Source organism: Anaeromassilibacillus sp. Marseille-P3371 (assembly GCF_900169665.1).
Classification (GTDB): domain Bacteria; phylum Bacillota; class Clostridia; order Oscillospirales; family Acutalibacteraceae; genus Anaeromassilibacillus.
On the sequence record NZ_LT835157.1, the window covers coordinates 2,770,688 to 2,828,031 of the forward strand.

Sequence of the window (57,344 nt, forward strand, 5' to 3'; positions counted from 1 at the left end):
AAAAATGGCCGAATTGCAGAAAGTGCTTGATGAGATCCGCGAAAAGAGCCATGCGCTTCTGGAGGAAAAGAAGCGGAATATGGAACTTGCCATTGAAAGCCGGTTGTTAGCCGACAGAAAACCGTACACGGAGTATCTGGAAAAATTGCGTCAAAAACAGGCCGCTTTGGAACAAAATAGTAAGCTTCTCCATCGCCGCCTAATGAACGCCTTCCCGACCATGAAGTCTCTCCGCGCCAACGAGTCTTTGGCGCGCATGCGCGCTGCGCTGCAAGAAAGGCGTAAAAAATGGAGGCCTAAGAGATAGAAAGGGTTTTTATAATCGTCCGCTTCATAAAAGGGATTCCTTGTTGGACTGTTACTTCCTCAATTTTGGGCATAATAAATTCCAGCCAGTTGTATCTCGTTTCATTTTTCCCTCACCTGCTGTACAGGCGAGGGAAATTTTTATTTTAGAAAATCATTTATTTACTCAATAATATTTAAAATTTCTATTGATTATTTTTAGCTTGATTTATATACTGAAATTAGAAAATTGCAACAAGGTGATTCCAATAGATTTTCGATCAAAAAATGTGCCCAGATTGGACGAAGTCATTCTTCGTGACAAAACATAAGTAAAATGAAAAACGATCATTTTAAAGATAGGAATTAAATTATTTAAAACCAGGGTATCTCTTAATCATTTTATTTTTGTTGATATTCTCCCTATTACGAATTGGGAACTCTGTGATATTTTCCATAACAATCGAAGATCGTCCGACGACCAACCAGATTCCTTCCATATCTTTAAAGACTCCTTTCTCCGTTGCAAAAGAAGAAACAACAAAAGGTTGGCGAGGACCTAGCGGCACTTTGGAAGGCGTTTATATCGACGGGGCCCCCTACATTGAAAGATTTAACATCCGTATTCGTCGGTTTAGGGGTTCACTCCGTATCTGCAACCATACTGGCCGATTCTGTCTTTTATTTCATACAAGGCGGAGCACAAACCGTCCATGGGAACTTTACTCGATATTACGAAGAGGTTTCCATAAACGGAAAATTTGCATATTGGAGAACAACCTACACCCTCTATCTTTATGAGGATGGAGACAATTCTCCTTTGCCTGGCCACCCATATACAGCTGTGTACGAGGGTCCACAATTGTGGAGTATGCCGGAAAATTTTGAAGCATAAACGATTATGGAGGGAGTCCTATGGACAAGATGGACAAGCGCGCTGTCTTATGGGATGTCTATCGGTTTGCCAGCGTCATCTTCCCTTTCCTGGGGGAAAGGCTTTTAAAAATTGCAGGCGCATCCGAAGGCATTTTGACTGCCTGGTGGATTCTGATGTTTGCGAACCTTACCATTCCCGTGGCCTGTTTCTGTTATAAAAGAGGCAGGACATCTACTAGGCCCCAAAAATACCTCTATTATGCGACGCCAGTTGTTCTTTTCCTCGCTTTATGTTTCCTGGAAATGATTCTTTCCCATTAGGTCCTAGCCGCCTGATAGAAAACACGGATTAAAAAACCGCCTGCCCGGAGCATCCGGGCAAGCGGTTTTCTAATTATATGGTCCCTTCTAGCAGATCCAGATCAATCGAATACGGTTCTTTGAGAAGAAGGTACGAACGGCCAAACTTTTGACAAAGGCGAAGATTTTCTTCATTTTCTCTTAGAAGCTGTTCCTTGGTACAGGCGCTATCATCGATGCGCTGTTCTATGACATTGGCGAAACTTTGTATGACATCAAAGTGTTCTTCAATGTAGGATCGTTGAAAACACAAGCAGACAAATTGAATCTCATCGAGATATTCCTTTTCAAAAGAACACGGATAATCAAATGGGATATAACAGCCTTCGATCACCAGACGTTGCCTGTTTTCAATCGCGGTCTTAATGATCTCTCGGACGACCGGCCATAAATAAGCAGTCAATTCTTTGTCATCACTCTCTGGGGTGAGAGAGCAATACCCGCTTCGAATCAACCCCATCTTCAGATGGTCGATGGACAGGTAAGGATAGCCATACCGTTCCAATATTTGTTGCGCCAATGCAGTCTTTCCGGTATGGGAACTGCCCGCAATCAAAACAATTCGCTTCATACGCTTTCCTCCCTTTGACCGTTTCCCGCTCTACGATAGATACACTCCAAAAGATTCCCATTCTTCTTCACAGAAATCAGTTTCAAGTGTATCGAACGGTCCAATGTACAAAATAGAGGGATTCCCCGTCCCAACAGAATTGGGATCATCGTAATATGGAACTCGTCGATCAAGTCCTGCTCAAGGCACTGTCCCACGACGTTGGCACCTCCACAGAGCCAAATATCCCTTCCCTCTTGCTGCTTCAATCTTTGGAGCAGCCGCCCAACGTTCTGATGGACAAATCGGATTTCCGGCAGATCATCCATCTTTCGATGGGTCAGCACATAGCTCATCATACCGGAATACACCCATTTGCCCGGGGACAATTCCTCTGTCACTTGGCGGTACGTATTGTATCCCATCACCACCGTATCAATCTTTTGGAGGAACGCCTCATATCCATCTTCTGTATTTTCCGCATCCGCTCCAGAGTCCAGCCAACTGACTCCACCGTTCAAATCGGCAATATATCCATCCAAGCTGATTGCAATGTACAAAATCACGCGGCGCATACGTTTCCTCCCGCCTCAATTATAAGCCATCCCTACATACCGGCCGGATGACTTTCTCCACGATCCATGGTACAATAAATGTATTCTTATCATATTCACTTCAATTTGGAGGTTCCCATGCGACAAAGCAAATACGACGATCCTACCTTTTTTGAAAAATACAGCCAAATGAGCCGCTCGCAACAGGGCTTGGAGGGCGCAGGCGAGTGGCCGGCCTTGCAAAAGCTTTTGCCAAACTTTAAAGGGAAACGGGTCTTAGATCTCGGCTGCGGCTATGGCTGGCACTGTATCTATGCCATGGAGCAAGGAGCCCTGTCTGCCACCGGCGTTGACCTGTCTGAAAAGATGCTCTCCGTTGCACGCCAGAAAACGGCCTATCCGGAAGTGACCTATCTGCATCAATCGATTGAAGACATTGCATTCCCTCCGGAAAGCTTTGACATTGTGCTCAGCTCGTTGGCGCTCCACTACGTAGAATCATTTGAAGCGGTGGCTCAAAAAGTCCGGACTTGTTTGACCGCAGGCGGTGTTTTCATTTTCTCCGTAGAACACCCAGTCTTTACCGCATATGGATCTCAGGATTGGTACTACGATGCGGATGGAAACATCCTCCATTTCCCTGTGGACAATTATTTCTATGAGGGGGAGCGGCAAGCCATCTTTTTGGGCGAAACCGTTCGAAAATATCACAAAACCCTGACTACATACCTCAATGGACTTTTGATAAATGGATTCGAACTCCTACATGTAGTGGAGCCACAGCCTCCGGTCCATATGTTGTCAATCGAAGGCATGCAGGACGAAATGCGCCGCCCCATGATGTTGCTCGTATCCGCACAAAAAAGGACTAGAATTTAAATGCCTCCGCGTACGGAAGCGCCAGCAAAAGCGCTCTTGCACGGCGGGGCATTTTTGTTATGAAGCAGATACCGCAGGATGGCTGTATACCTTTCCGAAAGACAAACCTATACGGCACTCCAATGGGCAGCTTGTTCTTTTAAGGACGCCCTTCGGATTAACTGGCCCACGACGCACACAATGGCCTCTGTGATCGGGAAAGCCAGCCAGATTCCCACCATCTGTACAAATGACGACAAAAGAACCGCTGCAGGAATCATTACCACAAAACCGCGTAGAATGGCAATCAAAAAAGAAGGTTTGGCCGTTCCAATCGCGCTGAAATACATCGCAGTAATTAAGTTGATTCCTGCAAACAGGAATCCGACAAAGTAAATTTTAATTCCCTCATTGGCAATCTGTTGCAATTGTGGATCACCATCGCTATTAAACAGCGCCACCATCGCATCTGCCTGCCAGAAGGAAAATACATAAATTCCCACTGCCAGAGCGATACACAGGCACAACGCATACCGGTAAACTCTGTTGACCGCCTGGGACTCTCCCCTTCCAAAATGGTCGCTGATAATAGGCTGTATACCGTGCGCGACGCCTGTAAAGATAGCCAAAACGACCAGGGCAATGTTTGCAATGACTCCGTAGGCTGCCACGCCCATATTTCCACTAATCCCCAAAATCAGAATATTGAATATTAAAATGACCGTTCCAGAGGAGAGCTCGGTGATAAGGGAAGCAATACCCAACCGGGCGTTGCGGAGCATATCCATAATGACCGGCCTTTGTTTTTTTATTTTAAAGGTACTTTTATGCCGGATAAAATGCGTAGATAGCAATAGAATACCCATCAATGGCGCCATTCCGGTAGCCAACACCGCTCCAAGCATCCCCATCTGCAAGGGAAAGATAAAGAGATAATCCAAAACAATATTGCCCAAGCTGCCAAACAACATGGCAGCCATAGCCAAATTGGGATTTCCATCGTTTCGTACAAAGCAGTTCAGGACATTGTTTAACAAGAAAGCCGGTGAAAATGCAAGAACCACCTGTAAGTATATGAGCGTCATGTCATAGATTTCGCCATTCGCCCCCATCCAGGTAGCAATTTGAGAAGAAAAAAATCCGTCCACTAAAAGGAAAACAATGGAACACAAGAATACTGCGTAGAGCGTCTGTGTAAAGATTCCTCCTGCATGCTCGGTCTGCCCTTCGCCCTTCAAAATAGCAAACCGCGTTGCCCCGCCCATTCCAAGCATCAAACCAATGCCATTGACAACATTATAGATCGGAAGCGCAATATTTAGGGCAGCCAGCCCGTCCGCACCGATTCCCTTTGCCACGAAGAACGTATCTGCAAGAATATAACAGGATAACCCGATCATCCCAAAAATGTTTAATGAAACATATTTTATAAAACGCTTCTGAACGGAATCCACATGAGCCCTCCTTTAGCAATAAAAAAGCGTTCCCTCTTTCACACCTTCAAAGGCCTACAGTGTGAAACAGGAACGCTTTTCCCTTTTCCCGGCGGAAAAGGCACGCTTTATCGTTAATTTATTTTAACACGCTTTTACAAAACCTGTCAAGCGGGGACCTGCCAACCCGATTTTCTTTCTTCTTTCCGTTGCTTTCGTCCTGATCGCCTTCCTGGACGGGTCCGCCAGCGGAATATAGAAAGTATTCCCATTTCCTGTAAATAAGCCTGAAATGGTTACAGAGAAAAATTGGAGGGAAGCCGCGCAGGTCCGCACTCTTTTTCCACAACAACTGGCCCTGAATATCTATGTTTCCCTGTAGTATTCCCTAACATCCGCTGATCTTCTTGGATTCCCATCCTATCTTTCCAATTCTTTGTTATAGAACGCTAACTATCACAGAGCAGAGCGCTTGTGCGAAAGGCGCTTTGACAGATTCCTCCAAACCCAGATTCCATCCATATGCCCACTGGACACAAGCTGGGCAAAATGGCCCCCGTCGTATTCAATGGAACCGAAAAAGCCGGCCTCCCCTTTCACGTATACGAAACGGGGGCCGGCTTTTATCCCATTCTCTACAGAATCATGCGTTGCTTCTGCCTGTCAGATCCCTCCATGGGTTCTCGTAGAAGGAACCCACAACGGACTGTCCGCTTTCTGGCCATAGAACTGGTGAAGAGCCGCAAAATACCGCTCTGCGCCCTCAGTCCCGAACCGTCCGACTCCCGCAGGGACATCGCCAAAACGGTTGGGTTCAAATACCTGCACGCGGCCCGTTTCGGAAACGATGTATTGCAGGGAACCGGCTTTGCCGTCCGCGTCCCGAAAGGATAGAACCACCCATACGGAACTGTATGGGTCTTTCCCATTGTAATCGCCAAAGCCTTTCCCAAGCATCCAGCTCCAATCCCATTTGCGGTTGGTTGGATATTGGTCCAGAAGGCCCAGGAGCTCCTGGATTTCCTTGCTGTCCTCCGTGGCGATTCCATGCAAGGTAGTAGGCCCTCCGGACGGCGTCGCCATATCGATCACCTGAGCGCCGGAAACAGAGCAACCATGCAGATACTGGGAGGCTGTAACCGGCCGCGAAAACCAAAGCCAGCCCCCGGCCGCTGCTAAAATGCAAAAGAGTGCTATGCAGCAGGAACACCATTTACAAGAAAACTTTTTTCTGAAAGTGTGGATCACAACTATGCACCAACAGAATTAAAATAAACTCCATGATATTCATATCCGGCAATCGTTTCTACCCAGCCAGAAGAGACATATCCATGGTATGCTTTCTCATTCGGCGAATTGTAGTTTGGAGTTTGGATAGGACTTAACACGGAATCTTTTCCAATTTCTGTTCTATGTGTATCTTCATCCAATATAAAGTTCTGAAAACGGCCCGAAGAACGTTGAACCAAAGACCCAAAATAATATTGCCCGTCTTCAACTACATAAGTATGTTTTGCTGTCTTGGTCTCATGCAATTGCGCGCTATGCAACACAGAATGATCGCTTGGAACCGCATTTGGGGCAAATAACTTTGATATAGCCCATGTTCCCTTTGTCAAAGTATTGATAGCACTGTTTATCGCATATTCCCCAACAGCTTTGACTGTATCTGTCACATAATTTTCCCATAATCCACCGCCTACTTCTGTAATGGGTGAATCATACTCTGCCGTTATGATTTCTTCATAATACGTTTTATTCCCATAACCTTTATAGGTTCTTGTACCATCTCCGCTTGCCCGATTCGTTGTTAATGCAGGGATCGTTAAAGTAATTTTTACAATAACTCCGGAACCATCCATGCAAGATTGAACATACATTCTGATTGTTTGTGCAGTTTCTGGCCAAACATGGTATTTCGAAATAATTGATTCCACTTGAAAACAGTCATATGGATCAATTTGTACTTCCCTCATCAAAATACCGTGATCGACAGCAAATTCATCTGTTGTATGAATTGCGAAGGTAGGAACTGTCAAGACCAAAGACATAATGAAGGATACCAAAATTGCTAAAAGGCTTTTTAATGACCTTTTCATAATCATCTTTCTGTGTTTAAAAATTGACAAGCGTGAAATACTTTTTCACTAAACCACTGGAATCACCTCTTTATAATTATTTTATCAAATATAATAATACTATTTATAATTATACTATAAAATATAAAGAATTTAAAAAGAATCCGTTATAATATGCTACAACATTATATAACAAAGAGGGTATCCCAAAACTACAAATTTTTAGATTCATAGGAAAGAGGCGTCCTCTTTGTATTTGGAAAAATATCTGAGTTTCTAAAAAACGAGGGTATCCTTCCGTCATCTCATGACTTTTGGGACACCCTCTAACTTTCATAACGAATTAAATTTCTATTTTGATATTATATGCTTAATAAGCCACTTTTTACTTTATATAAGTTTTCAAGATGATTCAGGAATTCTGTACTGCAATGACCTCAACTTCACAAAGGACTTTCTTCGGCAGTTCTTTGACTGCTACGCAGGAACGTGCAGGTTTGCCCGTAAAATATTTTTCATATACGGCGTTGAAGGCGCCAAAATCTGCCATCTCTGCCAGAAAACACGTTGTTTTCACAACATCTTCATAACCGCAGCCGGCCTCCTTGAGGATTTCTCCTACATTTTTCATGACCTGCTCTGCCTGAACAGCAATATCCCCACTGGCAATCTCTCCGGTTGCGGGAATGATCGGGATCTGTCCGGAGGCAAATACCATCCCGTTGACAACCTTAGCCTGGGAATACGGCCCGATAGCCGCTGGGGCATTCGGTGTCGAAATTGTCGTCATCATAAAAAAGCCTTCTTTCTTAATTCTTTCTAGAAATAATTCCAATCTCCACTTTCAAAGATAATAAATGATTACCGTACTCAGCCGACAGTTTGGCGGTGGACAATGTGATAACCCGCATCAGAAATCGCCTTTTCAATCTGCTCAACATGCGCCCAGTTGCGCGTCTCCATGGCAATACGCAGGTAACAGCCGTTGATGTCGGTGTCTTCACCGCCGCGATCATGGTGAACGCTGACTACATTTGCACCCAGATCAGCAATCAATGCGGAGACTTCCTTGAGTTGTCCAGGTTTGTCAATCATCTCAATAATCAACTCAGCCGAACGGCCCGCCTTCATAAGGCCACGGTTGATCACCTTTGACAGAATCGTCACATCAATGTTACCGCCAGAAAGGATACAGGCAACCTTTTTCCCTTTGACATCCACCTTGTTAAACATGGCCGCGGCAACCGCAACCGCACCAGCACCTTCGGTAATCAGTTTCTGCTGTTCGATCAACGCCAAAATAGCGGTTGCCGTCTCGTCATCGCTGACCGTTACAACGCCGTCCACATATTTGCTACACATCTCATAAGTGAGGTCGCCGGGGCATTTCACCGCAATGCCGTCCGCGAATGTGGACACCCCCGTCAGGCAATGCGGCCCATCCTGTTCCAAAGAGGATTTCATACTGGCCGCACCGGCCGCTTGTACGCCATAAACCTTACACTTCGGATTCAGCGACTTGATGGCAAACGCTACTCCAGAGATCAGTCCGCCGCCGCCCACAGGCACAATCGCTACATCCATATCGGGAAGCTGCTTGAGCAGTTCTAGTCCGATCGTTCCCTGCCCCGCGATGACATCCGGATCATTAAAAGGATGGATAAAGGTCAAATTGCGTTCCTTTTGAAGCTCTACCGCACGATTATAGGCGTCGTCGTACACACCTTTTACCAATTCCACCTCGGCACCATAGCTCTTGGTGGCCTCCACCTTGGAAATCGGCGCGCCATCCGGAATGCAGATTAACGACGGAATACCATTGCGTGCAGCGGCCAAGGCAACCCCCTGCGCATGGTTTCCTGCGGAACAGGCAATCACTCCGTGGGCTTTTTCTTCATCAGAAAGCTGTGAAATCTTATAGTAGGCGCCGCGCACCTTAAACGAACCGGTGACCTGTAGATTTTCGGTCTTCAGATAGATTTCACTCTCCGGGTTGATCTGCGGCGCAGGGATTAAGTCGGTCTTTCGGATCACCTGCTTCAATACATATGCAGCATGATAGACCTTATCCAAAGTTAACATCTTTTTTACCCCCATCTGTCATCTAAATTGGGGCCGCGGTGATTGCCGTCGGCTCTATGTATGGTTGCCGGATGCAAAGGTTCCCTGTGGGCAAATGCGGAACATCTACATCCAGTTTCTTGCAATCATTTTGGCATGGCCATTGCGCCGGTACGTAAAATCTTCAAAACGTGGTAGGGGCTGTAAAGCTCTATAAACGAATTGATAGTCGTCGCGTCGCCGGTGAGTTCCAAGATCATGGTATTTGTCTCAACGCTCAGGACATTCGCATGAAAAACATTGGCCATCTCGACCAACTTTTCACTATTCTGAAGGGTACGCTCCACCTTAATGAGAAGATGTTCGCGGACAACGGCGTTCTTTGGGTCAAGCACATCCACCTGCTCAATGTCCACCAACTTACTGACCTGCTTGTCGACCTGCCGCACAATGCGGTCGTCACCCTGTACTACAATCAGAATGCGAGAATACTCCGTGTTCTCCGTCTGTGCCGCCACGATGCTCAGAATATTATAACAACGGCGGCTAAACAGCCCTGCGATCCGTAGCAAAACGCCAGGATTATTTTTGGCTAATATAGAAATAATATATTCCTTTTCAGCTGTATTGGTCATGTCGCTCCTCCCCCTTACATCTCTAGAATCGGGCTCTCTACCGAAGCACCTGCGGGTACCATCGGTAGGACGTTGACATCCTTATCAATCCGGCAATCGATCAAGACGGGTTCGCGCAAAGCAAGCGCCTGCTCCAAGACCGAGCGAATATCCGCCTTTGTCCGAATGGTGTATGCCTTTGCACCAAATGCTTCGGCCAACTTGACAAAGTCGGTATTTTTATCGAGATCCGTCTGTGAAAACCGATTGTCGTAGAAAAGTTTCTGCCATTGGCGCACCATGCCAAGAACGGAATTGTTGAATACAATCTCCAGCACGGGGATGTTGTAGGCTACTGCGGTAGCAAGCTCATTGCAGTTCATGTGGAAACTTCCATCTCCGGCAATGTTTACGACATGGGTATCCGGGTTTGCCACCTGCGCCCCCAGGGCAGCCCCAAGGCCAAATCCCATGGTTCCCAATCCGCCGGAAGTGATAAGCTGCCGCGGATGCCGGAAGCGATAGAACTGTGCTGCCCACATCTGATGTTGCCCCACATCCGTACAGAGAATCGCATTCGAATCGGTCAAATCGCTGAGGGTCTCCAAGACCTCTTGCGGCGTCACCCCATCGGGATCAGAGACCGTCTGATGCAACGGATAAGCGGCCTTCCATCCGGCAATATTGTCCATCCACTCCGGATGTGCATGTTGCGGCAGGCGGCGGTTCAGTTCTTCCAGAATCTCACGGGCATCCCCTTTCAACTTGAGATCCACATCGATATTCTTATTGAACTCCGCGGAGTCAATATCAATTTGGATGATCGGGCAATGTTGTGCAAACAGCTTTGCATTGCAAAGGACACGATCTGAAAACCGAGTACCTACAGCGACAAAAAGGTCACAATTTTTAATCGCGAGCGCAGCCGTATTCGTTCCATGCATGCCGAGCATCCCCATGTAGCGGTCGTCCGTCTGATCGAAACCGCCTTGGCACATCAGAGAACACGAGACCGGCGCATCCAGGCGATCTGCAAAAATTTTCAAAGCCTCAAATGCCCCCGATGCGATCACACCACCGCCCGCATAAATAAAAGGACGCTCCGCCTTTTCCAACATTTGCATAGCCTGTTCAAAACGCTGCTCAAACGGGAATAGATGATGCTTTTCCGGAAGCGGTGGCACTGGCGGAAGAAACTCCACCTTTTGTGCTGTGATGTCCTTTGGAATATCCACCAATACGGGACCCTTGCGCCCACTATTGGCAATCCGAAATGCCTCCCGGATGGTGTCCGCCAGCTTGTGAACATCTTTGACAAGGAAATTGTGCTTGGTGATCGGCATGGTGATTCCGGTGATGTCCACCTCTTGAAAGCTGTCCAGGCCCAACAAATCCAGATTGACGTTGCCGGTGATCGCCACCACCGGGACAGAATCCATATATGCGGTTGCAATGCCTGTCACCAGATTGGTTGCACCAGGCCCCGATGTAGCGATACATACGCCGGTCTTACCGCTGGAGCGTGCATACCCGTCTGCCGCGTGGGCCGCGCCCTGTTCGTGGGCTGTACGGATATGATTGATCCTGTCCCGGTACTCATATAATGCATCATAAATATTGAGCACCGCTCCGCCGGGATACCCAAATACCGTGTCTACCCCCTGCTCCAGCAGGCATTCCATGATGATTTGTGCCCCTGTCAATACCATAGTCCATTCCTCCTGACAAATCTCTTCCTGTTATTCCTATTTCAAAAGACCCTGTACACATCGTTTTCCTCTTGCAGACAAAACAAAAAGCCTCCATCTCTGTTATTAGAGACGAAGGCTATTTTAGCTCCGCGGTACCACTCTAAGTGCTGCACAATGCAGCCGCTCACGTGTATCTAGCAATACACTCTCCTCTAACGGTGAGAAACCGGACGCGCCTACTTACACCAAATGAGGGGTTCAGCCGCCTGCTCCGGGGCGATGTCCTGCAAATTCCGCACCGCCTCACACCAACCGGCGGCTCTCTGTGGCGAAAGGAATGCATTCCGTCCCCATCTACGCAAAATCATGCTTAAAAGCAACGATTTCTTATGAAATTTTATTAGTATCAATATATCCCACATTCGGTTGGTTTGTCAACCTTTTTTTTGCAGTTTCCTTTGACAATGTAAATTTGCATTGTAATTGCGAAAGAATTCTGCTAGAATATAGATATATTTCATAAGAAAGAAGGAAAATCCATCATGAATAAAGAATCATTGGATGTTGTTGTTGAAAAGACGCGTGAATTAATCAATGCCCCCACCTGTTGCAGCGAAGCAAAAGCTGCCGCGCAGGCATGGCTGGACGCGATCGGGACTGAAAAAGAATCTGCTGAGGCCAAAAAGTATGTAGCAGAGCTCGAAGCGGACATCATGCCGATCGACAATTTAATTGGCTTTGCTAGTTCCGACGCTGGTATGCAGTACTTTGGCGCGGATACCGCTAAAGGCATTGTCACACATGCAAACGAGATCAAAGCTGCTGGCGCAAAATATTGTGATTGCCCTGCTTGTGCGGCTGTAGAAGCCATTCTGGAAAAGAAAGAGCTCCTCCTGAAATAAGGGGATACACGGCCGCTGTATTCGAGTGAAGTTTCGCCGGCCAAGCACCGTTTGTTCCCGGCGAAGAAGTTGTTTCACCCAAATCAAAAATCTTCCCTTTATATTCTTTTCAAACGCTCTTCAGGGGATAAAGCGCACAATCACCTGACTGCCAGGTGGCTGTGCGCTTTTCGTTTGGTCTTCTGCCCCTTCCTAAAATCGAATACTTTCTTTATATGCCTCACAGCGCAATTTAGAAAAAACATCTCCTCAGCAATTGATGGATTATTCCCCTAAAAATAGCGCGGCCGAAGCTCTTTCCAGACAACCGCCGCGCACGATTATTTTTTTCTTCTCCACCAGAGGGTAGGGCCTTCGTGTTCCAGAATAAACTGGCAGCGCTGTAGGACCCTCTGTGACGGGCGGTTTTGTTGCTCCGTCTCTGCCAGGATGCTTTCGACATCCTCCCGTTGAAGCGCCCAGTTGCACAGAGCGTTCACTGCCTCGGTCATATATCCTCGGCGCTCATACGCGCCGCCCAGCCCATAACCAATTTCTATTTCGCCGCGCGCATTCGGAGGCGCTTTAAAATCGATTGTCCCTACCACTGTGCGATCCGCCTTTCGCAGCAAAATCCAAAAGCTGTGAAACAGGGCGTTTCGTGGATCTCTGGAAGTGATTTTCCACTGCTGCTGCACAATCTCTCGAAATACGCCCTCTACAGGCTCGCCATCATAATGGCAATCCCATTCACGTTCCAGGGCCGGCAGGTCGGAAAACCACAGGTGTAGCTGCCGCGCGTTCAAGAGACATAGGAGTAGTCGTTCAGTCTCGATGGTCACAGATTTCCTTTCCTCGTGTTCAGCGTGTAAACGATTTGTTTCGTGTTTGTCCCGCTGTCACAATCCTCAAAAATTTGATTATCAAAGGGAGATAGGTGGCAATGAATACAGCCATGGCCCCGAACGCCGCCAGTTTCTTTGCTTTCTTTGTCAGCGATATTCCAATCATAACCCCAGCAGAACACAGGCAGAGTTTGACCAGGGCAAAGTCCTTCCAATCGGACTGCTTTACATATTCATTTGCATAAGAAAACCATTTATTCATACCATCCGCCACCTTTCTGTCAATCGAAAGCCCTACGATTCCTTTTGATAACCGTTAAACCACGCCCGCTCTTCAAAAGGTTTTTTCACTGCTTCCGCCATGGGCTTTGCCGGAACCCCTACTGGCAGATACACCGCTACTGTGAGTTCCTCCGGTACTCCGAGAAGGCGGCCCATCTCTCTGGCGCGTTCGCCTCGGATCTGTCCTTCCACCCATACAGAGGCATATCCTTTCGCCGTGATCGCCAACAGAAGATTTTCCATCGCTGCGGAATAATCGTGAATATGGTAGGAAACGCCACTCGGAGACATTGTTTCCTTGGTTAACACAAGGATTGCTGCAGGCGCTGTCAAGGCCCATTCTTTTCCGTAGATTTCCGCAAGCCGCTTGACAAGGACCGGATCGTCCACTCCGATAAACTGGGTTGTCTGCATATTGCAGCCCGAGGGGGCCGCCACACCAGCTTCCAAAATTTCTCGAAGATCATTGCGGGGTACGGGCGTGTCTTCAAATTGATTCCGGTAGCTCTTTCGCGCACGGATTGCTTCCATTAGTTCCATAAAACCCCTTCTTTCTATAACAAGGATGTTTCATCCTGTTTCTCTCATCATATCCTTGAATCGCACTTTTTTCAAGCCTTCGCGCGCAACATACTTTAGAAAAGAATCCGTCTAGATTTCTTAACTGGAATAACTTGACATCCATAGGGGAATACGGTAGAGTGTGATTGAATAAAGGATAAGGCGGCGTATCCGTACATTTCAGGTGTAGGAAGGCATGGAGTATGAAATTAAAGGAATGGATCGATGATCCCAAATTTTCGCAAAAAACCATAAAAGCAGCGATGTTGCTGGTAACCTTTACAGTTGCCTTAATCTATATCGTCTTTCATTTGGAGCAGGCTGGCTCCTTTTTGAGCACCTTGTTTTCGTTGTTCAGCCCATTTTTGCTTGGGATTGCGGTTGCGTTTGTGCTCAACGTACTGTTAAAGCTATTTGAAGATCGCATCTTTGGATTCTTAAAACGGAAAAATTCAAAGATTTGGCGGAAGTGTGGCCGCGGCATTTGCGTCCTTTTCTCCTTTATTGCAGTATTCCTGATTTTAGGCGGAATTATCTTCTTTGTCGTTCCAGAGCTGGCCAATTCCATTCAAATTCTAACAGCCGCTATTCCAAGCTATGTCGTAACTTTTACAAATTGGTTAAACGAGGTCCTCACCAAATTCGATCTCGATCAACTGAAAGAAACCGTTATGCAGATCGATTGGACTTCGTTTCTCACACAGGCCTCCCAAGTCACAACGGACTTAGTGGGGTCTGTTGCAACGGCTACAATGGGTGTCGCGTCCGGGGTTCTCACCTTTGTGATGAGCTTGATCTTTGCCGTTTACATGCTGTTCAGTAAAGAAAAACTCATCAAAAATTTAAAGCGCGTATTGTACGCTTTTTTGCCTCCCAAACGGGCCCAAAAGGTGATTTCCGTGGGCAGCCTTGCCAGCAATATCTTTTCTGGCTTTGTCACTGGGCAAGTGACGGAGGCGTTGATTCTCGGTTGCCTGTGCTATCTCGGCATGAGTATCATCCGGCTGCCATACGCTCTGCTCATCAGCGTGATCGTCTCTTTGACCAGCCTGATTCCCATTTTGGGCGCCTATCTCGGAGGGGCAATCGGCGCATTTATTCTACTGATTATCGACCCATTGTATTGCCTCTGGTTCCTGATTTTCCTAGTGATTCTACAGCAGGTAGAAGGCAATCTGATCTATCCCCGTGTGGTGGGTACTTCTATCGGCCTCCCCGGCATTTGGGTATTGCTTGCCATCCTGGTGTGTGGAAACCTGTGGGGAATCCCAGGGATCTTAATGGGGGTTCCACTTTTTTCCGTTGTATATACGCTCCTGCGCACAGCGACACGCGATTTCCTGCAGAAAAAGGGCATTACCGACCTTCAAGTGGAGAAAAACTGCCTGGCAGCCCCAGCCGACGCTTCTCTGGATACAGAGGAGCCATAAATACAAGTGTATAGAAATGAAAATCCGGGAGTCCAAAGATACCATCTGGCAAATAACAATTCTACCGTTACTCCTTTTGTATGTATCCATATTTTCGCTCCTCTCCAAGATGACTGCTATGAATTTCGAGTCAAAATAAATAGCCCACATTATTGCCATTTTCCGTATGCAAGGGAAGGAAATAAAGAAATAGGATGTCCTACATAAGCAGTAGAACATGGGAAAGCAATCATGATCACGGAATTAAAAAGCCGGGCAATTGGATATTATAGGAGATCAATATGTCTTTTTTAGATTGTATTCGGCGTGTAGATAAGCAAATATCAACAAGCAAAAAAATCACAAATACGTTTGCTATTTTAATTTTTGGAATCGCTTTAGGGGTTGCTTCAAAATTTTTCGATACGACTGCATCAAACGAATTGCCTTTTATCGTTCAATATTTAGACATCAGAAACTTTTTGGGAAGATTTTCTATTTGGGTGTTAATTGCTTTATGTATATCACTTTACAGTCATTCGCCATTTAGAGCGGCGATAAATGTATTTTTGTTTTTTCTCGGCATGATTACAAGCTATTATTTATATTCTGCTTTTATAGCTGGCTTTTTCCCAGCAAGCTATGCAATGATTTGGTTTGGATTTACAGTTATTTCTCCATTATTAGCGTTTGTTTGTTGGTATGCAAAAGGAAAGGGGCATGTATCTCTTGCCATTTCAGCAGCAATTGTTGCAGTTTTGTTTCATATGACATTTGTGTATGGGTGGATTTATTTTGAAGTACGCTCCATACTAGAGCTATTCGTCTTTGTTTGCGGAATCATCGTGATGAAGCGCGACACTGCAATCAACACTATTTGCATGATAATAATTGGTATCGTTCTTGCATTTGCGCTTCATTTTGTTTTCCCATTTTCATTTGGATAAGTCGTTCCCGATTTCTTGAGAAGTGTGAAGAAAGGTCACGGGATTCATTTGGATTACAGTTATTAAGATGAATGCGCTGGATTTGATCACAAAGCAGGTTTAATATTTCATCTAAATAGATGATATTTTTCAACTAGAAGCATTTTAATTTCAAAAAGTGTATAGTATAAAAAGACAAACTTGGGAGTATAGGAGTCTTTGGATATGAATGAAATCATCACACATAAAAGTATTAACCAGGAAAGGAGCCAGTTAATCAACCGCGCTCTGGTGGCAGATTTGTTGCGGCAGGAGGGCGTTTGCTCCCGTGCCACGCTTGCTCAATTGTCCGGACTGAAACAGGCTACGATCACCAACATCATTGGGGAATTCATCGAGTGTGGCCTTGTGGTAGAAACCGGGTTGATGAGCGGATGCAAAGGGCGACGGTCCATTGGCGTAACCTTGAACGATGCGCTGTATAAGGTCATCGGGATTCGTATGACACGCCGGGCTTTTTATATCAGTATTGTCGGTTTATCGGGAAAAGTCTATGCGGTGGAGGAGTATCCGATCGGTCCCCGCGATGACGTACAAAATACTATTTCTCGTATTCGAAACGCCATTCAGGATATTCGGCGCGAAAACGCTTCAACGAACATTCCGGCCGTCTGTATGGCTATGCCGGGGCCTTATCGGGAAGATCGCGACCAATTGCTCTTTGTCACAGAGCTTTCTGGCTGGCAGAACTTCCCCATTAAAAAAGCTTTGACCGAGGGGTTCGATATTCCAATTTACATAACCAATGATGCAAATGCCAGTGCTTTTGCACAGCTCTGGTATCGCAGCAAAGAGTACGGTATCCGGAATATGATCTATGTTTTGGCAGGTCAAGGCATCGGCTGCGGTATCATCACCGATGGAAAACTTGTTTTAGGCCAACGCGGGATTGCCGGCGAGTTTGGTCACAACACCATCAATTATCGCGGTGCCCCCTGTGAATGTGGCAACCGTGGTTGTTTGGAAAAGTATTGCTCATTTTTGGTGTTTTGTCAGAACATCACCCGCCGCCTACAGGCAGGAGAATCCTCTGTCCTGGATGAAAATAGCCTGACATCTGCAAATATCTCCGCAGCGGTACGGGCGGGTGACAGAGTGGCACGCGAAGAATATGAGAAAGTCTGTGAGTTTTTGTCCATTGGAATTGTAAACCTCATCAACCAATTCAATCCCGGAATGATCGTTATCGGAGACGAATTGGCAGAGGTGGCGCCGGATATTCTGCTCCAGATTGTATGCGACAAGGTACACGCCTGTATCAATCCATTGGTCTACAACGACATTACCATAGAAGTAAACCGTTTGCCTGAAAGCCCCGCCCTGTTGGGGGCTGCCGCCATTGCAGCTCGGAATGTTTTATCCGATCCCACCAAGTTGATGAAACACGAAAAAGAAGATTGATTTTTGCGTCATACACCCAAAGGGATTTGCCTTTCGTATTCCCTTTGGGTGCTTTTTATAGCAAAGTCTGCGTTTTTAAGTCTTTCACTGGCAAATCATTCTTTGTGAAAAATTCTTACATTCCTCTTTGGATCATTATATTTTTGTAATGAAAGTAACAAAAATTTTTATTGAGATATATTTTCTTAAGAGTATAATAAAGAAAAGGGAGGGAGGTTTTATGACTCCGGAGACGTGGCAGATCATCTATCTCTGTTGCATCGGGGGCGGTCTAGCCGTTCCACTTCTGGATGTGTTGATTGGTGCTCTCGGCAGTGCTTTCGATCTCGATCTCGACTTTGACGGCGATTCTGGATTCGACGGGCCGGCACCGGTCAATCTGATGAGCATTTGTTTTGGCGTGGTCGTTTTCGGTGCAGTCGGCCGCCTATGCCTTTTGGGACTTCCTCCGTTCGCCGGTGTTGCCATCGCCGCAATCGCTGGGATCGCTGGTTGCTACCTGTTAGGCCGGTATGTGATCCGTCCATTGAAAAAAAGCCGGCCTCTCGCACAGTCCATGCAGGACCTAAAATGGAAGGAGGGAGTTGTAAAACTGGAGATCCGTAAGGATTTTGTTGGGACGATCACCATGCTCAGCGCCATCGGCAGTAAGGTGACATTCAGCGCAAAGCTGGCCCCATGGGTGGAGGAGGATATTCTCCCCGTTGGGCAACGAATCCTTGTGGTAGGGGTAGACCCTGACAAGCGCATCTGTACCGTTTGCCCTGTGGAGGACACGGAACAGATGACCATGCATTTGGATCAATGAAGGGAGAATGATTATGCCTGAAGTTTTGATTACCGTTGGGATTGTCGTCGCAGCACTTTTAATTATCCTGATTGCAATTTTTTCCACATGGAAAAAGGTTCCGGCTGACAAGGCGGCGATTGTGACCGGATTAGGCCGCGCAAAGGTCATCACCGGCGGCGGCATTATGGTCATTCCGGTCCTACAGCGAATCGACTATGTGACATTGGAAAACATCAGCTTTGACGTAAATATGCAGGGAACTTTGACCTCGGATGCTGTTCCAATTGAGGCGAACGGCACAGTCGTTGTCAAGATCAAAAACGAGGAGAGCATGATTCGCTCTGCGGTGGAGCAGTTTAACTGCGGCCGTGAAGAGGAAACCAAGCAGCATATTATGGAAACTGCGCGGGATGTCTGTGAAGGCCGTCTCCGCGAGATTATCGCCGACATGACTGCGGAACAGCTCTACAAAGACCGCAAGACGTTTTCCGAGCGTGTCAAAGAGGTGGCGGAGGATCAGCTCTCCGAATTGGGCCTGGAATTGAAATCCTTTACAATCAAAGGGATTGGCGACCAGAATGGCTATTTTGAAGCGTTGAGCAAACCGCAGATTGCTGCGGTCAAGCGTGATGCGGAAATTGCACAGGCAGAAGCAATCAAAGAGAGCATGATTAAAACCTCTGAAGCACGCCGTGCAGGAGAGCAGGCGCGTTTGGAAGCGGAAGCGCGCATGGCAGAAGCGCAAAAGGAAGCTGATATTAAAAAGCTCAACTTCGAGAAGGAACGCCAAACTACACGCGCCATTTCGGATGCCGCTTACAACATCCAACAAAATGTCACCCTGAAAGACATCACTAACACGGAAATGGATGCAAACGTCCTTAAGGAACAGCGTGCACGAGAAGTCCGCGAAGCAGAGATCCAGATTCAAATTGCTGCGGAACAGAAAAACATCGAATTGGCAAAACGGAAGGCCGAACGTAAAGAAGCCGAACTGATGGAAACCGTCATCAAACCGTCTGAAGCTGAAAAGCAAAAGGCTGAACTCGCCGCAGAAGCGCAGAAGATCGCTATGATTAAAAAGGCGGAGGCAGAGGCCGAAGCCCGTAAATTGGATGCTGCTGCACAAGCAGCAGCTAAAAAACTGGACGCAGAGGCGCAAGCGGAACGGATTCGTCAAGAGGGCGCTGCACAGGCTGCCGTGACGGAAAAGCAGGGCCTGGCCCAGGCAGAGGCAGTCCGGCAGCTGGGGCTTGCGGAGGCGGAAGCTCTGGAAAAGAAGGCAGAAGCTCTTGCTAAGATGAATGATGCCGGTAAACTACAGATGGTCATTGATAAACTTCCAGAAATCGCCCGCGCCATTGCGGAACCCATGGCGAAGATTGGGAATATTACCATCATCGACGGTTCCGGTAGAAAAGGTGATGCAAGCGGCGCAGCCGACGTAGCTCGATACACCGTCGGCGCTCTCAAGGCGGTAAATGAGGCCTTGAAGGACACCGTGGGATTCGACATGACGGAGGTTATGCGCGCGAATACCTTCGAAGGAAAGACAACCAAAAAAATCCATATGGACGTTTCCGGACTCCCTGAAGGCAAATCGCCTGAACAAAACGGGTAACCGCTCCGATAAAAAAGGAGCCTTTTCAACCGAATCTGTAATAGAAGTATGCACAAATCCTCCCATTCAAAAGACGCTTTCTAAATGCTTAAAAGCAGAAGGAAGCGTCTTTCTTATAACGAATGATGTAAGAAGGATTCTGCTGTGATTCCTTTTTCTGCCCGTTTCTATTGCGTTACCCAATGACTTTTTTTATAATAAAGGTAGTCTTAGATCGTTAAATAGACTGGGAGGTATTCTTATGGACAAGCTCAAGGTTTCCATCCTCGGCGCGGGAAGAATCGCGGCGACAATGGCAGAAACCCTTGCAAAAATGGATGATGTGACTTCCTATGCTGTAGCGGCTCGCGACTTAAATCGGGCGCAAGCCTTTGCAAAGACCTATGGCTTTACAAAAGCTTATGGTTCCTATGAAGACATGCTGGCAGACGGCGGCACAGACCTCGTATATATCGCCACGCCGCATTCCCATCATTACGAACATGCAATGCTCTGTCTAAATTATGGAAAACATGTCCTTTGCGAAAAGGCGTTTACTGTCAACCGCAGGCAAGCAGAAGAAGTATTCACATTGGCAGAGCAAAAAGGGCTCTTGATCACAGAGGCAGTCTGGACACGCTACATGCCATTTGTCCAAACGCTACAAGACCTTTTGGCTTCAGAAAAAATCGGTAGAGTCTGCTCTATGGAGGCCTGTTTTGGATTTGAACTGTCCTGGCATGACCGACTGGTGAATCCGGCTCTGGCCGGTGGCGCTTTGCTTGATATGGGAATCTATCCCCTGACGCTCGCCTCCATTGCCTTTGGAGATTCCATTGCAGCGGTGACTTCCCGGTGCATCCAATCGGACCGTGGCGTTGATGCGCAGGACAGCATCATTCTGGAATATGCGGATGGAAAGCTCGCTACACTCACAACCTCCATGCTCGGCAATTTACGCAATGAAGCCGTAATCTATGGGACAAAAGGCCATTTGGTCCTGCCAAGTTTTTGGCACGCAGAGGAGATTCAGCTTTTTGTTGATGGAGAAGACAGTCCGCACATCTACCCGTGCCCTGTAGAGATCAGCGGTTACGAATACGAAGTGCGCTCCTGCGCACGGGCAATCGCGGCCGGAAAGCTCGAATGTCCAGAGATGCCCCATGCAGAAACATTGCATATGATGGGATTGATGGATCGTCTGCGTAAGGACTGGGGGCTTCGTTATCCAATGGAATGAATCCTTTGCGATTCGGATGTGCTTTTCAAACTCTATGTGTCCTTCCAATTCAAGAGCGTTCTTGAAAACACACCCTCCGCATGGAGGGTAACGGAGGCTGGCCTAACCAATCCTGCCTATGCTGGACAATTTCAATCCACTCCCATATAGAATAAAATGGAATATAAAAAGAACACCCGCCATGCGGCCTAACCGGCCGGGGTTCGGGTGTTCTTTATTATCTACCCTGTTTTAAAAAATGGCTGTTCCCTCTAACCTCACAAACCATTCTTTTATAAAGATGATAAACCGAAGGCCATTCACTGATCGGTTCTCTCACGGACATCCCCACTCAATTTACCTCCTAAAAAGGGCTTTTTTCCCTCATTATTGTTTACCAAAATCGCAATATTGAGCAACCGTCCTATTCCCCAATGGTTTCCACAACATACATACGGATGGGGCTCCCATCCTCACAGGGAACCATCCCCCAAAAAGACCAGCCGCATTTTTCATAAAACTGATCGTGATCGGTCACCAAGTAGATCTGATGGAAACCACATGCAAAGGCATCCTTCCTCACAAATTCCAACAGGTTTCGTGCAACTCCCTGGTTGCGTGCGAATGGTTCCACATACAAGGCACACACATTGGGAAACAGGTCGGTCCGCCTATGAAAATCATTGGCAATCATTCCACACCCCGCCACAATCTGCTGCCGGCTATCACAAACCAGATACCACTGAGGGATCTTTCTCGGATTCTGTATGGATTCCGCGATGCTTTTATCGTATTCCTCTACTGGGATACCCCATTTTGTATGGAACCAATTCGCTGCGGACCATGCCCATTCCGGAGCGTCACACAATTTTAGGATGGATAGAAATCGCTCCATATCATCACCGCCGGATTCTTCTCAACATAATTATCAACGATGAACATTGTATACAAAAAGGGACATCCAAATGGATGTCCCTTTTTTGGTGAACCATCGGGGATTCGAACCCCGGACACCCTGATTAAAAGTCAGGTGCTCTGCCAGCTGAGCTAATGATTCATATGCAGCTTAATTATTATAACAGCACATCAAGCAAATGTCAACAAAAATTCTACTTTCTTTGATACATCTGCCAAAATCAGCCGACAGATTCTCTCGGAAAACTGCGCACGAGGCAACTGTACGCGGTTTTCCAAACATCTAAATAGAGTTTTAATGCCGCACATTCATTTTCTATTCCATTTCTGTAGACCCCATACCGCACAACCATCGCGGAAAGTCTATCAAAATATGTCCCAATGAACCTTTTCATTGGGAAGCGATTCGATCGTATGTGGTTCCGGATATTCCGCCGGCATTCCCATGGATAAAACGGCCTCTAAACGCATATGAGACGGAAAATGTAATAAGCTTCTCAGATAGTCCTCTGTGCTCCTTCCATCCGGGGCTTCCCGCAGTCTTCCCTGAATCCAACAGCTGCCAATCCCCAGGGAATTTGCCATCAGGTGCATATTCGCCATGACAATGGAGCAGTCCTCCACCCATACATCCGACTTTTTTTCGTCGGCCAATACAACAATCGCACAACTCGCCTGTTTCAGCATCTTTGCGGAACCAATCCGGCACTGCGACATCGCATCTAATGTCTTTTTCTCTCGGACAACCAGCAGTTCCCACGGACGAATGGAACGGCTGGATGCGGAAAGCAAGCCCGCTTGAATCACCTTTTCCAACGTATCCATTGGAATGGATTGATCTGTATAAGCCCTTACACTGCGCCGCTTCTGCATTACTTCCAGCAAATCCATCGAAAAAACCTCCTTATCCTCGTGCTTTGATCCCTTATGGGGTAAGTTTCTTATATCATACCACACTTTTCAAACGAATGGACCAGGCTTTTCTCAAATGCCGACTGATTCGATTTCCATCGTTTCCATCTGTTGCTTGGTAACCCCGTTTTTTTCACCGTATCGAATCCAATACTTCGTCGATTCCTTTAGAAAGGTCCGCTTCGGCAACGGCATAGTGACCATCTGTTGCACAGGCTTGCCTGTCGTTATACTTGTGGCCATTTTTTTGAGTTTCCGTTTCACAAAATAAGCAAATGGTGTTTCCAAAATTGCTTCTCCACTTCCAATCCAAAAAGAAGACCCAAAAGGGTATCCATTCTGTTTACAGAATAAACGCACCATGTCGCATGCAACCCGGTTTTGTTCGGGTTCCAGGAAACCACAGTTGATAATCAGATGTACAACCGGTTTGGGCGAAACAGGATGATTTTCCATTTCCTTCAAAAAATGCATCAGTGTTACAGGCAACCCATCCACATACAAAGGAAATACAAAGAGTAGATCTGTATAGGTTCCAATCTGCTCACAGATTCCCGCATGTTTTTTGGCTGTCACATTGTATTGGGAGACCTCCCCACCCCAAAAAGTCTGGAACAGCTCCGCGATCTGTTTGGAATGGGAATGCGGCGCCCGGGGACTTCCATTTACAATCAGCAAGCGTCCCATACCGCCACCTCCTTTTTCACTGCGGTTTCCAGCCCTGTTTCCGCGACAAAGCGAATCTGGTGCGAACGAAATAGCATATTATTGGCGTTTCGTTCAACCAGCCGCCTGAATAATGCTTTCTCTTCTTCGGAAACATCGCCATACGCCACAATGACCGCTTCTTTTTCCTTTACAGCCCTCTGAATATGATGGGTCTCGCCATGATACAACCGAATGAAAGCCTGCTGAATCGGTATTGCACGTTCCAACATGGTTTTCATGACCGTATCATAAGAACCATATTTAACATGTGTCACATAGATGACAGATTCACTCTTGGCAATTAAGGGATAGACCTTTGCCGCATCATCCCGGATCACACATTTGCCCGGTGTTTTCACCCAACAGCCAAAACATCCTACACAGTTAGAAATCTTTAAGCTGCTCAAATCCACATAACGATACGCTTCATCTGAAAAGGTCACAAAAGGCAAAGGTCGATCGCTCATCAACAATTTCATCCGGTTCACCTTCATTCAAAAGTTCTCCACTCTTAGCGACGCGTATAGTGTAGCACAGAACCACAACCGTTATCCAATGAATTCTTCCATAGAAGAGGGCGATTTTTTCTTCTACCCTATATCAACAATATAACAAAAAAACCTGCGATGAGCAATTGCTCATCGCAGGCGTGGCTGGGCTGGCGCGATTCGAACGCGCGGAATGACGGAGTCAAAGTCCGTTGCCTTACCCCTTGGCTACAACCCAGTATATAACAACACGGGACCGAACTGCCTGTCCGTCCCGTGCTCAGCAAACACCCGCAGGTGCAACTTTTAAGTGGGGTGGAAGATGGGACTCGAACCCACGATCTCCAGAGCCACAATCTGGCGCTTTAACCAACTAAGCTACATCCACCATATTGGCGCGCCAAAAGGGACTCGAACCCCTGGCCTACTGCTTAGAAGGCAGTTGCTCTATCCAGCTGAGCTATTGGCGCATGCAATTGGAGCGAGTGATGGGAATCGAACCCACACGACCAGCTTGGAAGGCTGGGGTTCTACCATTGAACTACACTCGCATTTTGCGACGGAAATAAGTATAGCACAGTCCAGCAGGATTTGTCAAGAATTTCAAGTAATTTTCGAGGGCAAATGAAAAGAAAATATCCTCTAACTTGTAAGAATGCCGGTCTACATACCGACCAAAAACGGCCATACGAGAGGCCCCCATATGGCCGAATCTGAATCTGTGTTCATACGCTAATGCCAAACAAGCTCTTTATCGTTAAAGAGATTCCGTTGACTCGTTTATTATTCCATCGTTTCCATCCGCAATTCTTCATCCGCTGTCAATGCAATACCAAACAATGGCTGTTCGAAGTGCTCCACCACCAAGGAGGCAATCTGGTCCTCCACTTTACGCCGAATCAAATTGCGCAGATCGCGTGCACCGCTTTTTCCGCCAATAGCATGTTTTGCCAACCAACCGGTAGCCTTTTCATCGTAAACAAAACGAATATGACGTTCCTTGAGAGAAAGTACATATTCATCCAACATCAGGGCGGCAATCTTCTCAAAATCCTCTACCGTGAGCTGGCGGAAGACAATCACTTCATCTACACGGCTGAGAAATTCCGGACGCAGGAATTCGGAGAGCGCTTTCATTGCCTTTTCCTTCGTTACATCGGCATCACTGCGCGCAAAGCCGAGCGCCCCTTCCTTTTTCTCACTGCCGGCGTTTGAGGTCATCACTATGACCGTATTCTCAAAATTGACATTGCGTCCATGGGCGTCCGTAATATGGCCCTCGTCGAGAATTTGCAAAAGAATATTCATGACGTCCGGATGCGCTTTCTCAATTTCATCGAACAGAAGAACCGAATACGGACGGCGGCGAACCTTTTCGGTCACCTGTCCAGCCTCATCGTATCCGACATACCCCGGAGGCGAACCGATGATCCGGGACACCGAATGCTTCTCCATGAACTCCGACATATCTAGGCGAATCAAAGTCTCTGGGGTATCGAAAAGTTCCTGAGAGAGCACCTTCACCAATTCGGTTTTTCCCACCCCGGTCGGGCCAACAAAAATAAAGGACGCAGGCCGGCGGCGAGGGCTGATCTGTACCCGGCTACGGCGAATCGCAGCTGCAATTGCGGAAACCGCTTCCTGCTGGCCGATAATCTTGGTGTTCAATACGCTCTCTAGATCAGCAAGCTTTTTAAGCTCATTTTCCTGGATACGGCTGGCAGGAATCCCCGTCCAAAGCTCGATCACCTTGGCCAGATCCGCCTCCTCAACCTCCGCGCCCAAAGCCGCTGGAGCGAGTTCCTTCACTTTTTCATCCGCCTGAGAAATCTCATAGCGCAACTTTGCAAGCGCTTCATAATCGATCTCTCCGCCATCATTCGTTATATCGTCCTCGTCTTGCCGCATCTTTTCCAATTCTGCGGTCAAACGGTCATATTCGGCCATCGGGAGATTGCGCAGAGCTGCACAGGCACAGGCCTCATCCAACAGATCAATGGCCTTGTCGGGAAGGAAACGGTCGTTGATATAACGCTCTGAAAGGACCACCGTACGGCGCACCAGGGTATCCGGCACGCGTACACGATGATACGACTCATAATAGGATTTAATACCCATCAATACATCCACCGTTTCATCAACCGACGGCTCTGCAATGGTTACAGGCTGGAAGCGGCGCTCTAAGGCCGCGTCCTTCTCAATGTATTTGCGGTATTCCACAAAGGTTGTAGCGCCAATCACCTGGATTTCACCGCGGGATAGAGCGGGCTTGAGAATATTTGCCGCATTCATCGAACCCTCTGCATCCCCAGTCCCTACCAAGTTGTGCACTTCGTCAATAAACAGGATAATGTTTCCCTCTGCCTTTACTTCGTCGACCAAACTCTTAATGCGGCTTTCAAACTGGCCTCGGAACTGGGTCCCTGCCACCAGCGCAGTGAGGTCGAGGAGATGAATCTCCTTGGACTTTAAGCGCGCTGGGACATCGCCAGAGGCAATTCGCAATGCTAATCCTTCTGCAACCGCTGTTTTGCCTACGCCGGGCTCGCCGATCAGACAGGGATTATTCTTTGTGCGGCGGCTCAAAATCTGTACCACCCGCGAAATCTCCTTATCCCTTCCAATAATCTTATCAATTTCACCCTTGCGCGCCTTTGCAGTCAAATCGGTACAATACGTATCCAACGCCTTGCGCTTTGTCTTATGCTTTTCGCGCTTGTCACGCTTTGGCGCAGACGGAGGGGGCGGCGTCTCCCCGCTGCTCTTCTGCGGATTCGCCATATCCGAAAAGATATTTTGTAAAAATGGAAAAGTCGCTGCACCACCGGGCGTAAAACCTTCTTCGCTGTTCTCATTGTTGCTCTCTGGGTTCATCAGACTGCTGAACTCGGACTCCATTGCCTCCATCTGTTCTTCTGTGATCCCCATCTTTTCCATCAAATCATTCACTGGTTTAATTCCCAGTTCCTTGGCACAAACCAGGCAAAGCCCCTTGCTCTCCTGTGCGTTTACCGTGGGCGAAATAAACACGACAGCCGGGCGCTTATGACATCTCGAACACATCATCATATTGCAATCACTTCTTTTTCTAAAAATATAAAAGGTTCCGGGGAACAACCAACCGGAAATTTCACCAATGGCTGGTTTGTACTGATCTGTACCCAGTGAGTGGATACCATCCAAGTGCGGCCGAACCATCCCCTTGGAATATTCGGAAACGCCGTCCGCGGCCTTCGGACGGCGTTAATTGTCAAATTATTGCTTCTTTGCAGACTTTTTGGCACGAATATCCGCCTTCAAATCGATGGCATCTTTCGGGTCTGTAGAATGCAGAAGCTGCAAAAAAATCTTAAAGTATTGGATAAAAGCATAGATCATAAATGCCGCTGTCACGGAAAGCAACGTGACCGTCACTGCGAGGTTTTCGATCTGGAAAAACCCCTTTAGGGACACAATGACGACAAATGAAAAATAAAAAAGAATGGTTGCCACCTTGCCATACCATTTGGAGCCGGTGGGCCTTTTCTTCTTTTTCAGGACCAAGAAAGATCCTGCCACCAACATCAAAAGTTCCTTAACAATAAAGATCGCCAAAAGTGGAATCAAGACCGGCTGCTCAATTGCCAAACATACAGCCACTGTCCCCTGTGTCAGCTTATCGGCAACTGGATCTAACATTTTTCCTAACTCGGTGATCTGGTGGAACTTTCGCGCAATCATGCCATCAAACATATCCGAAAGCCCGGAGAGAACAAGGCAGGCGGCAGCTGGTACGATCTGATCGTGTAAAAAGTAATAGACAAACGGCACAATCAGCACAATTCGAAACAGGGAAAGTGCATTTGGTACATTGATATTCTTATTCCAGTTTTTCATTCCTCACAAGCCTTTCCGGGCTGATGCCGCCGGATGCGACAGAGTCCGCTGCAAAATATGCACGCGCTGTTTCAGCGCTTACAAGGCGCCTCCGACCCCTTTCAAAAAGTCTTCCACGTGGAACAGGGAATAAACCGGATTATGCGCAGAAACAAAATGAAAAATATACGAGGTGGTAAAAAGCTCCTGTTCGTCCAAGGGGCCATTCTCCAATTCGAAAATAGGACCTGCCAACTGCACGAAAGAGCACAAGAGCAGAACAACAACGACACCCTTAAATGCCCCAAACAAACCGCCCAACAGGCTGTTGGCCAAATGTAACAGAGGCAGACGGCAAACAGCACTGACTGCCGAGGCTGTGATCCGTACCAACATTTGCAGCAGAACGAATACGATTGCAGTGGCGATTACACGCAAAAAATAGTATTCCGCTGGCGAAGGACTGCGCGCCTGTAGAAACAGATCTGCCAACCCGTCCGCCACCAGGCCCGCGAGCACTACTGAGGCAACCACTGCGAACAAATACCCAACAAATTCTACCAATGTACGCATCAAGCCGGCACGATAACCGGCGACGATAAAACAAAGTACAATCGCCGCAAAAGCGGCGTCCAATACCAGCCCCACTCGTTTCCTCCCAATGTCATCCAATTTTCCCGAAAGCCACTTCCTTCTGAAAAGGAAGTACGGAAATCACCAGATTAATATAGCACAAAAAGGCGATAAACACAAGTTTTCGTTCAAATGTTCATATTCCGTTCACTAAGGCTGCATGCGGTTCCCGGGCTTAACCTGCATTGAGATCGACGTAACGAAGTTCTGAAATACCAAGCACATAAGCCTTACTCTCACTGGCCAGCGCCACGGCCTTAGCATCGTTTCCCGCATCCACCGTTGCAATCGGATTTCCCCCTACTGCGGAATAAGCGTAGATCGTTCCATTGACCAAGACTGCTACGGTATCCCCATAGAGCGAAACCGAGCGAACTTCTCCGGGAACGGAAAGGCTGGCTAGTTCCTTGCCATCGCCGCCCAGTACCACCACCCGGCTGCTCGCCGCACTGTCAAACGCGGCCAAACAGAGCACTGTCCGGCCACTGTCCACAGTATATGCCGAAAGCTGCATGCCCTGATAGTCGTAATTAACTTTGGATTGTGTCGTTGTATTGATGATCGCGGTCATTTTATCTCCAATTGCAGAGACTGTCCCGTCAGCACTCCAATAGGAATCCAACATCATATTTTCCGTATAGGCAGCGAACGGTTCAACCGCCTCTTCCGAATGAAAATCTAGCAGATATACCGCAGACGTCAACCCACCATCCAACGCAGATAACGCTGTGACCGCTGCGTGGGAACCCGATGGGTCCAACGCGATCGAGGTGGGATAATAATCTGCAAACCAATACTGGAATTTGGCCTTTCCGTCCGGCTTATAGGCAGTCAACTTCCCACAATAGCCGTCTGCCTGAGTCGCAAAGGCATAATGCCCATCTTCGGACAATGAACCTGCAAAGATATTTCCCTCTGCGTTCTGTTTGGCGATGGTTTTTGTACGGCTCTCAATCTGATAACCGGTCCCACCCAAATTATAAATCAACGTGCGGGAACCATTTGTCTTCATCACTGGTTCACTGAAACTGTGCTGACGGCTTGCCAGTTCTTTTGCTGAGGAATTGTAGATCGAAAGATCCGTATCGCTCACCACAATGAGTTCCTTATTCACAGAAAGAAAGTTTTTTGGTTCCACAACCGTCCCTGCAATTGGCTGTGGAAATCCATCCCCTACGCCAATGCCTACCACGCGGTCCTGCACCCATTCCATTACTCGGTCAGGGGCCAGATTCTGCCGGTTAAACCACAACAACATTCCAACCACGCTTAAAATCAATATGAGCAGAACCCTATAAACCCATCCAGGAATTTTATGCGTGCGGTTTTGTTTTTCGCGGCGCTTGGCACGCCGTTTGGCAATCTGTTCGGCATGGCGGTCGTGTTTGGCCACATCGATCTCGCCCGTGGCAAAGCGTTTTCCCTGGCTCATACTGGTCCCTCTCCATAAAACACGCGGTTCAGATACAAACCACACGGGGGGGCGGTTGGTCCTGCCGTCGTACGGTCACGTGCAGCCAAAATCTCTGGAATCTGTTCCGGCTGTAACTTATCTTGGGCCACATACAGCAGCGTCCCCACCATGATCCGCACCATGTTGTACAAAAAGCCATCGGCCGCCACAGTAAAGGTCACTAAACCCCCATCCCTCTGAATGTTTGCGCGCGTAACCGTCCGGCACATATCGCCGCGTTCGCGGGCATCCGACGTACAGAACGATGTAAAGTCATGCCTTCCAATATAATGGGCTGCCGCTGCATTCATCCGGTCTAAATCCAAAGGATACCAATAATGAAGCGCCCGGTTCCGCAGGAAAGGATTGCGGACCGGTTCGTTCCAAATCTTATAAATATACTCCTTGCCGAGGCAGGAATAGCGCGCATGGAAATCCATTGGCACCTCCCGGCAGTCCTGTACGGCAATGTCTTCTGGCAAAAAGTGATTTAAAGCGTTGAGCAACCGCTCACAGGGAATGGAATGTGCTGTTTTCAGGCTGATACAGTACTGATTGGCATGCACACCCGAATCCGTACGGCTGCATCCCTTGATTTCCGGCTTCTCTGCGGTGATCTTGAAAAGCGCCTCTTGGAACACCTGTTGCACCGAAACCGCATTATTTTGAATTTGCCAACCATGGTACTGTGCGCCATCGTAACAGAGTGTCAACAAAAGATTGCGCATACGCTTTTCCTCCTCTCGGGAATGATAACATCACAAAGTTGCCGGCACAAATAGGTTTAATACGATAACCAGAGCACAAATTGCCACCGAGATTGCAATCGCCCAGCCGTCGCGTGTGGCCATATGCAGCTGTTTCATCTTAGTCCGGCCTTCCCCTCCATGATAGCAACGACACTCCATTGCCATGGCCAAATCATATGCCCGGCGGAAGGAAGACACAAAAAGGGGAATCAAGATCGGAATCAGCGCCTTGATCCGCTGCATCAGCCCACCGCTTTCCAGATCGGCGCCGCGCGCCTTCTGTGCGCTCATGATCTTGTCCGTCTCTTCAAGAAGCGTTGGGACAAAGCGCAGTGCAATGGTCATCATCATGGCAATTTCGTGGACTTTGACATGCAACACCTTTAACGGCCGCATAATGCGCTCTAAAGCGTCTGTCAACTCTGTAGGCGTCGTTGTAAAGGTCAGCACAGCGCTGAAAAGGATCAAACTCATGATACGGATTGCAATAAAAATCGCATTTTGAATGCCGTTCATAGTGATCTGCATAAAACCGAACAGCGTCACCAACGGCTCTCCTGTCCCATAAAACAGGTTCAGGACACCGGTAAAAATGACGATAAACAGCACTGCTTTCAGGCTCTTAAAGTATTGCTTGACCGGAACCCCGGAACTCACCATCACGCCTATTTCCAGCGCGATCATGAGAAATAATCCGGCAAAGTTGCGCGCAACAAAGACAAATACAATAAATAAAAAGGTCAAGATAACCTTAATTCGCGGGTCCAAACGATGGATCACCGATTTGGCGGGAAAATACTGTCCCAGAGTGACGTCTCTAACCATGCGTGCGTCCTCCTTCCTCCAACAGAGGCATCAGCTGTTTGATCGCCTGTTCCAACGTAAGGGCCGTTCCCACCGGATACCCATCCTTTTTCAACATTCCAAGAATCTTTGTGATCTGTGGAACCCGCAACCCCATCTGCTCTAGCTCTTCCCCACGCGCAAAAACGTTCTCCGTCTCATCAAACATGGCCGCCTTTCCCGCGTTCATCACCAGAATCCGATCCGCGGTTCGCGCAATATCCTCCATGCTGTGGGAAACCAGAAGAATTGTATTGTGTCGAACCTCGTGATAATTCACAATCTGCGACAAAAGCACATCGCGGCCGCGCGGGTCCAATCCCGCTGTAGGCTCGTCCAAAATCAAAACGTCCGGGTCCATTGCAATCACGCCGGCAATCGCCGCACGGCGTTTTTCCCCGCCGGAAAGCTCAAAGGGGCTTTTTTCCAGAAGTTCATCTTTCAATCCGACAAATTTCGCCGCATCGCGCGCTCGTTTTTCAATTTCTGCCGGCTCAAGCCCCATATTGGACGGCCCAAAGGAGATATCCTTTAAGACGGTTTCCTCAAAAAGTTGGTGTTCCGGGTACTGAAACACCATCCCCACCCGAAAGCGTACTGCCCGAATTTTTTTGGGTTCCGCCCAGATGTCTTTCCCGTCCAGCAGGACTGTCCCCGAGGTTGGGCGCAAAAGTCCATTGAGTTGCTGAATCAACGTAGATTTTCCAGAGCCGGTATGCCCGATCACGCCAATGAACTCTCCCTGCTCAATGGAGAGGTTCACATGGTCCACCGCCATCTTCTCAAATGGCGTGCCCGTTCCATATGTGTATGTCAGGTCCCTTGTCTCGATAATCGCCATAGTGCTTTCTCCAAACCTCCGTCAGATTCCGTTTCATACGGATACCTGCGGATCTATTTTATTTTTTGCCGGAAAATTCGTCGCCAACCGGCTCTTTTAAAATCCGCTCCAATGCAGCCACGCAGTCCTCTTCATTGAGTACACACTCCGGCAGCGGATAACCGCTTGCGCGCAAGCGGTAAATCAGCTCCGTGGCCTGTGGAACATCCAGCTTATGTTTTTTCAGCAATTCCACATGTGCGAATACTTCTTCCGGTGTTCCCTGCAATAGAATCTGCCCGTTATCCATCACAACCACCCGGCTTGCCTGCACTGCTTCGTCCATGTAGTGGGTAATCAGAACAATTGTGATCCCCTTTTCTTGATTCAGCTTATGGATGGTCCGCAGTACCTCTTCCCGTCCACGCGGGTCCAGCATGGCCGTTGGTTCGTCCAGCACGATGCATTCCGGTTGCATGGCGATGATCCCCGCAATAGCGATGCGTTGCTTTTGGCCACCCGAAAGTTTATAAGGTGCGTTGAGGCGGTAATCGTACATTTCCACAGCCTTAAGGGCGTCGTCCACACGGCGGCGAATCTCTTCGGGCGCTATGCCGAGATTCTCCGGGCCAAACGCCACATCCTCCTCGACAATGCTGGCCACCAACTGGTTGTCTGGGTTCTGTAGCACAAGGCCCACGCGGCGGCGAATCTCATATAAAAGGCTTTCGTCCAGCGTGTCCATCCCCTCCACATACACCCTGCCGCCGGCAGGCAGCAGCATGGCATTGAACATCTTGGCGATGGTGGATTTTCCAGAACCGTTGTGTCCCAAAAGTGCGACGAACTCCCCCTTCTTGATCTCCAGGTTCACACCCTTGAGTACCTCATGCACCTGGCGGGTTTCGCCGTCTTCCACCTCATCGTAGGTGAATTTTAGGTCCTTTGTTTGTATAAAAGCCATCTGTTTTTACTCCCTGTATTGAGCGATTGCGTCAACCGCCGCCTATTTTGCCCACTTTTCGGGCGTATCCAACCATTCCTGCACCCAAGCAAAATACTGCCCCACATGCAGTCCATCCAGCAAAGCATGATGTCCCTGCACAGAAAGCGGCAAAAGGGTCCGATCTCCCTGGGGAAAATACTTTCCCCAAGAGATTCGCGGAATACTGTCCACCGGATTCATCTGAATGGGATGCGTCAACGAAGTGAAGGAAACCCATGGAATGGATGTCACATACAGAAGGTCATCCCGCCCGGGCTCGTCCTCAATACAGGCGTCCCCATTTTTAGCCGCCTGTGTTCGCGTCCTGGCATCTGCCACAAATGCGTGGAAGTCCTCCTGCCACGGTATTGCTACATAGCTAAAGGTATCGTGCCGGGTAAGCACCGTGACAGAGGGCGTCACCTCGTCGTGCTCCACAATATCCTCCCCTCGAATACGGTAGCGAAACTCCGGTATCGCGTTGGCCGCCCGGCTTGCCACATAGAGGAACGCTGCGAAGAAGGAAAGCTTCTGCTGTTTCACAAAGTGTGAAAATAGCGTAATGTCCATATTGGCACAAAGATTAAAATGGGGATAACTAAAGGTACGAAAGTAGTCAAAATGATCCTTTCGGCTCCAATGCGCCTTGTCAATATACTTCATTTCACACTCTCCCAAATCCAAAATGTTAAAATTTAGTAAAATAATACTATCTGTTGTCGAATTAAGACTCCCAAATAGCTGTACTTCCACAAGGAAGAACCAACCCACTCTCCGTAACCGGCAGGCCGATCTCTCCGGAGGATACCTTCCCGCCAAAACGTTTTTGCAATAACACCCCCAGCAAGTATTCCATTACAGCTGGGGACAAACCTGTCGTGTAGGAATTCAGCAAAAAGAACAGCGGATTTTCAGACATAATCGGTATACACATTTCTACTAGCGCATACAGCTGTTCTTCCAGCTTCCAAACTTCCCCGCCGGGGCCGCGGCCATAGGAAGGCGGGTCCATGATGATCCCTTCGTAGTGATTGCCACGGCGCTGCTCTCTCTGAACAAATTTCATGCAATCATCCACCAGCCAGCGAACCGGCCGGTCCGCCAGACCGGAGGCCGCCGCGTTCTCCTTCGCCCAGGCAACCATCCCTTTCGAAGCATCCACATGGCAAACTTGCGCTCCTGCCTTTGCACAGGCGAGCGAGGCCGCCCCCGTATAACCAAACAGGTTTAAAACCTTTATAGGGCGGCCCGCCGCGCGGATTTTTTTCATAGCAAAATCCCAGTTCACTGCCTGCTCTGGAAAGATTCCCGTATGCTTAAAGCCCATTGTTTTGAGCTGGAAGGTCAATTCTCCGTAGCGAATCTTCCACATGGATGGAACTTTTTGATACTCCTGCCAACGGCCGCCGCCCGTATTCGAACGTTGATAACGCGCATGCGCTTCCCGCCAAAGCGGGTTTTTGCGCGGCGTATTCCATATGATCTGCGGGTCCGGCCGGATGAGGATGATATTGTCCCATCGTTCTAACCGCTCTCCACCGGATGTATCGATCAATTCATAGTCCTTCCATGCTGCCGCTCTCAAAGCAAACCCTCTCTTATCCGTCAATTTTTAATACTATCCGTTATATTTTAAATAGATTCTACAAAATATATCAAGCCAACCGTTCGCGGAGAACATCTGCCACCGAATTTGCGAGCACATTGATGTACTCCAGGTCCTCCCCTTCAATCATCACGCGCAGAAGCGGTTCGGTTCCCGAAGGACGCACAACAATCCGTCCGCTGGTTCCAAGCTTCTCTTTTGCCTTCTCAATCGCATCTTTCACTTCGCTGTCTGTATAGAAGTGCAGTTTTCCTTCCGGCCCCACCTGCACATTGACAATCACCTGTGGATAGCGGGTCATCAATGTTGCCAAACTGGAAAGCCTTGCCTCACGGCGGTGTACAATGCTCAACAGCTGAGCCGCTGTCAGCTGGCCATCTCCCGTCGTGGCGAAATCCAAGAAAATAACATGGCCGCTCTGCTCTCCGCCAAAATTATACCCTTCCAGCTGCATTTCTTCCAACACATAGCGGTCGCCCACTTTCGTGGCTTCAAAATGCAGGCCATTTTCGTCACAAAAACGTGTGAAACCCATATTGGTCATAATGGTACCCACAACGGTGTTTTTCGCCAGCTTGCCGCGCGACTTCATATCCGCAGCGCAAATTGCCATCACGAAGTCTCCATCTACCAGCTGGCCCTTGTCGTCTACCGCGAGGCAGCGGTCTGCATCCCCATCAAATGCAATCCCTGCATCCAGATGGTTCTCTTTGACAAAGCTCATCAGATTTTCCATATGTGTAGAACCGCAGTTGTCATTGACATTCACACCGTTGGGCTGATTGGCCAACATATGGCATTCTGCCCCCAATTCCGAAAAGAGTAATTCCGCGGTGCGGGACGCCGCGCCATTTGCACAATCGATGGCAATGCGCATACCGGTCAACGCAAACGGAACCGTACTCTTGATGTGATCTACATAATCGCGCACTACATTGGGCGCTGAAGTGACGCTTCCGATGTCACCTGCCGTGGGAACCGGAGGGGTATCCGCATGATCGAGCACAATCGCCTCAATCTGCTCTTCGAGCGCATCCGGCAGCTTATATCCATCCCCGCTAAATATTTTGATGCCATTAAATTCACACGGATTATGGGAAGCTGTCAGCATAACGCCTGCGTCCGCCTTATACTTGCCCACTAAGAAGGCGACAGCCGGGGTCGGTACCACACCAAGCTGTACGACGTTCGCCCCTACACTGCACAATCCCGCTGTAATGGCGTTTTCCAACATATCGGAGGAAATGCGCGTATCTTTTCCGATCAAGATTTTGGGATGCCGGTGGTTGTTGTCCGTCAACACCATGGCTGCAGCCCGGCCAATGTTCATTGCCATTTCACAGGTGAGTTCCGAATTTGCGACGCCTCTGACGCCGTCCGTGCCAAAAAGTCTGCCCATTTTCTTAACACACTCCTTAAAATCGTTCCCTTAACGGGTGTCGTCTGAATTGCGGATATTCCGAAACCGGTCTTTTCTCCTATTGTAACGGTTCTTCTCCGAAAACCTCGTCGCAATCCCACACGTCTGACCGGGAAACGTTGAAATGCGAACCACACGGGGCGATTTTATAAATGGGCGGCAAACTTCCGTCCACTTGTAAAACCGTCCTGAGCTTATAAATCCAACAGTGGCAGGACATGGATAACCGGCTCCTCATAAGGATGCAGCCTGCGAACCAGCTCCACCGCCTGTGCAGCCAACTTTCGCGGGCAGACCACCTCCAGCTTGCACTCCGCTCCATGGCAAAGTACGCCAACGGTTCCATCGTATGGACTGGCTCCTGAAAGGGGACGCCAAGTGCCGGTGACCGTAACGACCGATGAACAGTTGTCATACGCCCCAACACGACATGCCCCCAAATCGTTCAACGCCATCCGAAGGCGGTCAAGATCTTTTTCGGGCACATAGATTTCAAGCTTCACACGAGAGAATTCCAAAAACATGTTCCTTTCTGTAACTCGCCTGATCCCCTATCCGGCGCCGGAACGGATTTTCCTTTGTACAAGGGGATACGTCCGATTCTGCTTCCATTCATACGCTTCCATCTGGAAATCGTACCAGCCGTGCAGCTCTCCCAAGATGCGCAAAGCGACAACTTTTCTCACTCTCTTTCGGAGCGGCGAATCGGATAAACGTATTGGCCTGGCACTTCTTTGATGCAATTCCCTACAAATGGCGGGATCATCTACAGGGCAAACATCTGCTCCTTATATACCAGCCGCTTGGGTCCTCTTCTCACTCCACAACGATATGTCCTTCTCTATAGGCGCTTCAAAAACCAATCCTTCCATGCATGTACTTCAAAGGAATCCTCGCTATTCAGGATTTCTGAACAAACACTCCTATCATTCGTGTAGGCTCCACTAAAAAAGCCGACAAAAATCGAAGCCCCATGGCGGACGAAATGGAACATAACAAGTGATTTCAACCCGCACCCTCTGTACGGAGGGCGACGCTATTGTCCCCCAAGCCCCGCATAACTATCATCATATTTCAACCCGCACCCTCCGCATGGAGGGTGACATCGAAGATGCTGATGCCAATGGTGTGGCTATGTGGATTTCAATCCACACCCTCTGTGCGGAGGGCGGCTGGTAGGCATGTAAGATGACTCATACCGCCCACCGTTTCCATTCAAAATCGCAACCTCCGCATAGAAGGGGGCTCTACCGAGATGAATCTGCACAGACGGGGTGCAGAGATCAAACCCACACCCGTTCATGCCGCGATCGATCCGTTTAAAGGCATGATTCCAAATCCCTTTTCCCGGCGACTATCCGGCCAAACGGCCTTGTAGGGATGATGCACAAACCCCATGCCGTCTCCATTCGTGTAATTCATTGGGGGGCAAGACACCGTAACCATGTCCCATCAAAATCGGTACTAGTAAAAGCCCTATAATGAGCTTCATATCGAGTCCAGCCTTTCATCTCCTGTCACTTCTCATGCTTTCTCCATATCCGTAAACAGGTATTTCATACACCAACAGAAGCATTCTCTGCTGTTGTGAGATCATCACTGGCCATTTCTCGTTTTGCTCACAAACGAAAACGCCCTACCCTCCTGAGCAGAACCGTGGGTTCTCATTTTGCTAACACATACAATTGAACGAAAAGCTTTCATCGCAAACACTGTGTTTACGGCGTCCAATCATCCATCCGCCTGGCTATTCGTTGGGTGCGCCGCTCCTAGAATCCGATTCCCTGGTCCAATCAAAAAAACTCTGTTGGGGCGTTTGCTCTCCTGGGGGTGTGAGTCCCAAATGCAGATATGCCGCCCGCGTAACGCAACGGCCTCTTGGAGTTCGGTTCAGAAAGCCAATCTGCATCAAGTACGGCTCATAAACATCCTCAATTGTGACCGCCTCTTCCCCGATGGCTGCAGCCAGTGTTTCCAATCCGACCGGCCCGCCATTGTAATAACGGATCATTGCACTGAGCATACGCCGGTCGTTGGCATCCAAACCAATTTCATCTACTTCCAGTCGGTCCAACCCTACTTTTGCAGACTGGTAAGTGATTACCCCGTCCGTCATCACCTGTGCAAAGTCCCTTACGCGCCGGAGCATCCGGTTGGCAATACGCGGTGTTCCTCTCGAACGAGAAGCGATCTCCAGCGCGCCATCCGCTTCAATCGGAATTCCCAAAATCCGTGCACTCCGCGTGACGATCTTTGCCAACTCCTGTGGAGAATACATTTCCAAACGAAGCACCACGCCAAAACGGTCTCGCAATGGAGCGGAAAGCTGCCCCGCGCGTGTGGTAGCACCCACCAGCGTAAACTTCGGAAGCGGCAAATGATAGGACGCTGCCATCTGTCCTTTGCCGGTGATAATATCCAGCGCATAATCTTCCATAGCCGGGTAAAGGATTTCCTCCACACTGCGCGACAGGCGGTGCACTTCGTCGATAAAGAGCACATCGCCGGGATTCAAATTGGTCAGTAGTGCAGCCAAATCCCCCGGCTTTTCAATTGCCGGGCCGGAAGTAATACGCAGATTGACGTTCAACTCGTTGGCGATGATCCCCGCCAAAGTCGTCTTTCCCAAACCTGGCGGCCCATACAGAAGGACGTGATCCAACGATTCTTTCCGCTGTTTCGCCGCTTCAATAAAAATCGCTAGATTTTCTTTTACCTTATCCTGCCCGATGTATTCTTCTAGCGTCCGCGGACGAAGAGGATTTTCTACCTCTGCGTCTTCGGGGGCGTACTCCGGCGCAACCATCCGGTTTTCAAAATCCATCTCATTTTCATATTCCATCGGTTCGCCTCACCGCCCTTTCAACGATTTTTTCCAAATTCTTTTAATGCCAAACGAATCAATTCTTCTGTAGGCAGACTACTGTCAAATTTCGCTACAACGGACGCTGCATCCGTCGGCGTATATCCCAACACAGACAGAGCATTGACGGCATTCGCTGCATTGCCCGCAGCAGACGGAACGCCTCCAGCGGGGGCGAAGCCCTCCAATACACCGCCGCCCATCTTTTTCACCTTGTCTTTAAGCTCCAGGACAATTCGCTGCGCCAACTTCGCCCCTACGCCGTTGGCGCGGGTCAACGATTTGCTGTCGCCAGACGCGGCAGCCATCGCCACCTGCTCTGGCGAAAGCTCGCTTAAAATCGCCAGTCCAACCTTCGGGCCGACCCCGGAAACCGCAGTCAACATTTTAAAGCAATTCAATTCCATCATCGTTGCAAAACCAAACAGGTCCAACGCATCCTCACGAACGTTCAAAAGGGTGTAAAGCTTAACCTGTTCGCCAAGCTGCGGCATGGCGCGTTGGGTGCTCAGCGTGGTAAAGCACTTAAAGCCCACCCCTCCGCACTCAACCACCGCGAACCCCGGCTCCATATGCGTCAATGTTCCTTTGATACTATAAAACATACCATTCTCCGTTTATCTCAAGATCTGCGCCTCAACAGCATCGATTGCCGCAGAGGCGAGCCCGCTGCCTGCCCATGGCAAATTGCCATGGCGAGCGCATCCGCTACGTCGTCCGGCTTCGGGATTTGCTGCAAGCACAGCAGCCGCCGGGTCATCTCCATCACCTGCGGTTTGAGGGCTTGTCCATAACCAGTCACCGCCTGCTTGACCTGCAACGGCGTGTACTCATAGACCGGCACGCCCGCTTTTTGAATGGCCAACCGGATCACACCGCGCGCCTCTGCCACACCGATCGCCGTAGTTTTGTTGTTCTTAAAATATAGCTTTTCAATACTGACGGCATCCGGTTTCCATTTTTGCAGCACCTCTGCCATCGCATCGAATATGATCTCCAAACGGCGGCTAAAATCTTCCCCCGCCTTGGTGACGATGGCCCCATGTTCCAACGGAACAAAACGTCCATTTTGTGCACGGATAATCCCGTACCCTACAATTGCATAGCCCGGATCAATTCCCAGTATGACCATTTTATCTCCAATTCCATGAAAGAGTTTCCATAATATCCGCCTTATTATAGCACATCCGTTCCAATTAGAAAAGGGGAAAAGCATATGGCAAAACCGCATGGAACCTGCGTTTTTCAGAAATATCTGGGTACGATACAGGAGAAAAGACTGTTCTGCGCATAAGATTTGTTCGTTCGCACAAAAATGATTGCATTCTTATTAAATTAGTGTATAATTAGCATATAGTCCCATCAAGAAGTCGAATGGAAAGGGGTTTCCCAGCATGTTGGAAAAAGTCAATTTAAAAGCATCAATCACAAAAGAGGAATACAAAAAAGAGGCTTCTTCCCTCAAAGAAGAGCTTTCTTCCCTACAACAGCTTGTTAAGCAAAATAAACTCCCTGTCATTATCGTGTTTGAAGGGTGGGGTTCCGCTGGAAAGGGGAGCCAGATTGCAAATCTGATTCTAAACTTCGATCCACGCGGCTCCAAGGTTTATTCCAACATTGCTCCAACCGAACTGGAAAAACGCGAACCCAACCTGTGGCGTTATTGGAAAATTATCCCTGGCGGTAGAGAAATTGCAGTTATGGATCGCAGCTGGTACCAGGAAATCTCCGTGCTTCGCCTTGAGGACGATGTAGACGATGTAACCAACCTGCGCCGGATGAACGATATCAATACCTTTGAACGGCAGCTTGCGGACAACGGTTATTTGATCTTGAAATTCTTCCTGCATATCAGCCAGAAGGAACAGCGGGAACGCTTGGAAAACCTCGCGAATTCCAAAAACACCGAATGGCGCGTCACACAGCAGGACTGGAAACGCAATAAACAGTACGACCGCTACTATCGTGTGTTTGATGAAATGTTGGAATACACCAACACCACGTACGCGCCATGGCACGTTGTGGCAAGTACAGACCGTTTGCATGCCGAACTTGAGATTTACCGCACGGTGATCGATGGGATTCAAACGGCGTTAGCTCTGAAACAACACCGCAAGGAGCACCCCGTTACCCCGGCGAATATCATTCTTCCCGGCAATTTTACATTTGTCCCCATGCCGAAGCTAAAGGATGTCTCTCTTGACAAGACTATCACGGATGAGAAATATAAAAAACAGCTCAAAAAGCTCCAAGAGGAACTGAGCGAGTTGCACAACAAAATTTATCGCAAGCGCGTGCCCGTCGTCGTTTGTTATGAGGGTTGGGACGCCGCCGGAAAGGGCGGAAATATCCGTCGTGTTGCAGCAGCGCTTGACCCGCGTGGGTACGAGGTTGTCCCCATCGCAGGGCCGACTGCTCCGGAGCTTGCACATCACTATCTTTGGCGGTTTTGGACACGCTTGCCAAAAGATGGGCATATCGCCATTTTCGACCGTACATGGTATGGCCGCGTGATGGTGGAACGCATTGAAGGGTTCTGCTCCACGGAGGACTGGCAGCGGGCCTATCGGGAGATCAATGAATTTGAACGGGAGCTCTACGACTGGGGCGCTGTCGTCGTAAAATTCTGGTTGCATATCGACCAGGATGAACAGCTTCGCCGTTTTAACGACCGTCAAAATACGCCCTCCAAACAGTGGAAGATCACTGAAGAGGATTGGCGTAACCGCGAGAAATGGGATCAATACGAAGAGGCCGTCGATGACATGTTGCGCTATACATCTACCGATTTCGCCCCATGGCATATTATTGAATCCCAAAACAAAAAATATGGCCGCATCAAGGCCTTAAAAATTTTAATTGAGGCGATCAAAGACCGTTTATAAAAAGGGAGTATGCCCGGAAAGAATAGGCTTTCTTGGCGGCGTACCCTGTTTGGATAAGGATGGCAATAGGAAAGGGCCGGAACCTACACGGGTTCCGGCCCTTTCCTTGTTTAAGAAATTCCGCCATATTAAGCAGGTGTACGCAAAAATGTGAAAGATCGTCTTTCAGTATACTATCATATCATTTTTTGGCAGCCTGCTCTTATTATGTCAATAAATTTCACCTAAAACATTCATCCGCCCTTTCCTGAGCGTGACATTCCCCAAAGCCTGTTCAAAGAAGAAACCAGTAAAATTCCGAGCGCCAAAGCCCCGGCGATTCCCAAAGTGTGTAGTCCTGTCTCCAAAAACATTTGGGTATTTCCGGCGATGCAGTACTCCATCGTATAATAGATTCCACCGCCCGGCACCATGGGCAACAGAGCGATCAACAAATAGCCGGTTACTGGCACCTTATGAATACGAGCCATAATCTCTGAATAAACCGTGATCGCCACTGTCGCAATAAAAAACTGTACGATGTCATTTTGTAGTGGACGGAATAAAAGATATACAAACCAGCCAATTGCACCGCCAAGAGAGGTAAAGAAGATCCGTTTTCCCCGCACATTGAAGACAATACAAACGGCCATACAGGCGACAAACCCATAAAAGCAGGGCAAATATACGTCCATTCTCACACCCCCCAAATCAACCTTGGCACCATGAGCGCAATACCGGCGCCGATGGCAATCGCGGTTGCAACTAGCAGCGATTCTACAAAACGGATCAGTCCCGCAATCAAGTCCCCCGCCATGATGTCTCGCATAAAGCTGGTAATGACAATTCCAGGAACCAGATTCATCAAAGCACCGATGATAATTTTGTCCAAATTCGCGCCAAATCCCATTTGAACAGCAAACATAGCAATAGCCGCCGCGGTACAGCTTGCAACGATGTTGGTAAAAAATGCGTTTGCCTGAAAGCGTCCCATCAAGGAGTTCACCAGTTTTACACCTGCACCACAGAAAAGTGAACAGAATGCGTCCGCCAAAGTCCCCCCATAGAACAGCGTAAAGGAGAATGCGACCATCGCAAAGGCGGCCACTTGCGTCCCAAAATCGTAAACCGGGCGGCGGTTGATTGTTTCAATCTCTTCCTGAATACTTCCCACATCCGGGCACAGGCGGCAAATACGGCGGCATAAGTCATTTGCACGGTCTACTTTGTCCAGGTCTGTCACACGTGTATACAGGCGCTTGATTCTGGTGATCGATTTTCCTTCCGGCGTTGTGATCGTTACAAAAATACAAGTGGGAATGGCAAAAATCTCGCCGGTATCCACCCCATAGGCACGAAAAATGCGCTGCATGGAATCCTCCACGCGATAGATTTCCGCGCCGTTGCGCAGCAGCAGATACCCAACTTCTGTTGCAGCGCTAATTAAATCATCGTAATTCACACTCCCGCCCCCTGACCATTGCGTTTGTTGTAATATAGTAAAATACAAACTTAGTTTTTAAAAATTATATAATTATATATTTTAAATAATATTTTTAAACATATATAAATATTATAATCTGTATTGACATAACTCATTTTAAACCATACAATTATAATAAATATTTCATGTACGGAGGGGATTCCCATGTTTTTATTGTTTAGACAAATCTATTATGACAGAATACGCAGATAATTCTTGCCATAGTACGTCTATTACCTCACCTGACGAATATAATTTTAAATATCTATATGGAAATTTGTGATGGAAGGCTTATAGTATGAAGTCAAAATGGGTCCTCGGCTTTTATACCATCATTGGACTTTTTGCGGTCTATCTGGCCGCGATTCTTCCCAACTACAATTTTATAACGCTCTCCCGCTCCACGGGGGACGTCCGTGTGGAATACCTGCGCAACTACAATGGGGAAATGCCGCGCTTCTCTTCGGAGCTCGCTCATTTGTATACGGAAGAGGAAGCCTTTGAAATAAGCCACTCCCCGGCCTTCCAAGGGAAGATTGTCTCCATTCGAAACATCCGCGCCCTATTTCACGGAGAAAGCTCCCTCTTTGATACTTTTGCGATTGCAAACGTTCGCGTTGAAAAAGTTTTCTCCGGGGAGCTCTCTGTGGGGGATACCGTCCGTATACTGCTCCCCTGCCCGATCGCGCGGAATATCTGGGTGGAGCATATGGACATCGTCTCCCAATGCCGGACCGGTATGCGGGGGATTTTCCTCCCTCAGGCGCTAGGCGGTTCCGACTTTCGGGAAAAGGGCGGAGCGGTTCTCTATTTTTCTGACCTAGCGGACTATGCGTTCCACGCCGGGTATATGGATCTCTTTTTAGAGACGCGGGACGGGCTTGTGTTCAATCAAGAAATCTACACGTCCCTGTCCCCGGATGCTACACTAAAAGAAGCGGGGGAATATGTAGCTGGAAAGATTCAGTCCTATTAGATTATAAAAGAAGCTGGAGAGGCGTTAACGGAAGAGGGCCGTTGACGCCTCTCCTTTGTTCGAACAAGAATGCGTAAACTATATTTACTTCGTAAACGCCTCTAAGTACGCGCGGAAAGCCGACGGCAGGGCGTATTCCTGCTGCAACGTCTCTCGTCCCACCCAAGTAAACCCTTCTGGACGCGCCTTTAAATCCACCCAATAACCGGTCATATGCCACTCCACATGGGAGAAGATGTGTTTTGCTGCCGGCATAAGCTTGACTTCCTGGGGCTGCACGCCCCATTCCTGCAACTGTTCCATCGCCCCCTCCAGGTTTCGTTTTCCTTCCGCGGAGGGAAGCTCCCACATCCCCGCCAAAAGGCCGGTGGTTGGCCGCCTGCGGATTCCCAACTCGCCGTCGCACACCAAAAGGAATACGGTCCTCTCCTCTACCCGGCGGGCCTTCTTTTTCGCCTTAATAGGGAGTTCTCGCGCAACCCCTTGACGGTAACCCTCACACAAGGCGTTCAAGGGACAAACCAAGCATTTTGGCTCTCCTCCCGGTACACAGACAGTCGCGCCGAGTTCCATCATAGCCTGGTTGAAATCCCCTGGGCAATCCTTCGGCAGAACTCTTGCCATACGCTGTGCAACATCCCGTTTCACGTTGGGGTCTGCAATGTCATCCCAGCCAGCAATCAAGCGCATCACTACCCGGAGAACATTCCCATCCACCGCCGGAACCGGTATTCCATAGGCAATCGAGGCGATCGCCCCCGCCGTATAGGGGCCGATTCCGGGCAGCTTCAGCAGGGATTCGTAATCCGGTGGCAGAGTCCCGTCAAATTGTTCGACCATGACACGCGCCGCCCGTTGCAAATTGCGCGCGCGGCTGTAATAGCCCAATCCTTCCCAAAGCTTCATCAACTGCTGTTCCGGCGTCTGTGCCAAAGCGGGTACAGTCGGCAGTGCCTCTAGAAAACGGGCAAAGTAGGGCTTTACAGCCTCTACACGGGTCTGTTGCAACATGATCTCTGAAATCCAAACGCGGTAGGGAGTGGGCTCTTCGCGCCAAGGCAATATACGGGCATTTTGTCTATACCAGGTTAAAAGCGGCTCTACAATCGCCAAGAGCGTATCTGTACTCATCGCTTCACCTCATATAAGGTTTTCCCATCCTTAATCGTTGCCAATACGCGCAAGTTTCTAAGTTCCTGCGGGTCTACTTGTAGGGGGTCCCGATCCAGAATTACCATATCCGCTCGTTTTCCCGGGCGAATAGACCCCTTTTCATGTTCCTCAAAGTATTGATACGCCGCATAAAGGGTCACTCCCTTTAGGGCCTCCAGCACCGTAACCTTCTGCCCTTCGCCCAGGATATAGCCATTCTTGCTCACGCGGTTGGCCGCACACCAAAGGGTCTCCAACATATTGGGCTGTATAACCGGGGTGTCCTGATGGAACGTATACACAACACCGTTGTCGATCGCCGAACGCACAGGGCTGATCGCTGTTCCGCGCGCTTCGCCAAAATTTTTCACATGCACGTCTCCCCAATAATACGTATGCGCTACAAAGAAGGAAGCGATCATGCCGAGCCTCCCCATCCGAGCCAGCTGATCGGGACGTACCAGCTGGGCATGAATCATCACGGGCCGTATGTCCTCGCCGGTCATTTCTCTTTCATATGCGTCGATCATCTGCTGTGCTGCTGCATCACCGTTGCAATGGGCTAAAATCTGCATATGATCTTGTAATGCCTGCCGCATGAACGAGCACACTTCGGCATCCGAATGGACCGGATAACCGCAGTAGCCGTCCGGCGCATCTTCATATGGTTGACTCATCCATGCGGTTCGCCCTTGTGGAGAGCCGTCTAAAAACACTTTATAACCGCCAATTTTCAGGTGGTTCTGATAGTTCCTACAATACGATGGGTATTGTGAAACAATCTTCCGGTTGTCCGGTAAGTCTGGATACGCCACCACATCCAACTTCAAACGATTTTGCTCTGCCAGGCAATGCAAGAGCTTCCACTCTGCTTCTTTCGTAAAGCCATCCTGTGCCGTCGCAATCCCATTTTTTAGATAAATATCCTGCGCCTGTTCCATTTGATGCATGCGAATTTCCAAGGATGGTTGCGGGATTTTCGCTGTATATCCGGTGAAAGCTGTCTCCTCCAAATATCCGTTTGGCTCCCCATAATCCGACCCCCGGCCGATAACGCCGCCCTCTGGATCGGGGGTCTCGGATGTAATTCCCAACGCTTGTAAACCTGCGCGGTTCATCACGCCCATATGCCCGGATGCATGCGTCACCACCACGGGAAATGGATATTTGTCCAAGAGGCTTTTGTCCGGATGCCGGTTCTCTTTTAAATCGTTGTGATCGTAACCGAATGCGGTCACCCACTGGCCCGGCGCTGGCTTTGTCCGTTCCACAAAAGCATCCAGCCTCTGGACGATTTCCTGAAAACTTTTGCATCCGTTTAAGTGGACCAGGCCCAGCGTCTGTGCAAGCGCGGTGATATGGCTGTGCGGATCAAGAAAGGCAGGCAACAAAACGGCCCCGTGTAAATCCACCAGCTCTGTGTTCGCACCCTTACCCGACAGAATTTCCTCCCGTCCGCCCACCTTGCGGATTACTCCATCCTCTACCAACACGGCCTCCGCATAAAGCGGCTCCTCCATTGTCAAAATGGTCCCGTTATAATAAATGGTTGTATCCATATCTTTCCCACCTTCTTCTGTTCGATCAATCGTATCATGTTCCAAGGATCGTTGCAATAAAGACTTTTTCTCTGCATAAGAACTTGTGAATAAATCAGCCGCGGCAAACAGGCCGCGGCTTTAGCTTTCTAGGATTTGTGCATAATATGCATTTTTATATCGGCATTCCTTTTGAAAATAATTTTCGTTCGCTATTCCGGGAGTTACAAATGCAGCCTGCGTTTTAACTCTTTTCGCATATTGTCTCCCTCAAAAAGAATCAGTGCCGCCAAGGAAATGACACTGCCCGCCACACAAATCAAAGAAGGATATACAACCTGAAGCATCCCGCGCACATAGAACACCACCGGGACAATTGCAAACAAAGCAGCGATGGTAAAATACACAATAAAACTGCCTAAATTGAGCTTAAACACCCGTGCCGTGATCGCCAATACCAGCATGGCCACCACACATGTGATGGGAATGACATAGTCGATCGACCAACCGTGCCAACCGGTTGAATAGTCCCAAAGGACAGTCAACACACAGACCACAACCACCTGATATAAGATACTCTTTGGGACGTTTCTCCGGTAATGAAAGGCAACGGTAAGGCTGATCCATGCGCAGGCCAGCCCGGCCAAAACAAACAGGGACCACCAACCGTGCTGTGGAAGAATCAAGTTAATTACCACGCAGGTTACAGCGGCAACCACAGATACCAAGATCAGGATGCGAAAAAACAGGCTGTGTTTATGCAATGTATCGGGAATCCTCGGAAATACGTCCCCTCTTGTATCCTCCGTCCCAGTTTCCTGGAGCATCCCCTGACACAGTGGGCAGCGGGTCCCGTTGCCCGTCACAGTCGTTTTACACTTGGCACAGTATTTCATTTGGTTCCCCCCTCCTCTGTCTCAAATGGTACATTTGCCGTAATTTCCACGGGAACGCCCATGCCAGTGAGGAAACGGAAGAAATTTTTCTGGATGTCCGTGCTGACAAATGGCGCCGTAAAACTCGCGGTCAAGAGGTCGCCAAACGAACACATACACACCTGCAGGCGGCTCGTACTGACAAACACATCGAACAGGCGGATATACTGCGCCAATTCCGGCGGCATCACAATCTTTCCCACATTGGAAATCGCTGCGGTCTCCTTGCGCGCAGCAAGGTCATAACCGATCCGCATGGTGAGATCTTTTACAACCAAAGGTGCAACGCGCGCCACCGGGTTGAAATCATATTGAACAAACTGGTTCAGCCGCCCCTCCATCTTCTCCTGCGTCAGCTCGGTTTCAAAGGTCTCGTGCAAACTTGCAATCACATCCTCCAGCCGGTTTGACTGTTTTCGAAAATGATAGCGGGCTTGAATGACGCTGAAAAAATTGCGGGCGCTTCCGGAGGGAAAATAACTGCGCAAATTGACCGGCACCGCCAAAACAACCGGACGTTTTTTGTGGCGCATCGCCATCTCTTTTTCGATGGAACACATCAGAATCGCTGCGCAAAATTCCGTCAAAGTCGCTCCGTAGGCGTGCGCTTCCTTCAGGACAGCTTTTACCGGCATCACGCCCTCGATCACGGCAATACGATTCTCCGGCAGGCAGGGCCCCCGGAGCCTATATGCATTCGGGGAATCTTCGTGCTGCTTGCGCGTATGGGTGTAGTATTTGCGGAAACTGTCGTCCATTTTTTCGGTGGCCGACGCATCGTAATCAATCGCAGGCAATCCGCCGGCAAAGCGGTCCGCATGCCGTACAGTCAGATAATGGTATACCAACACACGCAAAAATTGAACGGCGCCCGTCCCATCCGTCAATGCATGGTAAACTTCCAGATTGATCCGGCAGCGGTAATAGGTCACTTCAAAGAGCAGGCCCCGGCTTCCCTTCTCATACAACGCACTGCACGGGGGCCGGTATTCTTCGCGAACAACGGGCTGTTCTGGACTGTCTTCCAGGTAATACCAGAACATCCCCCGGCGCAATGTACACCGGTAACCGGGAAAAACCTCTAATGCGCGCTCCAACGCCAATTGTAAAGTGGGCGGGTCCACGGGTTCGGTCAACTCACAGGAAAAGCGAAACACCTTGGTATCCGCTTTGTTGCTGGTACACGGGAAAATCTTCGCCGCATTGTCCAGCCGCCTCCAATCCGCAGATTTCTTTGCTTTCACGCTTGCGGCACCTCACTCAAAAAACGGTTGATGATTTCATAGCACTCCTTGACCTGTGGAAAGCTCGGCGGCAAAGAAAAGAATCCGTGTAGGCCGTCTGCAATGCGGTGCAATTCCACACGGTTGCCGAATTTTTCCAGTTTACGTGCATACTCCTCTCCCTCATCGCGCAGCGGATCGTATTCCGCTGTGATAACCAGCGTATCCGGCTGGTCCGCCAGGCTTTTCGCCAACAAAGGCGCAAAATACGGATTGCGTAGATCCTCCGGGCAGCTCATATACAAATCCATATAATCGCAGATCCGCTTCGAGGTCAACAGATAATCCGTTCCGTTCTCCCGAACAGAGTCAAAGAACGAACGCTCCGTATGATCATTATATGTTGCAGGATAAATCAGGATCTGCTTCTTTGGCAGGAACTCGCCCCGGTCGCGCGCCATCAACGAGACAACCGCCGCAAGGTTGGCTCCTGCGCTGTCCCCGATCAGGGTAATATCCTCCGCAGAGGTTTCCAATAGTCCTGTATTCAGATAGATTTCCCGCGTCACGGCATAACAATCTTCAGGTGCAGCAGGAAATTTGTGTTCCGGCGCCAAACGGTAATCCACCGAAACCACCAGACGGTTGGTCAGGCGGGCCATATTGGCACACACCTTGTCATAAGAATCGATATTCCCCAGTACCCAACCACCGCCGTGGAAAAAAAGCAAAAGTGAGTGATGTCCCTCTCCAGGGGGAGAGAAAATCCGCACTGGTACGTCGTGATCTCCACAGGGGACCTTGTGATCCCAGGTTTTATAGAATGGCTTCAAATAGTGATAATGGGTTACATTTGTCACTTGACGCCCCCATTTATAATTGCGTTTGATGTCAATATCCGGGTAAGAGAGCGCCTTCAAAGCCGCCATTACAAACTTATTGATCGCCATCGCCGGTCAGCCCCGTCTACCGCCGAAGCGCGTTTGTCCCAACGGCTGATCCACCGGGCGCTTGCGCACAGGCTCTGTCCGTTGGAGGATGGTCGAAGGCGTTTTGTCACGCTTCTTTGCAGAAGGCCGCGTCTGCATTCCACGTCCACCGGGAACCGGTTCGCGGTATTGGCGCGGCTTTTTGCCTCCCTCGGTCTTGCTCAATAGCGTTGGGCGTTGCTTGGGTAAGACATCCTGCAAGGACGGAAACTCTGTAAGGGCCTCCGCCCGTTTTCCACCAGCTGGCTTTGGGAAAATGGAGTTGGGCTTTCGCTGTGTTTGCATTTGGGGCTGTGTCTTTTGTTGCACCTTTGGGGCCGGAGGCGTCAAAGCCGTCTTTTGCGTAGCCCGTTGCGGTGATTTCTTGGATTTGGATTCCTGTCTCTGCGCCGTCTCTTCCTTTTTCTGTGGCTGGGGCTGCTGCCTGACAGGACGCTGCCCACGGTTCCGGCGCAACTCCGACTTCGGTGTCGGTGTAGTGATCTGCATCGGATAGGGGTGTTCCGGCACTTCGGTCACCTTTTTTCCGATCAACTTTTCAATCCGGTCAAAATCAGCCTTCTCATTGATATCGCAGAAAGAGATGGCAATCCCAGACATCCCAGCCCGGCCGGTCCGCCCGATGCGATGTACATAAGTTTCCGGCACTTCGGGAATGTCGTAATTGATGACGTGGGAAAGCTCTTCAATATCGATACCCCGTGCAGCAATATCGGTTGCAACCAGCACGCGGGTTCTATGCTGTTTGAAATCGCCGAGGGCCTTTTGCCGCGCATTTTGCGATTTGTCCCCATGGATGGCGGCTGCCCGTATCTTCGCCTTGGTCAGTTCGCGTACAACACGGTCCGCGCCGTGCTTGGTGCGCGTAAATACCAAAGCCGATTCAATTTCCGAACTTTGTAGGAGATGGATTAACAAGCGCCGCTTGTTCTCTTTATCGACAAAATAGACGCTCTGTTCAATTGCCTCCACCGTAGTCGCCGGCGGCGTGACGGTAACCTTGACCGGATTGCGCAGAATTGTATCTGCCAGTTCCTCAATTTCCTTCGGCATCGTGGCGGAGAACAATAAAGTTTGCCGCTTTTTCGGCAACTTTTCAATGACCTTTTTGACATCGTGGATAAATCCCATATCCAGCATACGATCCGCTTCATCCAGCACAAAGATCTGTACATCCTGTAGCTTGATGAATCCCTGCGCGATCAGGTCATTGAGACGTCCCGGGGTTGCTACTAAAATGTCAATCCCTTTTTTAAGCTGTTGCACTTGTGGATTCTGTGGTACTCCGCCGAAAATCACACAGGTTTTTAAAGGAAGAAACCGGCTATATGCCACAAAACTCTCCTGAATCTGAAGGGCCAATTCCCTCGTCGGGGTTAAAACAAGGGCGCGAATCTTCTTTGGAGAGACACTTCCCTGTTCGGCAAGAAGCTGAAGGATCGGCACAGCGAAAGCAGCCGTCTTTCCCGTGCCCGTCTGGGCGCATCCCAAAAGATCCTTCTTTTTTAAAACAGGAGGAACCGCTTGTTCCTGTATGGGAGTTGGATTTACATAAGCCTCCTTCTTTAAGGCGTTCAAGATGGATGGAATAATCCCCAATTGTTGAAATGTCATACCTATTCCTTTACAAAATATATTTTTCAGGGGAGTGCGATACACGTCCGTTTGCTTTATACAGGCAATCCTTTCAAAAGAAGTACCCGGAGACAACATTCCCTCTCGCAAAATTCATTTGATATATACTGCGTTTCAATGTCGGTTGCGTACACAGCCGTTGGACAAAACGATCTTTTCGCGCAAACCATCGCATTCCCCTATAAAAACGGGCAGCTGGCGAAACCTCTTTCCTTGTATCTCACAAGAGCTCTCGCTCGGGGCATTGTTTTTCTCCCCCACAGCCTGCCCGCAGACCTCAAACTACATACACAATAAGTGTGTTTACGTTATTATAGCGCAGAACAGAAAAATATTCTACCCCTGTGCCCGCTGTAAAGTACTTTTATGAGAAAAGGACGGGGGAAACTCCTCCTTTTGTGGGATTTATGCTATAATGTTTATCGTGATACTTTTAAAGGGGTTCTAAAACTCATAAAAGCATAGAATGGAACAACATCGAAATGGAGTAGGTTATGAAACAAGAACGTACATATCCGCGGGTTGCAGTTACCCGCAAAGCGGAAAACAGTATCAAATCCGGCCATCCGTGGATTTATCATACCGAGCTGGTCGAAGGCGAAGCCGGCTGCAACGACGGTGCACTTGTGGACATTGTTAGCCCGCGCGGGCGTTATTTGGGGACTGGTTTTTTCAACAGTCATTCTAAAATTCGCATCCGCCTGCTCTCAACCAATGCAAACGATCATTTTGATGAGGCCTTTTGGGAACGCCGCCTGCGTTACGCCTGGGAATACCGAAAAACGGTCATGGGCGATGATCTCTCTTGTTGTCGTGTTATTTTTGGAGAAGCAGATTCTTTCCCCGGGCTGACCGTGGATCGTTTTGGAGACATTCTCGTTGCGCAAACGCTCAGCCTCGGTATTGAACAGCGCAAATCCCTACTGTTTCCCATGCTTGCCCGTATCTTGCGCGAGGATGGACAGGTGATTCGCGGCATCTATGAACGCAACGACGTCTCCATTCGTGAAAGAGAAGGGATGCAGCAAAATAAGGGGTTCTTTCCGCTGGAGAATCTGGCCACTCCGCAGAGCACGCAAACAGAAATTGTTGAAAACGGGATTCGTTATTTGGTCGACTTCGAAAACGGACAAAAAACAGGTTTCTTTTTGGACCAGAAATACAACCGGCAAGCGGTCGCTAGACTGAGCCGCGGCAAGCGCGTATTGGATTGTTTTACCCACACAGGATCTTTTGGACTGAACGCAGCCAGGGGCGGCGCAGTCCACGTCCATTCCGTCGATATATCGGAAACAGCTGTGGAGATGGCCCGTGAAAATGCCCGCCGGAATGGACTTTTAGATGTGATGGACTTTGAGGCGGCCAATGTGTTTGACCTGCTTCCTTCCCTGCCCTGCGGCGCTAAAAGCGACTACGATTTTGTCATTTTAGATCCACCTGCATTTACAAAATCGCGTCAAACGGTAGAGCATGCGATGCGTGGCTACAAAGAAATCAACCTACGTGCGATGAAGCTCCTTCCCCGAGGGGGATATCTCGCAACCTGTTCCTGCTCACACTTCATGACAGATGCACTTTTCCGGGACATGCTCCGCAGCGCGGCCTTTGACGCGGGCGTTTCCCTGCGGCAAATCGAGGCCCGCCAGCAATCGCCCGACCATCCAATTCTTTGGAACGTCCCGGAAACGGACTATTTAAAATTCTATCTGTTCCAAATTGTGTGATGTATTTTATGATTCCCTTTGGCCGGCAATCCAAAGGAGGCCATTGAAACATTCTTTGGACGACCTTCTCTCAAACCGGCTTTGACCTCAGCCGATGGGTGGGTGCAATCTTTTTCCCTGGTGTTCTTCCCAGCTTCTATCCATTTTTCAAGATTCACGGCTTCCCCTGTCCTGCACTTGGTTCACGGGTATCTTTTAAGAATGGCTGATGGAATCCACTACAAGACCACCGGGCTTTGAATCTGCCTTAAAATCCTATGGGCCGCACAACTCTCGCCAGCTTTTTAAGGCAGCCAAATGCATCCAAGCAGCATATTTCCGTACAAGCAGCGTTTCCTCATTTCCCATGGGAGTATAGGAGCGCTGCTTTTTTATGCGTCTATGGGCGCAATGGACAAAAAAACTTTTGTTCCCTGTAGTTTTCGCTTCAAAAACCGTAGTATATCGATGAAACCGGAAGGGAGGCGGTACGATTGATCGAAGATGATAAAATTATTGCGTTGTTTTTTGAGCGTTCCGAACAGGCCATACAGGAGCTGGATATAAAATACGGAAGCGTGTTCCGCAAGCTCTCCTACAACATTTTAAATAACCGGCAGGATACGGAAGAATGCGTCAACGATGCTTACTTGGGAGCATGGAACGCCATTCCACCAGCAAAACCTCATCCGCTGCTGACCTATCTTTGTAAAATCGTTCGAAACATTTCTCTGAAAATGTATTATAAGCGAGGAGCCGCGAAACGAAACAGCCTTTACACAACCGCTATGCAGGAAATAGAAGAATGTTTATCCGATCCAAGCACAGTGGAGACCAAAATGGAGGCAAAGGAACTGGCGCGTATCCTCGAACATTTTTTAGATACCCTAACGGCCGAAAACCGCATCATCTTTTTACGGCGCTATTGGTTTTCTGACAGCTATAAAGAGATTGCCAGACATATGGGACTCACCGAAAAAAATGTATCCGTTCGGCTTACCCGCATCCGGCAGAAGCTGAAACAATACTTGACGGAAAGGGAGGTCTTTATATGAATGCAAAACTGTTTTCTGAGGCCATGAGCCAGCTTGACAGCCCATATATCGTGGAAGCCCTCGTGGAACATAAGCCGAAGCCGTTTCGGGTTCGCTGGTGGAAATTTCATAAAATTGCCGCCTGTATTGCAGCAGTCGTCCTCATGGCCCTATTTTCTTTCGGAACGGCTTTTGCGGTAAGCGCAGAGTTCCGGCAAGCCCTCACCTCATTCCTTTTTCCAGCCTATACAGAGCATGAATTGTCTGAGATCGATGAGGGGCACAGAACCGGTTCGTTTGATCTGGAAGATACCCTGTTCACCTTCTTAGAAAAATTCAATCGGGAACAACTGGTAGACGGCGTAACCGTAAAAAAAGACCATGGTTTTGACTATGTAGTTCTACACCAGGAGAACGATTCTGCAAGTGTCATCGTGGAATGCAATCCTCCAACGGACAAATTATTGGTTCTCATGGAAAAGCAGGATTATAAAGAAACAACCGGTTTATGGCAAGTAGTTGCTTACCAAATCATCGATTACAAAACGGCAAATGATTGGATTGGTAAACAGCCTTAAAAAACCGGTGATAGGAACCTCTCTTTCACAGAGAACCGGATCGATTCATCTCCATCCAAAGGGGATGTCTCCGGCATTGCGTATGGGATACGCAACTTGGATGAATGCCTTTGGAGCAAAAGGACACTTCCCATATTCTTTTCTTTTTTTATTGTATGTGCTACAATACCAGCAGCTTTATTAGGGAAGGGGTAAAAATATGCCGGAAATCATCATGCTTTGCGGACCGTGCGGTTGCGGGAAAACAACCTATGCAAAGACGTTACAGGCACGCGGAAATACCTTTGTTCTATCCAGTGACGATCTGATGCTGACTTTATTTGACGCCTGTATCGGCCGGGAACGCCATCAGGACATGGAACGCCGGTGTAGAAGTTTTCTCTTGCGGCAGGCTGAATCCCTTTTTGCCCTGGGCCTCGATGTTGTGCTGGATTTCGGCTTTTGGAACCGAAAGGAACGCCTGGATACCAAACAGTATTTCTGTAAACAGGGAATTCCGGTCCGATTGATCGTTTTAGACGCCCCCTATGAGATTATCACCCGCCATTTGGAGCAGCGAAACCGATTGATCGAAACCGGTAAACTCCGCGCCTATCCGATTGATGAAGAAAAACGCAAACGATTTTCCTCCTGGTTTGAAGAACCCACCCCCGATGAGATCGACGAATATATTCATATTGTAGAATAAAGCAAAGAGCACAACGAGTCCTTTCGACTTGTTGTGCTCTTTTTATCTATGATAAGGTGGGGCTTGTTGGAAGCCGTCCGGATGGGCGGGCACTGGATATAGATTTTTATAGAATAAGCGGCACTTTCATTTATTTTCTAGCATTTTGTCCTCCAGTGTCGCGCGATCCAACACGCCCCATTCCCGCCAGATTTATTCGCTGCGCAAAGCGTCAATCGGATTCAAATTCGCCGCCCGGCGCGCCGGCATATAGCCAAAGATTACGCCGATCCCTGCAGATACCCCAAAGGAAACCAAAATGGCACTCACCGAAGGGGATGCATCAAATCCAATAATCCCGCTTGCCACTGAGGTTAATACGCAGCCAATTGCAATTCCGACAATACCGCCCAACGAACTGGTGACACCTGCTTCAATGACGAATTGCTGTAGGATGGTACGCCGCTTTGCACCGAGAGATTTACGGATACCGATCTCACGTGTTCGTTCAGTCACCGATACCAGCATGATGTTCATGATTCCGATGCCAGCAACCAATAGCGAAATGGCGGCAATGCCTACCAAAAGCATTGTCATCATGTCCGTCATAGAAGTGACCATCTCCAACATCTCGGAAAGGCTGGTTACATTGTACAGATCCTCATTGAGGAAGATTTCATACAAAAAGTCTTTGAGTACCGTTTTAGCCTCTTCCATATGGTCTACATTCGTTACGGTAAACACATAGCTGGATATATCTGCGCTAAAGGAAAGTTTTGTCGCCACCGAATAAGGGAGATATACGCAATCGTCCGAGGACCCCTCCTCTGAATCTGCCTTCTCCTGCAACACGCCAACCACTGTATAGGCTTCTCCGTTGATCTTGAGAATTTGATCCAATGCGGATTCCCCTGCAAAGAGGTCCTGCGCAACATAGGAACCAATCACACAGACTTTTTGCCGTGAAACAATATCCGAATACT

At 48.7% G+C, this 57,344-nt stretch carries 57 protein-coding genes, 5 tRNA genes and 1 other annotated feature (2 of these 63 running past the window's edge); of the genes, 17 read left to right on the forward strand and 45 right to left on the reverse strand.

Annotation, left to right across the window (positions count from 1 at the left end):
* A protein-coding gene (locus B9Y59_RS11580) for a putative ABC transporter permease (protein WP_158089019.1) crosses the window boundary here: on the forward strand, positions 1-307 show its 3' portion. Its footprint begins 512 nt before the window's first position; the window shows 307 of its 819 coding nt (coding positions 513-819); its start codon lies beyond the left edge, outside the window; it ends in the stop codon at positions 305-307.
* Positions 308-1,200: 893 nt separating this feature from the next.
* Complete coding sequence (locus B9Y59_RS11590; RefSeq protein WP_085533597.1) at positions 1,201-1,482, forward strand: hypothetical protein; 282 nt, start codon at positions 1,201-1,203, stop codon at positions 1,480-1,482.
* Positions 1,483-1,555: 73 nt separating this feature from the next.
* Here B9Y59_RS11590 and B9Y59_RS11595 read toward each other — a convergent pair whose 3' ends face one another.
* On the reverse strand, positions 1,556-2,092 hold the full coding sequence (locus B9Y59_RS11595) for a P-loop NTPase family protein (RefSeq protein WP_085533599.1): 537 nt from the start codon (positions 2,090-2,092) through the stop codon (positions 1,556-1,558).
* On the reverse strand, positions 2,089-2,646 hold the full coding sequence (locus B9Y59_RS11600; RefSeq protein WP_085533602.1) for a dihydrofolate reductase family protein: 558 nt from the start codon (positions 2,644-2,646) through the stop codon (positions 2,089-2,091). Before B9Y59_RS11600 ends, B9Y59_RS11595 begins: the two co-directional genes overlap by 4 nt.
* Before the next feature lie 117 nt (positions 2,647-2,763).
* Between B9Y59_RS11600 and B9Y59_RS11605 the strand changes: the two genes are divergently transcribed.
* Positions 2,764-3,504, forward strand: coding sequence for a class I SAM-dependent methyltransferase (locus B9Y59_RS11605; RefSeq protein ID WP_085533604.1), 741 nt, complete (start codon positions 2,764-2,766; stop codon positions 3,502-3,504).
* 107 nt (positions 3,505-3,611) lie between these two features.
* Here B9Y59_RS11605 and B9Y59_RS11610 read toward each other — a convergent pair whose 3' ends face one another.
* From B9Y59_RS11610 to ilvB, 7 genes are all read right to left on the reverse strand, one after another.
* Positions 3,612-4,937 (reverse strand): MATE family efflux transporter, encoded by a 1,326-nt coding sequence (locus B9Y59_RS11610; protein WP_242967303.1) that lies wholly within the window; start codon positions 4,935-4,937, stop codon positions 3,612-3,614.
* A 642-nt stretch (positions 4,938-5,579) separates the two neighbouring features.
* A complete protein-coding gene (locus B9Y59_RS11615) occupies positions 5,580-5,999 on the reverse strand; it encodes a hypothetical protein (protein ID WP_143255303.1) in 420 nt (139 codons plus the stop codon).
* Between the two features lie 167 nt (positions 6,000-6,166).
* Positions 6,167-7,015 (reverse strand): hypothetical protein, encoded by an 849-nt coding sequence (locus tag B9Y59_RS11620; protein WP_085533609.1) that lies wholly within the window; start codon positions 7,013-7,015, stop codon positions 6,167-6,169.
* A gap of 391 nt (positions 7,016-7,406) precedes the next feature.
* Positions 7,407-7,784, reverse strand: a complete 378-nt coding sequence (locus B9Y59_RS11625; protein WP_411655888.1) for a RidA family protein — start codon at positions 7,782-7,784, stop codon at positions 7,407-7,409.
* 80 nt (positions 7,785-7,864) lie between these two features.
* Complete coding sequence (gene ilvA / locus B9Y59_RS11630) at positions 7,865-9,076, reverse strand: threonine ammonia-lyase (RefSeq protein WP_054323989.1); 1,212 nt, start codon at positions 9,074-9,076, stop codon at positions 7,865-7,867.
* A 125-nt stretch (positions 9,077-9,201) separates the two neighbouring features.
* Positions 9,202-9,690 carry an acetolactate synthase small subunit gene (gene ilvN / locus B9Y59_RS11635; protein WP_054323988.1) on the reverse strand — a complete coding sequence of 163 codons (489 nt, stop codon included), beginning with the start codon at positions 9,688-9,690 and terminating at the stop codon, positions 9,202-9,204.
* A 14-nt stretch (positions 9,691-9,704) separates the two neighbouring features.
* A complete protein-coding gene (gene ilvB, locus B9Y59_RS11640; protein WP_085533611.1) occupies positions 9,705-11,378 on the reverse strand; it encodes a biosynthetic-type acetolactate synthase large subunit in 1,674 nt (557 codons plus the stop codon).
* 104 nt (positions 11,379-11,482) lie between these two features.
* Positions 11,483-11,726, reverse strand: a binding site (T-box leader).
* 176 nt (positions 11,727-11,902) lie between these two features.
* Between ilvB and B9Y59_RS11650 the strand changes: the two genes are divergently transcribed.
* Positions 11,903-12,262 carry a hypothetical protein gene (locus B9Y59_RS11650; RefSeq protein ID WP_054323986.1) on the forward strand — a complete coding sequence of 120 codons (360 nt, stop codon included), beginning with the start codon at positions 11,903-11,905 and terminating at the stop codon, positions 12,260-12,262.
* A 320-nt stretch (positions 12,263-12,582) separates the two neighbouring features.
* On the opposite strand, the gene B9Y59_RS11655 is transcribed toward B9Y59_RS11650, so the two are convergent.
* From B9Y59_RS11655 to B9Y59_RS11665, 3 genes are read right to left on the reverse strand one after another with little or no spacing between them, the layout of a single operon-like run.
* Complete coding sequence (locus B9Y59_RS11655; protein ID WP_085533613.1) at positions 12,583-13,083, reverse strand: GNAT family N-acetyltransferase; 501 nt, start codon at positions 13,081-13,083, stop codon at positions 12,583-12,585.
* Positions 13,084-13,102: 19 nt separating this feature from the next.
* Complete coding sequence (locus B9Y59_RS11660; protein WP_054323985.1) at positions 13,103-13,348, reverse strand: hypothetical protein; 246 nt, start codon at positions 13,346-13,348, stop codon at positions 13,103-13,105.
* Between the two features lie 32 nt (positions 13,349-13,380).
* Positions 13,381-13,908 carry a nitroreductase family protein gene (locus B9Y59_RS11665; protein ID WP_054323984.1) on the reverse strand — a complete coding sequence of 176 codons (528 nt, stop codon included), beginning with the start codon at positions 13,906-13,908 and terminating at the stop codon, positions 13,381-13,383.
* A 224-nt stretch (positions 13,909-14,132) separates the two neighbouring features.
* Here B9Y59_RS11665 and B9Y59_RS11670 point away from each other — a divergent pair, with 224 nt between their 5' ends.
* The 6 genes from B9Y59_RS11670 (at position 14,133) to B9Y59_RS11695 (ending at position 21,355) form a co-directional block, all read left to right on the forward strand.
* A complete protein-coding gene (locus B9Y59_RS11670; protein WP_085533615.1) occupies positions 14,133-15,359 on the forward strand; it encodes an AI-2E family transporter in 1,227 nt (408 codons plus the stop codon).
* Positions 15,360-15,640: 281 nt separating this feature from the next.
* The gene (locus tag B9Y59_RS11675; RefSeq protein WP_085533617.1) at positions 15,641-16,285 is read left to right on the forward strand and encodes a hypothetical protein; all 645 of its coding nucleotides are present in this window, start codon (positions 15,641-15,643) and stop codon (positions 16,283-16,285) included.
* A 204-nt stretch (positions 16,286-16,489) separates the two neighbouring features.
* The gene (locus B9Y59_RS11680; protein ID WP_085533619.1) at positions 16,490-17,725 is read left to right on the forward strand and encodes an ROK family protein; all 1,236 of its coding nucleotides are present in this window, start codon (positions 16,490-16,492) and stop codon (positions 17,723-17,725) included.
* Positions 17,726-17,945: 220 nt separating this feature from the next.
* Positions 17,946-18,533 carry an NfeD family membrane protein gene (locus B9Y59_RS11685; protein WP_085533621.1) on the forward strand — a complete coding sequence of 196 codons (588 nt, stop codon included), beginning with the start codon at positions 17,946-17,948 and terminating at the stop codon, positions 18,531-18,533.
* Positions 18,534-18,546: 13 nt separating this feature from the next.
* A complete protein-coding gene (locus tag B9Y59_RS11690) occupies positions 18,547-20,136 on the forward strand; it encodes a flotillin family protein (protein WP_085533623.1) in 1,590 nt (529 codons plus the stop codon).
* Positions 20,137-20,377: 241 nt separating this feature from the next.
* Positions 20,378-21,355, forward strand: coding sequence for a Gfo/Idh/MocA family protein (locus B9Y59_RS11695; protein WP_054323977.1), 978 nt, complete (start codon positions 20,378-20,380; stop codon positions 21,353-21,355).
* 403 nt (positions 21,356-21,758) lie between these two features.
* Here the strand turns inward: B9Y59_RS11695 and B9Y59_RS11700 are convergent, their stop codons facing one another.
* The 21 genes from B9Y59_RS11700 to B9Y59_RS11800 all read right to left on the reverse strand — a co-directional run bounded on the left by B9Y59_RS11700 (position 21,759) and on the right by B9Y59_RS11800 (position 37,224).
* Complete coding sequence (locus B9Y59_RS11700) at positions 21,759-22,229, reverse strand: GNAT family N-acetyltransferase (protein WP_085533625.1); 471 nt, start codon at positions 22,227-22,229, stop codon at positions 21,759-21,761.
* A gap of 86 nt (positions 22,230-22,315) precedes the next feature.
* A tRNA-Lys gene (locus B9Y59_RS11705) sits at positions 22,316-22,391 on the reverse strand.
* 224 nt (positions 22,392-22,615) lie between these two features.
* The gene (locus B9Y59_RS11710; protein WP_085533627.1) at positions 22,616-23,140 is read right to left on the reverse strand and encodes a nitroreductase family protein; all 525 of its coding nucleotides are present in this window, start codon (positions 23,138-23,140) and stop codon (positions 22,616-22,618) included.
* 93 nt (positions 23,141-23,233) lie between these two features.
* The gene (locus B9Y59_RS11715; protein WP_085533629.1) at positions 23,234-23,848 is read right to left on the reverse strand and encodes a hypothetical protein; all 615 of its coding nucleotides are present in this window, start codon (positions 23,846-23,848) and stop codon (positions 23,234-23,236) included.
* Complete coding sequence (locus B9Y59_RS11720; RefSeq protein ID WP_242967304.1) at positions 23,833-24,363, reverse strand: flavodoxin family protein; 531 nt, start codon at positions 24,361-24,363, stop codon at positions 23,833-23,835. Before B9Y59_RS11720 ends, B9Y59_RS11715 begins: the two co-directional genes overlap by 16 nt.
* Before the next feature lie 156 nt (positions 24,364-24,519).
* Positions 24,520-24,595 (reverse strand) — tRNA-Gln (locus tag B9Y59_RS11725).
* A gap of 73 nt (positions 24,596-24,668) precedes the next feature.
* A tRNA-His gene (locus B9Y59_RS11730) sits at positions 24,669-24,745 on the reverse strand.
* Positions 24,746-24,750: 5 nt separating this feature from the next.
* A tRNA-Arg gene (locus tag B9Y59_RS11735) sits at positions 24,751-24,827 on the reverse strand.
* A 7-nt stretch (positions 24,828-24,834) separates the two neighbouring features.
* A tRNA-Gly gene (locus B9Y59_RS11740) sits at positions 24,835-24,908 on the reverse strand.
* Between the two features lie 232 nt (positions 24,909-25,140).
* Positions 25,141-27,423 (reverse strand): ATP-dependent Clp protease ATP-binding subunit, encoded by a 2,283-nt coding sequence (locus B9Y59_RS11745; RefSeq protein ID WP_054324056.1) that lies wholly within the window; start codon positions 27,421-27,423, stop codon positions 25,141-25,143.
* 189 nt (positions 27,424-27,612) lie between these two features.
* A complete protein-coding gene (locus B9Y59_RS11750) occupies positions 27,613-28,233 on the reverse strand; it encodes a CDP-alcohol phosphatidyltransferase family protein (protein WP_054323973.1) in 621 nt (206 codons plus the stop codon).
* Between the two features lie 78 nt (positions 28,234-28,311).
* On the reverse strand, positions 28,312-28,860 hold the full coding sequence (locus B9Y59_RS11755) for a CvpA family protein (protein WP_054323972.1): 549 nt from the start codon (positions 28,858-28,860) through the stop codon (positions 28,312-28,314).
* A gap of 160 nt (positions 28,861-29,020) precedes the next feature.
* Positions 29,021-30,277: a DUF5711 family protein gene (locus tag B9Y59_RS11760; RefSeq protein WP_085533631.1), complete on the reverse strand. Its 1,257-nt coding sequence runs from the start codon at positions 30,275-30,277 to the stop codon at positions 29,021-29,023.
* Positions 30,274-31,026 carry a tRNA pseudouridine(38-40) synthase TruA gene (gene truA, locus B9Y59_RS11765; protein ID WP_085533633.1) on the reverse strand — a complete coding sequence of 251 codons (753 nt, stop codon included), beginning with the start codon at positions 31,024-31,026 and terminating at the stop codon, positions 30,274-30,276. Before truA ends, B9Y59_RS11760 begins: the two co-directional genes overlap by 4 nt.
* A 30-nt stretch (positions 31,027-31,056) precedes the next feature.
* Complete coding sequence (locus B9Y59_RS11770; protein WP_054323968.1) at positions 31,057-31,872, reverse strand: energy-coupling factor transporter transmembrane component T family protein; 816 nt, start codon at positions 31,870-31,872, stop codon at positions 31,057-31,059.
* Entirely contained in the window at positions 31,865-32,731 is an 867-nt protein-coding gene (locus tag B9Y59_RS11775) for an energy-coupling factor transporter ATPase (protein WP_085533635.1), read from the reverse strand. Before B9Y59_RS11775 ends, B9Y59_RS11770 begins: the two co-directional genes overlap by 8 nt.
* A 58-nt stretch (positions 32,732-32,789) precedes the next feature.
* A complete protein-coding gene (locus B9Y59_RS11780; protein WP_085533637.1) occupies positions 32,790-33,674 on the reverse strand; it encodes an energy-coupling factor transporter ATPase in 885 nt (294 codons plus the stop codon).
* Positions 33,675-33,716: 42 nt separating this feature from the next.
* The gene (locus tag B9Y59_RS11785) at positions 33,717-34,358 is read right to left on the reverse strand and encodes a chloramphenicol acetyltransferase (RefSeq protein ID WP_054323967.1); all 642 of its coding nucleotides are present in this window, start codon (positions 34,356-34,358) and stop codon (positions 33,717-33,719) included.
* Positions 34,359-34,419: 61 nt separating this feature from the next.
* On the reverse strand, positions 34,420-35,280 hold the full coding sequence (locus B9Y59_RS11790) for a class I SAM-dependent methyltransferase (RefSeq protein ID WP_085533639.1): 861 nt from the start codon (positions 35,278-35,280) through the stop codon (positions 34,420-34,422).
* Positions 35,281-35,350: 70 nt separating this feature from the next.
* On the reverse strand, positions 35,351-36,700 hold the full coding sequence (gene glmM, locus B9Y59_RS11795; RefSeq protein ID WP_085533641.1) for a phosphoglucosamine mutase: 1,350 nt from the start codon (positions 36,698-36,700) through the stop codon (positions 35,351-35,353).
* A 215-nt stretch (positions 36,701-36,915) separates the two neighbouring features.
* Positions 36,916-37,224, reverse strand: a complete 309-nt coding sequence (locus B9Y59_RS11800; RefSeq protein WP_143255304.1) for a YqfO family protein — start codon at positions 37,222-37,224, stop codon at positions 36,916-36,918.
* Positions 37,225-37,720: 496 nt separating this feature from the next.
* On the opposite strand from B9Y59_RS11800, the gene B9Y59_RS11805 reads away from it, so the two are divergent.
* Positions 37,721-37,900 (forward strand): hypothetical protein, encoded by a 180-nt coding sequence (locus B9Y59_RS11805; protein ID WP_085533645.1) that lies wholly within the window; start codon positions 37,721-37,723, stop codon positions 37,898-37,900.
* A 568-nt stretch (positions 37,901-38,468) separates the two neighbouring features.
* Here the strand turns inward: B9Y59_RS11805 and ruvB are convergent.
* The 3 genes from ruvB to ruvC are packed head-to-tail and all read right to left on the reverse strand — an operon-like array spanning position 38,469 to position 40,716.
* Complete coding sequence (gene ruvB / locus B9Y59_RS11810) at positions 38,469-39,527, reverse strand: Holliday junction branch migration DNA helicase RuvB (protein ID WP_442856184.1); 1,059 nt, start codon at positions 39,525-39,527, stop codon at positions 38,469-38,471.
* Between the two features lie 56 nt (positions 39,528-39,583).
* The gene (gene ruvA / locus B9Y59_RS11815) at positions 39,584-40,189 is read right to left on the reverse strand and encodes a Holliday junction branch migration protein RuvA (protein WP_085533649.1); all 606 of its coding nucleotides are present in this window, start codon (positions 40,187-40,189) and stop codon (positions 39,584-39,586) included.
* Positions 40,190-40,206: 17 nt separating this feature from the next.
* Complete coding sequence (ruvC, locus tag B9Y59_RS11820) at positions 40,207-40,716, reverse strand: crossover junction endodeoxyribonuclease RuvC (protein WP_054323965.1); 510 nt, start codon at positions 40,714-40,716, stop codon at positions 40,207-40,209.
* Positions 40,717-40,978: 262 nt separating this feature from the next.
* Here ruvC and pap point away from each other — a divergent pair, with 262 nt between their 5' ends.
* A complete protein-coding gene (pap, locus tag B9Y59_RS11825; RefSeq protein WP_085533651.1) occupies positions 40,979-42,469 on the forward strand; it encodes a polyphosphate:AMP phosphotransferase in 1,491 nt (496 codons plus the stop codon).
* Positions 42,470-42,702: 233 nt separating this feature from the next.
* Here the strand turns inward: pap and B9Y59_RS11830 are convergent, their stop codons facing one another.
* Both B9Y59_RS11830 and B9Y59_RS11835 read right to left on the reverse strand, forming a co-directional pair.
* Positions 42,703-43,143, reverse strand: coding sequence for a threonine/serine exporter family protein (locus tag B9Y59_RS11830; RefSeq protein ID WP_085533653.1), 441 nt, complete (start codon positions 43,141-43,143; stop codon positions 42,703-42,705).
* Between the two features lie 2 nt (positions 43,144-43,145).
* Positions 43,146-43,910, reverse strand: coding sequence for a threonine/serine exporter family protein (locus B9Y59_RS11835; RefSeq protein WP_158089020.1), 765 nt, complete (start codon positions 43,908-43,910; stop codon positions 43,146-43,148).
* 319 nt (positions 43,911-44,229) lie between these two features.
* Here B9Y59_RS11835 and B9Y59_RS11840 point away from each other — a divergent pair, with 319 nt between their 5' ends.
* Entirely contained in the window at positions 44,230-44,907 is a 678-nt protein-coding gene (locus B9Y59_RS11840; protein WP_054323962.1) for a hypothetical protein, read from the forward strand.
* 84 nt (positions 44,908-44,991) lie between these two features.
* On the opposite strand, the gene mutY is transcribed toward B9Y59_RS11840, so the two are convergent.
* From mutY to B9Y59_RS11870, 6 genes are all read right to left on the reverse strand, one after another.
* Positions 44,992-46,038, reverse strand: coding sequence for an A/G-specific adenine glycosylase (mutY, locus tag B9Y59_RS11845; protein ID WP_085533657.1), 1,047 nt, complete (start codon positions 46,036-46,038; stop codon positions 44,992-44,994).
* Positions 46,035-47,618 carry an amidohydrolase gene (locus B9Y59_RS11850; RefSeq protein WP_085533660.1) on the reverse strand — a complete coding sequence of 528 codons (1,584 nt, stop codon included), beginning with the start codon at positions 47,616-47,618 and terminating at the stop codon, positions 46,035-46,037. Before B9Y59_RS11850 ends, mutY begins: the two co-directional genes overlap by 4 nt.
* A gap of 203 nt (positions 47,619-47,821) precedes the next feature.
* The gene (locus B9Y59_RS11855; protein ID WP_054323960.1) at positions 47,822-48,493 is read right to left on the reverse strand and encodes a DUF6320 domain-containing protein; all 672 of its coding nucleotides are present in this window, start codon (positions 48,491-48,493) and stop codon (positions 47,822-47,824) included.
* A complete protein-coding gene (locus tag B9Y59_RS11860; protein ID WP_054323959.1) occupies positions 48,490-49,776 on the reverse strand; it encodes a hypothetical protein in 1,287 nt (428 codons plus the stop codon). Before B9Y59_RS11860 ends, B9Y59_RS11855 begins: the two co-directional genes overlap by 4 nt.
* Entirely contained in the window at positions 49,773-50,705 is a 933-nt protein-coding gene (locus tag B9Y59_RS11865) for an alpha/beta hydrolase (RefSeq protein WP_085533662.1), read from the reverse strand. Before B9Y59_RS11865 ends, B9Y59_RS11860 begins: the two co-directional genes overlap by 4 nt.
* A 6-nt stretch (positions 50,706-50,711) precedes the next feature.
* Positions 50,712-52,358: a DEAD/DEAH box helicase gene (locus B9Y59_RS11870; RefSeq protein ID WP_085533664.1), complete on the reverse strand. Its 1,647-nt coding sequence runs from the start codon at positions 52,356-52,358 to the stop codon at positions 50,712-50,714.
* A gap of 515 nt (positions 52,359-52,873) precedes the next feature.
* Here B9Y59_RS11870 and B9Y59_RS11875 point away from each other — a divergent pair.
* The 4 genes from B9Y59_RS11875 to B9Y59_RS11890 all read left to right on the forward strand — a co-directional run bounded on the left by B9Y59_RS11875 (position 52,874) and on the right by B9Y59_RS11890 (position 56,382).
* Positions 52,874-54,103, forward strand: a complete 1,230-nt coding sequence (locus B9Y59_RS11875) for a class I SAM-dependent rRNA methyltransferase (RefSeq protein WP_085533666.1) — start codon at positions 52,874-52,876, stop codon at positions 54,101-54,103.
* A 473-nt stretch (positions 54,104-54,576) separates the two neighbouring features.
* Positions 54,577-55,137: an RNA polymerase sigma factor gene (locus B9Y59_RS11880; RefSeq protein ID WP_085533683.1), complete on the forward strand. Its 561-nt coding sequence runs from the start codon at positions 54,577-54,579 to the stop codon at positions 55,135-55,137.
* Positions 55,134-55,694: a hypothetical protein gene (locus tag B9Y59_RS11885; RefSeq protein ID WP_054323954.1), complete on the forward strand. Its 561-nt coding sequence runs from the start codon at positions 55,134-55,136 to the stop codon at positions 55,692-55,694. The genes B9Y59_RS11880 and B9Y59_RS11885 overlap by 4 nt, the downstream gene beginning before the upstream one ends.
* A gap of 199 nt (positions 55,695-55,893) precedes the next feature.
* The gene (locus B9Y59_RS11890) at positions 55,894-56,382 is read left to right on the forward strand and encodes a P-loop nucleotide/nucleoside kinase family protein (RefSeq protein WP_054323953.1); all 489 of its coding nucleotides are present in this window, start codon (positions 55,894-55,896) and stop codon (positions 56,380-56,382) included.
* Between the two features lie 192 nt (positions 56,383-56,574).
* On the opposite strand, the gene B9Y59_RS11895 is transcribed toward B9Y59_RS11890, so the two are convergent.
* Positions 56,575-57,344, reverse strand: partial view of an ABC transporter permease gene (locus tag B9Y59_RS11895; RefSeq protein WP_085533692.1) — the 3' portion only. Its footprint extends 400 nt past the window's final position; only the last 770 of its 1,170 coding nucleotides appear in the window; its start codon lies off the right edge, out of view; its stop codon occupies positions 56,575-56,577.

What these genes read in the sequence shown, in the direction of transcription:
- B9Y59_RS11590 (WP_085533597.1), top strand. Translation starts at nt 1,201, where the DNA reads ATGGACAAGATGGACAAGCGCGCTGTCTTATGGGATGTCTATCGGTTT.
- B9Y59_RS11595 (WP_085533599.1), bottom strand. Translation starts at nt 2,092, where the DNA reads ATGAAGCGAATTGTTTTGATTGCGGGCAGTTCCCATACCGGAAAGACT.
- B9Y59_RS11600 (WP_085533602.1), bottom strand. Translation starts at nt 2,646, where the DNA reads ATGCGCCGCGTGATTTTGTACATTGCAATCAGCTTGGATGGATATATT.
- B9Y59_RS11605 (WP_085533604.1), top strand. Translation starts at nt 2,764, where the DNA reads ATGCGACAAAGCAAATACGACGATCCTACCTTTTTTGAAAAATACAGC.
- B9Y59_RS11615 (WP_143255303.1), bottom strand. Translation starts at nt 5,999, where the DNA reads ATGGCGACGCCGTCCGGAGGGCCTACTACCTTGCATGGAATCGCCACG.
- B9Y59_RS11620 (WP_085533609.1), bottom strand. Translation starts at nt 7,015, where the DNA reads ATGAAAAGGTCATTAAAAAGCCTTTTAGCAATTTTGGTATCCTTCATT.
- B9Y59_RS11625 (WP_411655888.1), bottom strand. Translation starts at nt 7,784, where the DNA reads ATGACGACAATTTCGACACCGAATGCCCCAGCGGCTATCGGGCCGTAT.
- ilvA (WP_054323989.1), bottom strand. Translation starts at nt 9,076, where the DNA reads ATGTTAACTTTGGATAAGGTCTATCATGCTGCATATGTATTGAAGCAG.
- ilvN (WP_054323988.1), bottom strand. Translation starts at nt 9,690, where the DNA reads ATGACCAATACAGCTGAAAAGGAATATATTATTTCTATATTAGCCAAA.
- ilvB (WP_085533611.1), bottom strand. Translation starts at nt 11,378, where the DNA reads ATGGTATTGACAGGGGCACAAATCATCATGGAATGCCTGCTGGAGCAG.
- B9Y59_RS11650 (WP_054323986.1), top strand. Translation starts at nt 11,903, where the DNA reads ATGAATAAAGAATCATTGGATGTTGTTGTTGAAAAGACGCGTGAATTA.
- B9Y59_RS11660 (WP_054323985.1), bottom strand. Translation starts at nt 13,348, where the DNA reads ATGAATAAATGGTTTTCTTATGCAAATGAATATGTAAAGCAGTCCGAT.
- B9Y59_RS11665 (WP_054323984.1), bottom strand. Translation starts at nt 13,908, where the DNA reads ATGGAACTAATGGAAGCAATCCGTGCGCGAAAGAGCTACCGGAATCAA.
- B9Y59_RS11670 (WP_085533615.1), top strand. Translation starts at nt 14,133, where the DNA reads ATGAAATTAAAGGAATGGATCGATGATCCCAAATTTTCGCAAAAAACC.
- B9Y59_RS11675 (WP_085533617.1), top strand. Translation starts at nt 15,641, where the DNA reads ATGTCTTTTTTAGATTGTATTCGGCGTGTAGATAAGCAAATATCAACA.
- B9Y59_RS11680 (WP_085533619.1), top strand. Translation starts at nt 16,490, where the DNA reads ATGAATGAAATCATCACACATAAAAGTATTAACCAGGAAAGGAGCCAG.
- B9Y59_RS11685 (WP_085533621.1), top strand. Translation starts at nt 17,946, where the DNA reads ATGACTCCGGAGACGTGGCAGATCATCTATCTCTGTTGCATCGGGGGC.
- B9Y59_RS11690 (WP_085533623.1), top strand. Translation starts at nt 18,547, where the DNA reads ATGCCTGAAGTTTTGATTACCGTTGGGATTGTCGTCGCAGCACTTTTA.
- B9Y59_RS11695 (WP_054323977.1), top strand. Translation starts at nt 20,378, where the DNA reads ATGGACAAGCTCAAGGTTTCCATCCTCGGCGCGGGAAGAATCGCGGCG.
- B9Y59_RS11700 (WP_085533625.1), bottom strand. Translation starts at nt 22,229, where the DNA reads ATGGAGCGATTTCTATCCATCCTAAAATTGTGTGACGCTCCGGAATGG.
- B9Y59_RS11710 (WP_085533627.1), bottom strand. Translation starts at nt 23,140, where the DNA reads ATGGATTTGCTGGAAGTAATGCAGAAGCGGCGCAGTGTAAGGGCTTAT.
- B9Y59_RS11715 (WP_085533629.1), bottom strand. Translation starts at nt 23,848, where the DNA reads ATGGGACGCTTGCTGATTGTAAATGGAAGTCCCCGGGCGCCGCATTCC.
- B9Y59_RS11720 (WP_242967304.1), bottom strand. Translation starts at nt 24,363, where the DNA reads ATGAAGGTGAACCGGATGAAATTGTTGATGAGCGATCGACCTTTGCCT.
- B9Y59_RS11745 (WP_054324056.1), bottom strand. Translation starts at nt 27,423, where the DNA reads ATGATGTGTTCGAGATGTCATAAGCGCCCGGCTGTCGTGTTTATTTCG.
- B9Y59_RS11750 (WP_054323973.1), bottom strand. Translation starts at nt 28,233, where the DNA reads ATGAAAAACTGGAATAAGAATATCAATGTACCAAATGCACTTTCCCTG.
- B9Y59_RS11760 (WP_085533631.1), bottom strand. Translation starts at nt 30,277, where the DNA reads ATGAGCCAGGGAAAACGCTTTGCCACGGGCGAGATCGATGTGGCCAAA.
- truA (WP_085533633.1), bottom strand. Translation starts at nt 31,026, where the DNA reads ATGCGCAATCTTTTGTTGACACTCTGTTACGATGGCGCACAGTACCAT.
- B9Y59_RS11770 (WP_054323968.1), bottom strand. Translation starts at nt 31,872, where the DNA reads ATGGTTAGAGACGTCACTCTGGGACAGTATTTTCCCGCCAAATCGGTG.
- B9Y59_RS11775 (WP_085533635.1), bottom strand. Translation starts at nt 32,731, where the DNA reads ATGGCGATTATCGAGACAAGGGACCTGACATACACATATGGAACGGGC.
- B9Y59_RS11780 (WP_085533637.1), bottom strand. Translation starts at nt 33,674, where the DNA reads ATGGCTTTTATACAAACAAAGGACCTAAAATTCACCTACGATGAGGTG.
- B9Y59_RS11785 (WP_054323967.1), bottom strand. Translation starts at nt 34,358, where the DNA reads ATGAAGTATATTGACAAGGCGCATTGGAGCCGAAAGGATCATTTTGAC.
- glmM (WP_085533641.1), bottom strand. Translation starts at nt 36,700, where the DNA reads ATGGGCAGACTTTTTGGCACGGACGGCGTCAGAGGCGTCGCAAATTCG.
- ruvB (WP_442856184.1), bottom strand. Translation starts at nt 39,527, where the DNA reads ATGGTTGCGCCGGAGTACGCCCCCGAAGACGCAGAGGTAGAAAATCCT.
- ruvA (WP_085533649.1), bottom strand. Translation starts at nt 40,189, where the DNA reads ATGTTTTATAGTATCAAAGGAACATTGACGCATATGGAGCCGGGGTTC.
- ruvC (WP_054323965.1), bottom strand. Translation starts at nt 40,716, where the DNA reads ATGGTCATACTGGGAATTGATCCGGGCTATGCAATTGTAGGGTACGGG.
- pap (WP_085533651.1), top strand. Translation starts at nt 40,979, where the DNA reads ATGTTGGAAAAAGTCAATTTAAAAGCATCAATCACAAAAGAGGAATAC.
- B9Y59_RS11830 (WP_085533653.1), bottom strand. Translation starts at nt 43,143, where the DNA reads ATGGACGTATATTTGCCCTGCTTTTATGGGTTTGTCGCCTGTATGGCC.
- B9Y59_RS11840 (WP_054323962.1), top strand. Translation starts at nt 44,230, where the DNA reads ATGAAGTCAAAATGGGTCCTCGGCTTTTATACCATCATTGGACTTTTT.
- mutY (WP_085533657.1), bottom strand. Translation starts at nt 46,038, where the DNA reads ATGAGTACAGATACGCTCTTGGCGATTGTAGAGCCGCTTTTAACCTGG.
- B9Y59_RS11850 (WP_085533660.1), bottom strand. Translation starts at nt 47,618, where the DNA reads ATGGATACAACCATTTATTATAACGGGACCATTTTGACAATGGAGGAG.
- B9Y59_RS11855 (WP_054323960.1), bottom strand. Translation starts at nt 48,493, where the DNA reads ATGAAATACTGTGCCAAGTGTAAAACGACTGTGACGGGCAACGGGACC.
- B9Y59_RS11865 (WP_085533662.1), bottom strand. Translation starts at nt 50,705, where the DNA reads ATGGCGATCAATAAGTTTGTAATGGCGGCTTTGAAGGCGCTCTCTTAC.
- B9Y59_RS11870 (WP_085533664.1), bottom strand. Translation starts at nt 52,358, where the DNA reads ATGACATTTCAACAATTGGGGATTATTCCATCCATCTTGAACGCCTTA.
- B9Y59_RS11875 (WP_085533666.1), top strand. Translation starts at nt 52,874, where the DNA reads ATGAAACAAGAACGTACATATCCGCGGGTTGCAGTTACCCGCAAAGCG.
- B9Y59_RS11885 (WP_054323954.1), top strand. Translation starts at nt 55,134, where the DNA reads ATGAATGCAAAACTGTTTTCTGAGGCCATGAGCCAGCTTGACAGCCCA.
- B9Y59_RS11890 (WP_054323953.1), top strand. Translation starts at nt 55,894, where the DNA reads ATGCCGGAAATCATCATGCTTTGCGGACCGTGCGGTTGCGGGAAAACA.